Genomic DNA, 57,671 nt, shown 5'->3' on the forward strand with positions numbered 1-57,671 from the left:
TTAATTCCTTCTCAAGAGACACTATGAATTCAGAGTCTACGGTTTATCACAAACGTCGCCATGCGGCACGTACCACAGATGAATATCTTTTCCATCAATTGGTTCCTTATTTGGGGAACAAACGCCGTTTACTACATTTAATTCTGGAAGCACTTGAGAGCACGGGAACCTTAAAACGTGAAGATGGCCGTGCGCCGATATTTGCCGATTTCTTTGCCGGTTCTGGTGTGGTATCACGTTTAGCACGTCAAAATGGCTATCGTGTCATTGCCAATGACTGGGAACCCTATAGCCATGCGCTGAATCATGCAGTTCTGGCATGCACTGATGCACCTGCATTTAAAGAACTGGGTGGCTATCAGAAAGCGATCGACTATCTAAACCGTCTGCCTGAAGTCAAAGGCTGGGTGACGCATAACCTGTGTCCACGCAATGACGAAATCTATGATCCGACCCGTGACCGTTTGTTCTTCAAGCGCCGTAATGGCATGCGTATTGATGCGATCCGTCAGCAGATTGCCACCTGGCAAGCGCAAGGTGCGATTGATGACGTGGAAATGAGTGCCTTGCTGGCACCATTACTTTATTCAGCCAGTTTTGTCAGCAATACCTCAGGCGTATTTAAAAGTTTCCACCATGGTTGGGGCGGTAAAACCCAGACTGCACTAGAACGTATTGAATCTTTACTTTGGTTAACGCCAAGCCGTTTCTGTGAAGATGCTAAGCACCAAGGGCCTGCCGCAGAAATGTGGTGTGTCGATGCCCAGCATCTGGCCAATCAGATGAGTGGTTTTGAAGTCGATGTGGCTTATCTGGATCCACCGTATAACCAGCATGCCTATAGCAGTAACTATCATGTGCTGAATGCTTTAACACTTTGGGATCAGGTCGATTTACCAAGTCCGGATACCAAAGGCTTCAAGAGCGGGATTGACCGTGCTTGGCGTAAAGAACGTCCAAGTCAGTACAACTCGTCCAAGCATGCCAAAGAGGCCTATGAAACCTTGTTGGCGACCATTAATGCGCGTTTTATCCTGACCAGTTATTCGACTGATGGTAATATCAGTGCCACAGATTTGCTGCAGGCTAACCTGAAACGTGGCCGTGTAACTTTGCTCACTCAGGACGTACCGCGTTATCGTGTCAGCAAACAGCGCCAGTCTGAACGTGCACGTGTACTGGAATTTATTGTAATTACCGACACACATGCCAAGTCAGGTCCGCCAATCCGTCAGTTACTGAGCCAGTTGCATCATTATGCCGAGCTGGGCGGTGTGGATACGACCGGGGTGAGTACCCAATTGGCCTTGTGGTAAGCGCAGAGAAAAAGGAAATAAAGATGTTTACAGGTATTATTGAAAGTCTGGGCAAGGTCGAGAGCCTGCAAAGCGTTGGCGGTGATGTGCGTTTACGTATCCAGACGGATCTGGATATGTCTGATGTACATCTAGGCGATTCAATTGCCACCAATGGCATCTGTCTGACCGTAATTGACTGGGGTGAGAACTGGTATGCTGCAGACGTATCACGTGAAAGCCTGGACCGGACTACACTGGCTAACTGGAAAGTCGGCCAACCTGTAAATGTCGAAAAGGCGATGCTGCCCACTACACGTTTTGGTGGACATATTGTTTCTGGTCATGTCGATGCTGTGGGTGAAATTACGGTGGTACGTTCCGATGCCCGTTCCATCTACTTTGAAGTGACTGCACCAAAAGAAATTGCCAAATATCTGGCAGAGAAGGGCTCTATAACAGTAGATGGTATCAGCCTGACCATCAATCACTTACGTGGAAATATCCTTAGTCTGAATCTGATTCCGCATACAGCCGAACGTACCAATATTAGCACTTGGAAATTAGGTACTAAAGTCAATCTGGAAGTAGATGTGTTGGCGCGTTATATCGAGCGGTTATTACTGGGTGACAAGGCCGCAGAAACTACAGAACAGTCTAAAATCAGCATGGAATTCTTAGCCGAAAATGGTTTTTTGAAATAAATCCGCTGCGCAATTACCAGACAGTCTAATTGAAAAATTAGACTGTCTTTTTATTTTTCGGGATAATACGTAGCTCAACTCGCGATTTTAGCCCCAGTGGACAGGTCGAATGCTCGATTTTTTACTTCATCTTGAACAGTCTTTACCCTTATTGCTGGAGCAGTATGGGGTGTGGATCTATGCAATTTTGTTCCTGGTGATTTTTGCAGAAACAGGTTCGCCATTTTTCTTTTTTTTGCCCGGTGACAGTCTGTTGATTGCTGTCGGTGCGCTGTGTTCCAGCTCTGACCTGATTACCTTGCACTCTATGGGTTTATTGCTGCTGATTGCTTCGATTCTGGGTTATACCGTGAATTATTATTCGGGCAGGGTGCTCGGATTAAAGTATTTCAATGAACATTCACGGTTTTTCAAACCCGAATATATGGTCAAAACCAATCATTATTTTATGAAACATGGTGGCAAGACGATCTTAATTGCGCGTTTTATTCCTTTTGTACGTTCCTTCGGCCCTTTTGCGGCAGGTTCTGGCCATATGAGCTTTGCGACTTTCAGTTTTTATAATGTGACCGGGGGAATTCTCTGGATCAGCACTTTGCTTGGGACAGGCTATCTGCTTGGCAATACCGCATTTTTACTGGCTGACTTGTTTTAATTTTAAAGTGAATTTTATAGTTAGATAAAATGAGTTTAAATAAGGCAAGCAGGGGTTAAGGCTGAAAAATAAAAAGACTCTTTCAGCCAACTGACTATCAACTTTACTCAGCCAGATCAGAATTTTTCAGAATATAGTCAATTTCTTCTTTAGCTGCAGCGTGTAATTTCTCACGCAGTGCATTGATGGTTTGTTCAATCACAGTTTCTGCTTCGAGTTCCAGACGTAACCGTAAGCTTTCCAGCTCAGACAAAATCTGGGTATCGTCGATATTTAAGCGACCTTTGGCAAAGTCGAGCACCTGATCCGGATTTTTCTGATAGCGTGCGGCATAATCCTGAACTTCAGTATCCAGCATATGACGCATTTCAGCCAGCTTCTGAGTTTGCTCGGCAAATTTTCGCTCTTCATCACGGCGTAGCTGTTCGGCATAGGCCTGTTCTTCAGCACGTTTTTCGGCTAAGGCTTTTTCAAGCGCTAATTGTCTACGAATGCGTGCTTCTTCAATCAGTTCAGCCTTGCGCTGTGCATACGCTGCTTCAATTTTACGCTCAGACTCTTTCTGTAACTGCTGGTCGCGGACCAGCCATTCTTCTACAGCGGTTTCAGGCTTAAGTACTTCACAGATGCGCGAGAGGTCATCGATAAAGGTCTGACGTACAGCCTCAGGCGTGTTTAACCAGCGCTGTTTAAAATCTGGACCTACATTTAATGCCACTTGCATCTCCTTGTTCACGTGATTACTTAGAGCTTAAAGGTATTTGGCTGAATGCCAAAGCGACGATATTGTTTATATTTCTCACGTCCCAGCTGTTTGGCCGGTTCATTGTTTTCAATAATCTCAATAATGTGACTAAATTTCGCATCAGGTTCAAGTGCTTCCGGATTAAAATTAAAAATAATCCAGCCCGACTGCTCTGGTAATTGAGCCGAGATACAAACGGTTGCATCTGGCTGATCGATTCCATGCGGAATAAAGCTGGCGGGATCAAAGTTCCACAGCTTTTCATCCAGTTCCTGCTGTAAGGCAGGATCGGCACACAGCAGCCAGATACGCTCTGGCTGACGCAAAATTTTACGGCATAAACGACAAGTGCTGTCCACTTGTCGTTCAGGGCTTTTTTCAAATAAATAAAAGCTGACCTTAGCCATGCTTTTGAACGCGATTAGCCAGGAATTGCATTAATAGAGGTACTGGACGGCCAGTTGCGCCTTTATTTGGACCTGAATTCCATGCAGTGCCTGCAATATCCAGGTGAGCCCAACGATAGTCACGCGTAAAACGTTGCAGGAAGCATGCAGCCGTTACAGAACCGGCTTTAGGACCACCAATATTGGCAATATCCGCAAATGGGGAATCCAGTTGTTCCTGATAGTCGTCCAGTACTGGCATGCGCCATACACGGTCAAATGCATTTTGGCCAGCGGTTTCAAGTTCTGCAGCCAGCTCATTGTCTGGCGTAAACATACCGGTCAAGACTGAACCTAAGGCCACTACACAAGCACCGGTTAGAGTTGCAATATCAATCACCAGAGCAGGGTTGAAGCGTTTCACATAAGTTAGCGCATCACAGAGTACCAGACGGCCTTCAGCATCAGTGTTTAGAATTTCAACGGTTTGACCGCTCATAGTCGTTACGATGTCACCTGGACGGGTGGCTTTACCAGAAGGCATATTTTCCGCTGCAGCAATCGCACCCACCACATGAATTGGTAAACGAGATTCGCATAGTGCACGAAGCGTGCCTAGAACTGAAGCCGCACCGCACATATCGTATTTCATTTCGTCCATGCCAGCGCCTGGTTTTAATGAAATACCGCCGGTATCAAAAGTAATGCCTTTACCTAGTAAGACCACTGGTGCTTCTTCACGGTGCGCCAGATATTCAATCGTAATAATACGGCCTGGACGATCTGAACCTTTGCTGACTGCAAGGAAGGCACCCATGCCAAGGTCAGCCATTTGCTGTTCATTAAGTACAGTTACTTTAAGCAGGTCCGGATATTGAGCCGCCAGCGCTTGCGCCTGTTCTGCCAGATATTCTGGGAAACAAATATTGCCAGGACGATTACCCAGATCACGCGCCAGATTCTGACCAGTCTGAACGGCCTGAATCAATTGCAACTGTTCAGCTGTTAGCGGAGTTTCGGCAGCGATGAAATCAATCTGCTGCAGAATAAATTCGTTCTTTTTTGACTTGTATTCGTCATAGCCGTAGCTGGCCTGAGTTAAAGCCAATACAAACAGATAGTGCAATTCTTGTGGAAGTTGTGTCAGATCAACAGAAATCTGTTTGAATTTTTTTTGAGAGCCTTTAATAATGGCCTGGGCAATTTTCGCCAGTTTTCCCGCTTGTAATTCGGCAGTCTTGCCGAGGCCGATCAGGGCCGCATGCTGAGACTGGCTGACCTGTCCAATCAGGCTTAAACTTTCTGCTAGACCAGCCTTGAATTGAGATGCTTCAATTAATGTATCTAGGCTATTGATTTGGTATGTTGATGCAGCGCTCTGAATCTGTTCTGAGTCGACTAAAATCAACAAAGATTGACTTGATCCATTCTCTGGGAATGACGTATTAATTGTAAGGTTCATATCTTGTTTTCACGCCTGTTTAGATTTGCAAATCATTCAAGCATTGAAACATTTATCCGAATAGATTTTCAATGGGCAGAGCCACCTAGGTTTTATATTTTTGCTATTCGGGTAAACTAGCACTCGTTTTATGGAGCTCATTTTGGAAGAACTAATTTGATTATTCGGCGTTATCTGGTCAAGCAAGTGGTATCGACCTCCTTGGTGGTGATTGCCTTACTGACCCTTATCATGATGGGCGGTCGTTTGATCAAGTATTTTGGTGTGGCCGCACAGGGGCGTCTGGATGCTGGAATCCTGTTCAGCATCATTGGTTATCGTTTGCCTGAATTCCTGACCCTGATTCTTCCACTTGGGTTCTTTATCGGCTTAATGCTGGTCTTTGGCCGTCTTTATGTTGATCATGAGATGGCGGTCTTAAATGGTAGCGGAATTAGCCGGCATCAGCTGGCACGTCTTTTGATTCCAATGACTTTGGTCTATCTCCTTGCACAAGGCTTTCTCATGCTGTGGGCTTCGCCGTGGGGGATTCGCCAGTTCGAAGCCTTAACCAGTGAGCAGGCAGTACGAACCGGTTTTGATCTGGTTCGGCCTAAAGAATTTATCTCTTCTGGACCCTATACCATTTATGCCGGAGATCTATCCGAAGATCGCAAAAACCTGAAAGATATCTTCTTCTATCAGCGTGCGGAAAAAGAAGGCAAGCCGGATGTGATGATTCTGGCGCAGGAAGCGACCCGAATTGAAATGCCGAATGATGCAGCCAATGTGGTTGATCTGGTCAATGGTCGCCGCTATGAAATTTATCCAGGCACGCCGCAATATACCCAGGCTGAATTTGAAAGCTATCGTTTACGGATCGAAAGTGATAAAGAAGCAGAACTGGCCAGTGATGAAGTTGAAGCCTTGCCGACCGGACAGCTTTGGAAAAACCGTCAGGATCCTGTCGTAGCCAGTGAGCTTGGCTGGCGTGTCTTTGTACCGTTTGCCATTGTGATTGCCCTGATTTTGTCTGTAGCGCTGTCTGAAGTGAGCCCACGTCAAGGTCGCTATCTCAAATTATTCCCGGCACTGATGATCTTTGCCAGCCTGATTGTGGCCCTGATGGCGATCAAAACCCGGGTCAGCAAGGCGGAAATGGGCATTTGGGCTTATCCACTAGTCCTGATCATCTATGCGATAGCCGGTGCATTGTTCTCACGTAAACAGAATTTGGCGCCAAAAATTAAAAAACGGATTCAGCGAGTGAGGTCTTAACAATGTTAGCACGTCGTATAGTTGCCAAACATGTGACTGGAACCACTGCGCTGGCGATGCTTGGGGCAACAGCTGTTCTTTCAGGTCTGCAGGTTTTATTTACGTATTTAGGTGAATTGGGCTCCCTGAAAGAAGGCTATGGTGCCTGGGATGCCTTGAAATATGTACTCTGGGGCGCACCGAATTATCTTTATGAAATTCTGCCAATTTCGGCACTGATTGGTGCGGTACTCGGTTTGGGTACATTGGCTTCCAATAGTGAGCTGATCGTAATGCGTTCAGTCGGCGTTAGCCTATGGCGTATTGTCGGCTGGGTTATTCGATCAGCATTGTTATTGGTCGTATTGTCGTTTGCCCTGAGCGAATGGGTGATTCCATATACCAATGAACAGGCCAAAGCAGTCAAAAGCTATAACAAGCCAGTCAAAATCGGTGAAGTGAAAGGCTATTGGACGCGTGAGGGCAATCGCTTTATCTATATTGATTATGCCAACGCCAAAGGCCAGCTGAAAAATGTACAGATGCTGGACTTTGATGACAATTACCGTCTGCGGGGTTCTCTGGATGCCAAACAGGGTGAGTTTGTCAAGGATGGAGCCTGGAAACTAGATAGCACTGAACAGTTTGATATTTTACAAAACGGCAATGCGACACTGGTACAGCATGATGAGCAGCCACTGGCTTTGGCCTTGCAGCCGAAATATGTGCATATGGTCACGATTGATCCGGAAGATTTATCACCAAGCCAGCTGGTGAGCTTTATGAGCTATATGCATGAATATAGTCAGGTACCTAAAACCTATCAGCTGGCCTTCTGGCAGAAAGTCGGTTCGCCATTTGCCCTGATTGCGCTGGTAGTGATTGCCTGTTCATTTATTTTCGGACCATTGCGTCAGCAATCCATGGGTTTCCGTTTGGTGATTGCATTATTCGCAGGTTTAGGCTTCTTCTACCTGCAGGATTTTCTTGGCTATGCCAGTCTGGTCTATGCGCCGTCACCGGCATGGTTCGTATTTATTCCTATTTTGCTGATGTTTGCTATTGGCGGCTACTTGCTCCATCGGGCCCGCTAAGCTATAGGAAAATAGAAGAAATCAATTGCAACAAGAGGCTTAAACCATCGTCTGGTCATGGCCTCTTTTTGCAAAATTCGGTAAACTAGAGCGATTAATTCGTAGACGAAAAGAGTATTTCATTATGACGGATGCAACTGCTGGCAAAATCCCTCACGTTTTGGTGATTATGGATGGTGTGGGTCATCGCGAAGCGGTCGAAGACAATGCGTTTTTAGCGGCTAAACGACCAAATTTAACTGCTATGCAGGAAAAGCATCCGCATGGTTTGATCTCAGGTTCAGGTGAAGATGTCGGCCTGCCTGATGGTCAGATGGGGAACTCTGAAGTCGGTCATATGAATCTTGGTGCTGGCCGTGTGCTGTATCAGGACTTTACCCGTATTACCAAAGATATCCGTACTGGGGCTTTCTTCGAGCATGAAGTGCTGGTAGATGCGGTTGAGAAAGCCAAAGCAGCAAATGGCGCAGTCCACATTATGGGTCTGTTGTCTGAAGGCGGTGTGCACTCACACGAAGATCATATCGTGGCGATGGCTGAACTGGCTTTAAAACGCGGTGCTCAGGTTTATCTGCATGCGTTCCTCGATGGCCGTGATACACCACCAAAAAGTGCGGAACCCTCTTTAGAAAAACTGGATGCATTATTTGCTCAATATCCGGGCCAGGGTCGTATTGTCAGCATGATCGGTCGTTATTTTGCTATGGATCGTGACAACCGTTGGGATCGTGTAGAGCAAGCGTATTGTCTGCTGACTGAAGGCGAAGCAGTGCGTACTGCAGCTACTGCAGTTGAAGGTCTGGAACAGGCTTATGCTGCAGAGGAATCAGACGAATTCGTAAAAGCGACTCGCATTGGCGACACTGTGAAGATTCAGGATGGCGACAGCGTCGTATTCATGAACTTCCGTGCTGACCGTGCCCGTGAATTGACTCGTGCCTTTGTTGAAAAAGATTTTGCCGGTTTTGAACGTAAGGTTGTACCGAATCTGGCGAAATTCGTGATGTTGACCCGTTATCAGGCGACCATTGATGCACCTGTGGCATATATGCCAGAAGCGCTGGTAAATTCTTTAGGTGAGTATCTGTCTAATTTGGGTAAAACCCAGTTGCGTATTGCAGAAACTGAGAAATATGCACATGTAACGTTCTTCTTTAGCGGCGGCCGTGAAGAAGAGTATCCAGGTGAAAAACGTATCCTGATCCCATCTCCAAATGTTGCGACTTATGACCTGAAACCGGAAATGAGTGCCTATGAAGTAACAGATGAACTGGTGGCAGCGATCAATTCAGGCAAGTTTGACCTATTGGTTGTGAACTATGCCAATGGTGATATGGTCGGTCATACTGGTGTATTTGATGCAGCAGTGAAAGCCGTTGAAGCTGTGGATACTTGCTTAGGCCGTGTTTATGAAGCTGTGATGGCGAAAAAAGGCCATATGATTATTACTGCAGACCATGGTAATGTGGAGCAAATGCAGGATTATCAGAGCGGTCAGGTGCATACCCAGCATACCACTGAACTGGTTCCATTTATCTATGTGGGTCCAAGCTCTGCAACAATCGCAGAAGGTGGCGTATTGGCGGATGTCGCACCAACACTACTAAACTTGATGCAAATTCCGGTACCAGCTGAAATGCAGGGCCGCAATCTTATTGAGTTGCACGCTTAATCTTTTATAAAACAGGTATAAGAATGATAAAAACATATGGCAAGTCTGTAGTCTTATCCTGCTTACTGATGTGTTTGAGTCATTCCGCCTGGAGTGCTGTTTCGACCGAGATGGCACTCGATGAACTGGAAATGGATGAACAGGTCTATAATGAAATTCCTGTTACATCCATCCAGGAATTTGTTCAGATTTATGGCATCGTCAAAGATAACTATATTCAAGACAAAAATGACGATGTGCTTTTCCAGCAAGCCATTCAAGGTTTGGTGAGTGGCTTAGACCGCTATTCCCGCTATTTATCTCCTGAAGACTATAAGCAGCTGCGTGAATATACCGAAGGTGATTTGGCCAGTATTGATTTTGATCTGCATTTTAATCCGCAGCTAAAACAATGGATGGTACAAGGCTTGAGTCCGGATGCTGACTCTGCCAAGCAAGGTCTTCGTAACGGTGTCACAGTTTACAAGATTGATGATCAGGTCTTGAGTGCGCTGAAACGTGAGCAGGTGCGAGATTTATTGACTGGTGCCATTGGCTCTACTTTAACGCTCCAGCTTTCTGCGCAAAGTGTACCGATTACACTGGTCCGCAATACCAAAGTAGATACCGAGATTAAATCGACCTTACACAGCAATCAGGTTCTGGTGCTGCAGGTCAAAGTCTTCCAGCAGGATACTGCTAATGAAATCAAACGGATTATTGAAAGTTATTCAAGCAATCGCCTGAAAGCGGTGCTGTTTGACTTACGTAATAATCCCGGTGGTTTATTGTCCGCAGCCGTTGAATCGGCAGATTTGTTCCTGAATCAGGGCATTATTGTCTCGACCAAAAGTCGCTCGGAAGGCAATCAGCAATTCCAGGCACTACCAGGAATTGAGTTTCAGAACCTGAAAGTCGGGATTCTGATTAATAACCGCTCTGCTTCCGCTGCAGAAGTATTTACTGCTGCTCTGAAAGAACACAATCGTGCCTGGGTGGTAGGGGAAAAGAGCTATGGCAAAGGGGTAGTGCAGAAGCTATTCCCTTTAAGTAATGGCTCTGCTTTGCAGATGACGGTGTCGCAATACTTTAGCCCGACCGGCAATATGATCGAAGGACAGGGGATTCAGCCACATTTCACCTATCCTCTCGGTCAGGATGCACGTGAGGAGAGCTATCTGGAGCACGTCACAGACTTGCTGCTCCTGCAAAAATAATTATTCCTCTTCTTCGGTATCCAGTCCGAATTTTTTCAGACGGTAACGTAAAGAGCGAAACGACATACCGAGTTTTTTGGCGGCCAATGTACGGTTCCAATGGGTCAGATTTAAAGCATTCAGCAGAATTTCTTTTTCAATCTTTTCTAAATATAGTTCCAGACCTTCTTCAGGTAACTTTTTCGGAAGAATGATCTGATCCGAAGATGCTATAGGCTCTGCCAGATTGGCAGTTTCTGATAAGACAGGAGCCAGATGACGCAGTGGAGCAGTTTGCAGATGCTGAAGATCAATCTTGTCTTCATCACTCAAAGTAATCGCACGTTCAATAATGTTACGCAGTTCACGCACATTGCCTGGATAATATTGCTCCAGTAAAAATTCCTTGCTCCGTTCTGTCAGCTTTTTTGCAGGAATCTCCCATTCCTGACAGATCTTTTGAATAAAATGCTCAGCGAGGAGCAGAATATCCTGGCCGCGCTCACGCAGTGGTGGTAAGACCAGATCCATCACATGAATACGGAAGAATAAGTCCTGACGAAATTTGCCTTGTTGTACCAACGCATCAAGATCCTGATGGCTGGCACTGATGACACGGAAATCGACATCAATTTCGGTATCGGAACCGACTGGACGAATGCGTTTTTCCTGGACGGCACGGAGTAATTTGACCTGCATACTGAGGGGAAGTTCAGCGATTTCATCCAGAAACAGGCTGCCTCCATGTGCAGACTGGATCAGGCCCTGTTTGTCTTGGGTCGCGCCAGTAAAGCTGCCTTTCTTATGCCCGAATAGCTCGCTTTCCATCAGCTCGGTAGGAATCGCGCCACAGTTAATTGCGATAAACGGGCCTTCGCTGCGGTTACTGAGACGATGCACCAGATTAGCCACGACTTCTTTACCGGTTCCAGATTCCCCGGTAATAAACACCGGTGCTTGAGAACGGGCGATTTTGCGTAAAGTCGCACGCAGTTGCTGAATCGGTTTGGACTGGCCGATCAGCATCTTGTATTCAAGCGTGTCTTCCTGATTGGAAGCATAATTGGCCGGTTTATTCAGTGCTTTCTGGATTAATTGTTCCAGATGTTTTTGATTGATCGGCTTGCTGACAAAGTCAAAAGCCCCGGCTTTCAGAGCAGCAATAGCAATATCCATATTGCCATAAGCCGTTAGAACAGCCACCGGAAGGTGAGAAGAATGCTGGTTAATCCAGTCCAGTAATTGCAGACCATTGCCATCAGGAAGATTTAGATCCGTCAGACAGGCATCATACTGATGATCGGTCAAGCGTCTTTTGGCATCCTCAAGGCGATGTGCGATGTGCGTGCGTATCCCCATACGCATCAGTGACATCTGCATCAAGGTACACAGATCTTCTTCGTCATCGACCAAAAGTACCAGTGGTTGTTGTTCCACAATTTTCCCCTTAAATTTCAAAAATTAAACAGTAATGCGCTGGCAGCTGATCCTGAAGCAAGCACCCTGTTCTTGTTGTATATAATTCAATTGTGCCTGATTGGCTTCACAGAAACTATGGGAGAGATAGAGCCCGAGTCCTGTGCCATTAATCGAGTTACTGAAAAACGGTTTAAATAATAAGCTTTGATCGGCTGGCGTCACGCCATCGCCAAAATCTCGTACATCAATCCAGACCTTATGCTCATAAGGATGTACCTTTAACTCAACTGGTCCTACAGTCGGGTCATTATGCCGTACTGCATTGCGTAACAGATTGATCAGCACCTGTCGCAGCTGGGCTTCATCAAACTGGATATCCAGACGCATGTCGATATTGAATTTAATGTGATCCGCAATATCAGCCAGATCCTCATGTAGGCATTGCGGAATAAATTCATTGAGCTGAATCGGTACTGGGCGAGTTTCTTTATTTTTCACCATATTCAGCGTGTCTTCAATAATCCGGTTAATCCGGGTGGCCTGTTTGCTGATCATGCTGTGCAGGACTTCCTGCTGTTCCTGTTCTGAACCGGGCAACAGGTCATTGGCCTGCACAATGGCAGCTAAAGGATTACGGATTTCATGCGCGATACTGGCAGAGAGCTGACCCAGCGCTGCCAGTTTAAGTTGCTGCACCTCTTGATTGATTTTTCGTGCATCCTGTAATACCAGTAGCATTAAGGTCTGGTGCGGCACGATCAGTTTCTGGACTTGTATATGGATATTGAAACGGCTCTGCTGTGATTCAAACTGGAAACGCTCACCATTTTCCAAATTCTCAAAGCGAATCAGTTCAAACAGATCGGGTTGAAACTGATAGAGTGGAAACTTGTCAAAAGAGTAGGTCTGCTCAATTCCAAGCAGATGACAGGCGGCTGGATTACTCAGCACTACATGGCAGTTCTCATCCAGCACCAGATAGCCGGTATCAATCTGTTCCAGAATATAGCGGTTAATATTCTGTAAGCGATATAGCTCCAGCGATTGAGAAAAATTCAGGTTCTCCAGAATCTGAAAACGTCGTACTGCAATTTGTCCCGAGCCATAGACGACAAAAAACAGAAAGGCCAACAGGGCACTATTTCCGATATTAGTAAGCGAGGAAAAGGCAAAAATACTGCCAATAAAATGCTGGTAGATGATACTAATCACCGCAATCAGGGTGATGATCAGGGCCTTCTTGGCATCGAGCAATAATGAGGCTGAAAAAATGGTAATAACAAAAATCAGTCCGAGATGGACATTTGGACCCTGACTGGCCAAGGTTAATAAACTGAGAAAAAAGACATCGCTGGCAAAAATCAGAATGAACTGTGGCTGAATCAGGCGCTTTACCCATCTTAGTGTAAATAGCTGAACAGTATTGACGGCGACGCCAATCATTAAGGCATAGTGATAGAGTTTAGGATACTGATAATCCGCGGTCATATCGGGATAAGTCAGCAGGAAAATCAGCAACAGACCCGTGCTGATAATCAGGCGGTAGGCGCTATACCATAGGCCCAGATGATATTGATTCAGTTCAGAATAACTGGATTTTTGCGCCATAGAAACCGCATTAAGCAGAGGGTTAAATTAAGGTTTAATCAGGCCATAGCGCATTGCAAGATGGGTCAGTTTAACATCACTATCGATATTCAGTTTTTCGAAGATCCGGTAACGGTAAGTATTGACTGTTTTAACACTTACAAACAGCTTGTCGGCAATTTCCTGCGCGCTGATACAGTTCACTACCATCATGGCTACCTGCATTTCACGTTCAGACAGTGCATCAAAAGGAGATTGCTGGGTATCGGACAGGTAGGAGCTGGCCAGCTGTTCCGCGATATCAGCACTGAAATATTTACCGCCCTGCATGACTTTATTGATGGCACGAACCATCTCTGATACAGGTGCACCCTTGGTGATATAGCCTTTGGCACCTGCCTTAAGTAAAAGAGAAGGATAAGGCTCTTCAGCTAGGCCACTCACCGCAAGAACTTTGGTTTCAGGAGCAGTCTGTAGTAAACGGCGTGTGGTTTCTACACCACCGATACCTGGCATGTTGACATCTAATAGAACCACATTGGGATGATGCTGACGGACGAGGGTAATTGCTTCTTCACCAGATTCAGCCTGTCCAATCACCTGAACATCCGCATGGTCTTCCAGCATTCTGCAAATTCCAGTACGAACTAATTCATGGTCGTCGACAACTAAAACTGTGATCACCTAGACTCTCCCTCATTAAAAAAACATTTTTTTTGTTACATAAAGCAAAATAAGCTTGCAATGAAACTACAAAATTAGCAATCCTATTCGCAGATTAAATCTGAAACTTATCACATAGTGTCAAGAACAAAAAATGTTCGGCATTGTGTTTAAATGTAAGGCATATTAGAGGTAATACGCAAATCAATCTTACCTCTGTTAGTTGAGTGAAGGAATAGTGAAGAAAATAAACAAGTCTTTAAGGCATCTACTCGGCCTGTCCGTGTTAATCAGCATGAGCACGACAAGTTTTGCTGAAATCATTATGAATTCTGGCACAACAGAGGGCGGATCCAGCATCAGCTGGTCTTCTGATGAAGTCAATCAGCTCATGAATGATAATTTGAGCGTATCTGCTGCAGAACCTTCACCACCAGGTTCAGCAACTGTTACGACGACGATTCGTCAGGGCGGCGCACCAGCACCAGTACCAACAAAACCTGTGCAGATTATTGATAATAGTCATTTTATTAATCAACCTGCTGTAAGTGCGCGTGCAGCTCTGGTGATGGATTCACAGACGGGTGAAGTGTTATTCAGTAAGAATACCAATAATGCTTACCCGATTGCGTCGATTACCAAATTGATGACTGCAGTAGTGATTTCAGATGCGCGTTTGAATATGTCTGAAAAAATTACTTTGCAACAGGCTGATTTTTCCTGTGCAGGCTGTAAGAGCTCAAGTTCTACCTTAAGAGCCGGGGATAGCATGAATCGTGCTGAAGCCTTATTATTTGCCTTAATGAAGTCTGAGAACCCGGCTGCAGCAGCATTGGCGCGTACGTATCCAGGTGGTCGTGCAGCCTTTATTGCGAAGATGAATGCCAAAGCTAAAGAGCTGGGCATGAATTCAACCCACTATATGGAATCTACCGGCCTGCATCCTGGTAATGTGTCTTCTGCACGCGATTTGGGGATTCTGGTGAATACCGCTTCACAGTATGGCCTGATCCGTCAGTTCTCTACCACTGCCAGTTATGATTTTAATCTTGGCTATCGTGTATTGAAATCGAATAACACCAATTCACTGGTGCGAAATGGTGGCTGGAACATCAACCTGTCTAAAACCGGTTATATTAATGAGGCAGGACGTTGTGTCGTCATGCACACGACCTTAAATAACCGTCCTGTAGTAGTCGTGGTATTAGGCGCGGATTCAACTGCTGCACGTACCAATGATGCGACTCGTCTAATGACCTGGGTGTCTAGCCTGCCTAAACAACGTGTTTAATCTTTTTTAAGCGCATATAAAAAGCCCTGCAAGTGCAGGGCTTTTTTGATTCTGTATCTTACATATTAGAAAGAATAGATTCACGAACCTGTTCTAAAGTTGCGTCGATAGACAGCATTACAGCATCAGAACATTGTTTGATGGCAGTATCTGGATCTTTCAGACCGTTACCAGTTACGGTACACACGATCACAGAACCTTCAGCAATTTTACCTGCTTTAATGTCACGGATTGCACCACCGATAGACGCTGCAGATGCAGGTTCTACGAATACGCCTTCATACATAGAAAGAAGACGTTGCGCTTCCAGAATCTCGGCATCAGTCAGTTCATCGAACCAGCCTTTAGAATCACGAACAACCGCTTTCGCATGGTTCCAGCTTTGTGGATTACCGATACGGATTGCAGTTGCAACAGTCTCAGGATTTTTAACAGGTGCACCACGAAGGAAAGGTGCAGCGCCAGAAGCTTGATAACCTACCATTGTTGGCAGACCTTCAGGTTTAGGACCAGTGAAGGCATCAGTGGCAGCGTCGTAAACCACTTGCTCGAATTGATCAGCAGGTTGATTCGCAACAGCTTCAGTATAACCCATCCAGTGTGCAGTAATGTTACCTGCGTTACCTACTGGCAGGCAGTGGTAATCTGGTGCACGGCCCAATTCATCCACGATTTCGTAAGCAATGGTTTTTTGACCTTGCAGACGGTACGGGTTGATTGAGTTTACGATAGTTACTGGTGCTTTATCAGCGATTTCTTTTACCAGACGCATACCGTCATCGAAGTTACCGCGGATTTGCATGGTGATCGCACCATACATCATTGCTTGCGCCATTTTACCCATGGCAATTTTGCCTTCTGGGATTAAAACAAACGCTTTGATACCTGCACGCGCTGCATAAGCCGCTGCAGCTGCTGAAGTATTACCTGTAGACGCACAGATAATCGCTTTAGAGCCTTCTTCAACCGCTTTTGTTACCGCCATGGTCATACCACGGTCTTTAAATGAACCAGTCGGGTTTAAGCCCTCGTACTTCACATAAATTTCAACATTTTTGCCAATAATGCGCGGAATATTCGCAAGCTTAATCAGTGGCGTGTTACCTTCACCCAGAGAAACGGCTTTAGTAGTTGCAGACACTGGTAAACGGTCGCGATAGCGGTCAACTAAACCAGTATAACGATTGGCATTCGACATGATGATGTTCCAATTGTGTGTAGAGCTTGGCAAGGGGAGAGTGTCCCCTCGACCCGATTAATTATCAAGCGATTCTAAACGAATTCGTACAATTTCGCCATGAATGACAGGAAGAGCTTGAATTTGTTTTAACGCTTCATCCATTTTCGCTTCCTTGACTGGATCAGTCAGGATCACGATAGGAATAAGATCTTTTAGACGTGACTGCTGCAGAATTGCATCAATACTGATGCCTTCGCGGCTTAGGATAGAGGTTACTTCAGCCAGTACTCCGGTCTGATCTTCAGCATTGATCCGGATGTAGTATCCAGTCGTCATTTCTTCGCGTGGCAGGATTGGCAGGTCACTTAAGCTTTCAAAAGCCAGTTGTGGAATTGTACCAGCACCGTCTTCAGTATAAGAAATATCACGTACGATATCCACGACATCTGCAACTACTGCAGAAGCTGTAGGGCCCGCGCCAGCACCCGCACCGTAATACAGTGTAGGACCAACCGCATTGGCTTGAACCAGAACTGCATTTTTCACACCATTCACATTAGCGATCAATTGCTCTTCAGGAATCAGGGTAGGATGTACGCGGAGTTCAATACCGGTTTCAGCACGACGGGCAATACCGAGGTGTTTGATACGGAAGCCCAAGTCTTCAGCATATTTCACGTCTTGTGCAGTAATTTTGCTAATGCCTTCAGTAAAGACTTTATCAAACTGCAACGGAATACCAAAAGCAATAGAGGCCAGTAATGTCAGTTTATGTGCTGCATCGATGCCTTCTACGTCGAAAGTTGGATCTGCTTCTGCATAACCCAGCTCTTGTGCTTCTTTCAGTACATCAGCAAAGGCACGGCCTTTATCTCGCATTTCAGTCAGAATGAAGTTGCCTGTACCGTTGATGATACCAGCCAGCCAGTCAATCTTGTTGGCTGCCAGACCTTCACGCATCACTTTAATAATTGGAATGCCGCCAGCCACCGCTGCCTCGTAAGCAATTTGCACAGCGTTGTCATCGGCAAGTTTGAACAGTTCATTTCCATGTTCAGCCAATAGGGCTTTGTTGGCAGTTACGACCTGCTTGCCATGCAGGATGGCTTCTTTAATCACTTCATAAGCAGGGTGAATACCGCCCATGACTTCAACCACCACATCTACATCAGGTTGACGTACGATGTCGAGCAGATCTGCACTTTGTTTGACTGATTCAGGTAGATCCAGATCAGGACGCGGACGACGCGTACCAACATGGGTAATTTGAATTTCACGACCGGTGCGACGTTTAATCTCAGCAGCATTTTCTTTTAATAGTTTAAGGGCACCACCACCCACAGTACCAAGACCGAGGATTGCCAGACGAACTGGTTTCACGTCACACTCCAAATATAAACAGTTTTTTACGAGAGCCTAGATCATAGCTAAAAAAGCGGCCTGACTCTAGGGTCATTTCAGAATATCTTTATCTATAAAATAAAGTTAAATAACTAATTAAAATGAGTTATTTAAGTCGATCCAATAATTCTGATGTGCTCATATAGCCACCGAGGTAAAGTCCTTCAGAACTGTATACGCCCGGGGTACCATTGACGCCAATATTAAGACCCATTTGATATTGATCTTTCACAGGATTTTTACAAGTAGTAGGAGTGATAGATCCACCAGCGATGGCTTGGTCGAAGGCTGCGCGACGGTCGGAATTACACCAGATGGCTTCCATGGCAGGCATATGCTGCTCGCCACGTGGCCAGGCAATATAACGCACCTCGATGCCTTTGCTGTTCATTTCATCCATTTGTTCATGGAATTTGTGACAATACGGACAGCTGACATCGGTAAAGACATAGATCACATGCTTGGTTTTACCTTTGGCTGGATAGATCAACAGGTCTTCAGCTTTAAGATTTGCAAAGATTTTCTTGTTCACGTCAGATTGCAAGGTTTCGCTGACATTATGCAGCTCTTTATCACCAAGACGAATGACATCGCCCTGAATCAGATATTTACCGTCATTTGTCACATAGACGGGTGCCATACCTTCCAGGCTGACCCAAGACATGTTGGGTACTTCAGTAGTTTTAATACCTGTGATTTTTGCGTTAATTCCCGCTTTTTTGAAATGACTTTCGAGCGTTGAAATCAGGCGTTGCTGTGCATTACGTTCGCTAAGGTTAGAGGCTTCACCCGTCGCCGGTGCACTTGCTGTAAGCGTATCTTGCTTTTTATCTGAATTATTGGAATTGGAACATGCGCTCAGTCCCAGACCGGTAGCAAGCAGACAAGCGATAAAAATTTTGGTGCGGGCAAATGTCATAATAACCCTTTTTTTCTTGGACTAAAAACAGAGCATTAGCATAGCAAAAAAAGATAGAGCTACGTCAAACTTCTCAGTTTATTCTATTTGAATCAGCTCTTAAGCCCGTGGATGATGGGTCGCGTGTAGTTGTTGCATTCTGACTTGTGCCACATGGGTATAGATCTGTGTGGTGGATAAATCACTGTGACCTAGCAACATTTGTACTACCCGTAAGTCAGCGCCATGATTAAGTAAATGCGTGGCGAAGGCATGGCGCAAAGTATGTGGAGACAGTTCAGCCTGAATTCCGGCTTGTAGTGCATAGCGTTTAATGGCATACCAGAAATTCTGCCGGCTCATGATGCCGCCATGCTGGGTGAGGAACAGATAATCAGTCGCTGTCTTATACAATTGCGGGCGTGCCTCTTGCAGGTATTTTTCCACCCATTCACAGGCCATCTGTCCCATTGGCACCAGACGTTCTTTATTGCCTTTACCGACAATACGCAAATAGCCCTGTTTTAAATTAATCAGATCCAGACGCAGATTAATCAGTTCCGTTACTCGTAAACCGCAGGCATAGAGGACTTCAAACATGGCACGATCACGTAAACCGAGGGCAGTATTAATATCGGGTGCATGAATTAGTGCTTCGACATCAGCTTCAGACAGGTCTTTGGGCAAAGCACGGCCCAGCTTCGGTGTTTTATGGGCAGCCACCGGATTGTCACTCCGCAGTTTTTGTTCCCGCAGGAATTTATAAAAAGAACGTAAGGCGGACAAACATCGTGCAATTGAACGTGGACTTTTTTGCTGTTTGGTCAGTTCAATCAGCACATCGGAAATATCATCATGGTTCCATTCTGGTAAAGGTTTAACTAGACATTCAGCACACAGGATCAGATCAGATAAATAGGCATTTCGGGTATGAGGACTCACTGTCTGGGCAATCAGATAATCACGAAAACCCTGTAAGTAACTGAAAGCTTCAGGAATCTGAACTGGACTAGGAATGCGAGGTTTTTTATTCAGCATGATGTTTAATGAAGATGATTTTTAAAAGCGAGAAGCCTGATTGCTATTTTCCACTCTAGTTTAATTTTACTGACATGTCGATGTGCTATACAGTCAAGAAGAAATGTAATTAATACTTATTTGTTAATTATTCTCATTTGTTTGTATACTGTACAAAAGTCTTAGGAATTTTCACGGTGCGTTTGTCTGATTTGAAAGCAAAACAAACTGCCATCATTCGAAAAGTTAATCGAACTACTGATGGTAAAGGCGCTTCCCACGATGTTGTGGCCAGTCGCTTGGAAACTTTAGGTTTTGTACCAGGGACTCAGGTACAAGTCATTACCAAAGGTATTTTTGGTGGGGATCCGATTCTTATTCAGGTGGGGTTTACGCGTTTTGCTTTACGAAAATCGGAAGCGGCCAAGATTGAAATTGAACAGGGAGCGGCGGCATGAGTGATACCTTACGTATTGCCCTTGTCGGTAACCCAAACTGCGGTAAAACTTCTTTATTTAACCATTTAACTGGATCTCGTCAAAAAGTCGGCAACTATGCCGGGGTTACGGTTGAGCGTAAAGTCGGGAATTTTACACTTCCTTCAGGTAAACCGGTACGCGTACTGGATCTGCCAGGAACTTATAGTCTGGATGCGACCAGCCCGGACGAAGAAATTACCCGTAATGTGGTTCAGGGTAAAATTGCAGAAGAAGGCCAGCAGGATACTTTCCTGTGCGTGGTAGATGCAACAAATCTAAAACTGCATCTGGGACTGGTACTGGAAATGATTCAACTGGGCCGTCCAATGCTGGTTGTGCTGAACATGATGGATGAAGCACGCCGTCGTGGCATGCAGATTAATACTCAGAAACTGTCTGAACGTCTGGGTGTACCTGTGGTTGAAACGGTAGCTGTGCGTACTTCAGGCATTGAAAACCTGAAAAATGCATTGGATAAAAACAAGTTTTCTGCCCCGCAAACTGAACTCAGCGGTTTGAGTGGCGATCATCATCATCAGATTGCCAGTATCCTGAAAGATGTGGTGAATTATGCCGATCAGGAAGATAAACGTACTGATTTCCTGGACAAGATATTCCTGCATCCGGTATTGGGCCTGCTTAGCTTAGCCATTATGATGTTTGTGGTGTTTCAGGCGGTTTTTGCCTGGGCTGCGCCATTTATGGACGGAATTGAAACTTTCTTCGGCTGGCTGGGCGAGTACATGGGTGGACTGATCGCTCATCCTTTACTAAACAGCTTGGTGGTTGACGGGATTATTGCCGGTGCAGGTGGAGTGGTAGTCTTCCTGCCGCAGATTCTGATTCTATTCTTCTTTATTCTGGTTTTGGAAGAGTCCGGGTATTTACCACGTGCCGCCTTCCTGCTAGATAAATTGATGTTTAAAGCAGGTCTTTCGGGCCGTGCTTTCATCCCTCTATTGTCCAGCTTTGCCTGTGCCGTGCCGGGGATTATGGCTTCACGGACGATTAGTGATCCACGTGACCGTCTGACCACGATTTTTGTGGCGCCACTGATGACCTGTTCGGCACGTCTACCAGTATATGCCTTGTTAATTGCAGCGTTTATTCCTGAGCAAACTGTTTGGGGCTTCATGAACCTGCAGGGTCTGGTGTTATTTGGTCTGTATATGGCCGGTATTCTGAGTGCACTGATTGTTTCCTTTATCCTGAAATTTTTCCATAAAGACAAGTCACAGCACATGCTGTTGATGGAGCTGCCAAGTTACCGCTTCCCGGATGTGAAAAACGTCTGGATTGGTTTGCTTGATCGCGGCAAAATCTTCTTGAAGCGTGTCGGAGGCATCATCTTTGCGTTATCCATTCTGCTATGGTTCCTGTGTACGTTCCCGCAACCACCAGAAGGTGCAACTTTACCGGATATCGATTATTCCTTTGCCGGGATGCTCGGCCATGTGATGCAACCTATTTTTGCGCCATTGGGCTTTAACTGGCAGATCTGTATTGCACTGATTCCGGCGATGGCAGCGCGTGAAGTTGTCGTGGCAGCACTGGGTACGGTTTATGCCTTGTCTGCAGTTGATGAAGATGCCATGTCTGAGGGTCTGGCGGTACTGATTAGTGGCGGTGGTGATCTGGGCTGGTCGATCGCGACCGGCTTGTCTCTACTGGTCTGGTTTATCTATGCGCCGCATTGTCTGGCGACTTTAGCCACTGTGAAGCGTGAAACCGGTTCATGGAAAACGGTCAGCTTTATGACCTTCTACTTGTTTGGTTTGGCATATTTCATGTCATTCCTGACTTATCAAATTGCATCACATTATTTGGGTTAAACTGGCTGAAGAGAAACCTTGGCTAGATCTGACTGATCATGTGAATGGGAGATTGAGATGATTGAAATTCTGATTGTAGCGGTACTGGTTGTCTGGAGTGCGCTCGTGGTATTTAAAAAGGTATTTCCGAATACCTCACGCTCAGTCTTCCAGAAGCTGTCTGATGCCTGTGCAGCCAAGGACTGGCACACGCTGGCGAAATGGTTAAAACCGGCTATGGCTGGTGGCTGTGGCGGTAACTGCGCTTGTCCGGCATCGGAACAAAGCTCAAGTACAAAACCTAAAGCTCAGGCAGTGAAATGGAAGTAAACTTTCATTCTGTTTGAGAATAAAAACTGAGCATACAAATGAGTAAGGGAGTTTAGAAATAAACTCCTTCATTTTTTATTTTTTAAAAACTTATTGATTTATCTGGGTAGGAAGAATCCACTATTTTTCTTTATATGAATGGAAGCGTTGTCTGATTTTCCTTTCAAGTTATGGCTAGCATGGTCTTAACTTTTATTCCCATGATGACGCCAATAAAAATTTATTAATTATTAAACCGATTAAAGATGAAGATTGAACGATATTTTTTTACGCCCTGACACAAAAAATGCCAGAGAAAGTCAAAACAGAAAAAGCATTCAAAACAGCAAAGTGCTACCATTTCGTCAGTTTTAAAATAGACCAGAAAATGGGGCGAAAATGTTAATACAACGTGGTGGATTAAAAGTCGTTGCAGGACTCGGGATTTCAGGTGTTGCAGCGGTCAACTTCTTACATGACCAGGGCTACCGCGTTGCAGTAACGGACTCAAGAGCCACCCCACCGGGACATGACCAGATTCCTGCGGAAGTACAGACCAGTTTTGGCAAGTTTGACCAGAATCTGTTGCTCTCTGCTGAAGAAATTATCATCAGCCCGGGACTCGATCCGAAACTGCCTGAGATTCAAGCAGCACTGGCTCAAGGTATTCCTGTGGTAAGTGAAATCCAGATTTTACGTCGTGCGACGGATAAGCCGATTGTGGCCATTACCGGTTCCAATGCCAAAAGTACAGTCACTACTTTAATCGGTCTGATGGCAGCGAATGCGGGTAAAAAAGTGGCAGTTGGGGGGAATCTTGGTCGTCCAGCACTGGATCTCACCAAAGATGATCCTGAACTGTATATTCTGGAGTTGTCAAGCTTCCAGTTAGAAACGACCTCAAACTTGCAGGCTGAAGTGGCGGTTGTTCTGAATATGAGTGAAGACCATCTGGATCGTCATGGCGACATGATGGGTTATCACACCGCCAAACACCGTATTTTCCAAGGTGTGAAAAAAGTGGTGTTTAATCGTGATGATTCACTGACCCGTCCACTGGTTCCAGATGCAACACCGATGCAGAGCTTTGGTTTGAATGCACCGGACATCAACCAGTACGGTATTCTCAAAGATACAGACGGCACAATCTGGCTGGCACGTGGTCGTGAACGTCTGCTCAAAAGTTCTGACATGTATATTCAAGGTACCCATAATGTGGCAAATGCCTTGGCTTGCTTAGCTTTAGGTGAAGCAATTGGCCTACCAATGGACGTTATGTTGGACACTTTAAAAACTTTTAAAGGTTTGGAGCATCGTTGCGAATTTGTTAAAGAAGTCAATGGGGTACGTTATTATAATGACTCCAAAGGGACCAATATTGGTGCAACACTGGCAGCACTTGATGGCTTGGGCATGGCAATCGAAGCTCAAGGTGGCAAAGTTGCCATTATTCTTGGCGGTCAGGGTAAAGGTCAGGATTTTACTGCCTTACGTGACTCATTATCTAAGTATGCAAAAGTAGCTGTATTGATTGGTGTGGACCGTCCAATTATTGAAAAAGCCATTACTGGTACAACTGAGCTGGTGCATGCAGAAAGCCTGCAAGAAGCAGTAGAAATTTGCCAGAAGCGCACTCAGGCACATGATGTCGTGTTATTGTCTCCTGCATGTGCAAGTTTTGACATGTTCTCCGGTTATCCGGAACGTGGTCGCAAGTTTGTGGCCTATGTGAATGAACTCAATTAAGAATAACAAGGATTCGTGATATGGCTGAGTTTGCTCAGACTGCGATCAATAAAATTAATCAATTTTATCAGCAGTGGGTACCTAAGCTGCCCGCTGAAGTTAATCCGCGTAATGTGCTGATTTTTTGTGTGCTGGCTTTGCTGTGCATTGGTTCGATCATGGTGGCCTCGGCATCCATGCCTTATGCGGAACGGATGCATGAAAATGCTTTCCACTATGTAACCCGGCATGCGATCTCGATTCTGGTTGCGGCGGGTGCAGCCTTTTTAGCCTATAAAGTTCCATTAAAAGTCTGGTTCAATAACACTTTCTTTTTATGGATTATTACTATTGTTTTGCTGGTCGCCGTACTCTTTGTCGGGACTGAGGTAAACGGCTCCAAGCGCTGGATTCGGGTAGCCGGTTTTACCTTGCAAGCTTCCGAAGTCGCCAAGATCATGATGGCGATTTTTACCGCAGACTACGTCGTGCGTCGTGCTGAAGAGGTTCGTAATAATATCAAGGGCTTGGTACGTTTAAGTGCCATCATGGGTGCAACCGTTGGCCTGATTATTCTTGAGCCTGACTTGGGTGCAACGGTGGTTATTACCCTGACCATGCTCGGTGTATTCTTCCTGGCTGGTGCACCCTGGATTCAGTTCGGTGTTGCTTTTATAACCTTATTAGGTGCGTTTGCTGCTGCGATTGCTCTGGAACCTTATCGTTTACAACGTTTACTGTCTTTCTCGAATCCCTGGGAAGATCCGCTTGGTACCGGTTATCAGCTTTCCAATGCCTTAATGGCCTTTGGTCGTGGCGAATGGACGGGAGTAGGTCTAGGCCACAGTATCCAGAAAATGTCTTATTTACCGGAAGCGCATACTGACTTTATGTTGGCGATCTTAGGGGAAGAATTTGGTTTCTTGGGTATTTCTACTATTCTGATTCTGTCCTTCACCGTGATGGTCTGCTGCATCCGGATTGGGCATCGTGCCTTGCAGCATCAGTACTTGCGTGCAGGTTATCTGGCTTATGGGATCAGTATCATTTTCCTGTTACAGATTCTGGTAAACGCTGGGATGAATATGGGGCTATTGCCAACCAAAGGTTTAACCCTGCCATTTATTAGTTATGGCGGTTCATCACTTATTGTTTGTGCAGTGATGATCAGTTTGATTCTGAAAATTGATTCGACGACCCAGCAGGTCAATCCAAGCCGGGAAGAATCAAGCTTCTAGATTAGACGGACGCTGTGGATCAGGCTGAGCATGGTCAAGTACTGTGCTCGGCATGACAGTCCCACAATTCAGGCAACGCACAAAAGCACTTTTTGCCTTGGAAAGTGGAACCAGCGGAATAAAAAATAAAGAAAAATAATTACGCTGCTGTTTGAGTTCATACCCAGAACGGGTTCGGCAGATTGGACAAAGAAACTGACTTTTCTCAATGACCTTGGTTTTCGGTCCTATACCAAAAATAAAAAACATTTTTATGATCCTCACTCGCCTTGGTTATTGCTTTTAGCTTAAGTGAAAACCCGTTTTTATAAATAGTGACCTTGTAGCTCAGTTGTATGCGGGATTCGGGAGATGTCCCATTGTGCGACGGCTTGTTCGAGCATATGAGCAGGGCGATCCAGTTCTATGGGCACCTGACATAGAGCTTGAAGTGCTTTTTGCAAGAGCAGGGGAGCCTGATCAAGATTGAGGGCTTGAGCCAGGTTTTGTTTGGACAGTTTCTGGCCTTGGTCATTCATTGCGAGCGGTAAATGCATATAGCTTAAACGCGGATAACCCAATAATTGACCTAGGTAAATCTGACGTTCGGTATTATCTAAAAGATCTGCACCACGCACCACATGGGTCATGCCTTGCAGATAGTCATCGACTACGACTGCCAACTGATAATTGATGATGCCATCACGGCGTTTTAGGACAAAATCGCCCAAGTCTTTTTTCAGCTGTGAACAGTGTTGACCTTGCAGGCGATCTTCAAAACAGATTTCAACATCTTCGACTTTGACCCGAATCGCCTGATGTTCGAAAGGCAAACCGAGGTCACGACAGGTGTCTTGGTAAATATGATTGGAGCCCAGTATTTTACGGGTACATTGGCAGGCATAGACCAGACCCTGTTGACGCAGTTGCTGGATCACATTTTCGTAAATATCCAGACGGTCTTTCTGGTAGATGATTTCGCCATCTGGCTCGAATTCAAAAGCATCCATTGCACGTAGAATATGTTCTTCGCTGCCGGGATAAATACGAGGGATATCGGTATCTTCAATGCGGACTAGCCAGCGCCCCTGATGGGCTTTGGCATCGCAGTAGCTAGCGACTGCGGTAATGAGGGAACCAAAATGCAAAGGGCCGGTTGGCGATGGCGCGAACCGGCCCACGTAATTCTCTTCAGCTTTCCCTTCCTTTGATAAAGGGAGGGTCAGGGAGGGATTACTTAAAGACATGCTTAACCGTTATTTTGCTTCTCTTTGATCTCTGCCAAAGTTTTGCAGTCGATACATAAAGTTGCAGTTGGACGTGCTTCCAGACGGCGCAGACCAATTTCGATACCACAAGTTTCACAGAAGCCGTAGTCATCGTTTTTAATCGCTTCGATAGATTGCTCGATTTTGCGGATCAGTTTACGTTCACGGTCACGAGTACGAAGTTCGATGGCAAATTCTTCTTCCTGAGTCGCACGGTCGTTTACATCAGGGAGCGCAGTGTTTTCGTCTTGCATCGTATTTAAAGTACGATCAACTTCTGACATCAGTTCAGCTTTCCATGCCATCAAGATTTGGCGGAAGTGTTCAAGCTGCCCTTCAGACATGTATTCTTCATTTTTTTTAGGTTGATAAGGTTCAATACCAAATAAGCTAGCAGTAGAACCACCCTCAGTCGTTTTCGGCTTAGATTTGCGCACACGTTTTGTAGGTTTTTCCTCTACAACATCAGTTTGTTCGTCTAAGACTTGATTTTGGTTGTCATTCGCCATTTAGGGCATTCCTCATCATATGCGTATGTTAATACGCAAAAAATATGGTGATATGCAATTTTTATCCACCCTGTAGAAAGATTATCCTCCTACGGGGGTCGTCATCATATAGACTTTTTATGCTTTTTGATAGTCTTTGATGTCTGGATTATAGATATCACATTTCCTTTGGTTGCAATAAAGTAATTAAAAAAAAATAAAATGCAAAGTTAATAACCTGAAATTTCGGTATTAATATTTTGCTGGCTTAAGGCCACACGTTCGATATGTGTATCGAACTCCCCATTTTGTTTCAAATGTAATACACGATAGCCAGGTGCCGCCTGGTCTAGCGCGAATTCATCACTCTTGGGTTTGAACTGTACGCTGGTCGATGGCGTCGATAAAAACTGGATACCGTGCCATTCATTGCAGGAATCCTGATGCACATGACCAAACAGAACCAGCTTCACATTCTGGTGCCGGGCCAGTACATCTTTCAGATCTTCAGCATTCTTCAGTCGGTGCTGGTCAATCCAGTGCGACTTCATCGCAAAAGGATGATGATGGCAAGCCACAACCACATGCTGATTTCGGTATTCAAGCAATAATTGGTCTAGCTGTTCCAGTTGAGCCTGTTCTACCCAACCATCTATCCGATCCTGGACTGCACTATTTAGTAAAATCAGGGTCCAGCTGCCAAAATGGATCGCATGTGCCTGATCCCGATCCTGATAAAAAGGGAAGACCTTAATGTCATCATGATTGCCCGGAATCTGATAATAGGGCACCTGGCAAGACTGGATATATTTTAAATAACGCGTATAGGTTTCTGCGACCGGCACCTGTGCCAGATCACCGGTATGTACGAGTGCATCCATTTCTGGAAAATTGTGTTGAATATGCTGCATGACTTCATGGAAGCTCTGCTCGGGATTCATATTCGCGAATTCCAGATTGGGCTGATCCATCAAGTGGGTGTCAGAAATCTGGATAATGGTCCATTCTTGTGGTGATGCAGGATTGAATTGTTCCGATGTCATGTCTGCCCCCTTAAACCTGACGGGACAGTCTGTTGATGCTGTTGTAGCCATTGTAGCGCCATAATCACAGGCGCATTTCTGAGGCGACCATTACTCAGCAGGGTCGGAATATCGGCATAATCCAGAATGTGCAGCTGGATATTTTCCCCTTCATCCGGCATGCCAAAAACACCGCCTTCTTCAGGCAGTTCAGTCTGGGCGACATAAAGATGAAACAGTTCCGAGCAGGCACCGGCAGAAGGATAGAAACTGAAAAGATGCTGCAAGGAATCAACGGTGCAGCCTGACTCTTCGAGAGCTTCGCGGCGAATACAGGTCTCAGGCGTTTCATAGCCATCCAGTACACCGGCAATGACTTCTAGTTGCCATGGCGTATCCTGATCATCCAATCCCCCAATACGGAACTGTTCAATCAAGCCGAATTTTTGCTGTTGATCGTTATACAGCAGTACCCCAGCGGCTTCAGGACGATGGATGAGCTCACGCTGCAATGCAGGTGTATAAGATTCCTGATGGAAGACACGGTGACGTAACGTGACTTTTTCCACCTGAATAAATCCCCGATATAAAAACTCACGGGCCTCTATCCTAAAATCTTTTTTATTATAAGAGGCTTGTTTAATAATATTCATAACTCAGAAAAGGATGAAATAACTTATTTTTTTCATCCTATCTGAGATTTTTATGAAAACAACTGTTTTTTTTACGGTTTTACACCTTGTGGTACAATTTTTGACCAGAGCTGTGGAAATCGTTTTTCATCTGCTTAAGGCCGGCTTCAATCTCTGCCTGCGTTACAGCCGGGGTTTCATCAGCAGATAACTGGCTGGCATAATCCCGCACATTTTGCGTGATTTTCATTGAACAGAACTTTGGTCCGCACATCGAGCAGAAGTGAGCCGATTTATGTGCCGCTTTTGGCATGGTTTCATCATGCATGCTGCGTGCTGTGTCCGGATCCAGGCTCAGGTTAAACTGGTCTTCCCAGCGGAACTCAAAACGGGCTTTAGACAGGGCATTGTCACGGGCTTGAGCACCTGGATGACCTTTGGCTAGATCGGCAGCATGTGCGGCAATCTTGTAGGTAATGATGCCGTCTTTCACATCTTTCTTGTTCGGCAAGCCTAAATGTTCTTTCGGTGTCACGTAGCAAAGCATCGCGGTACCGTACCAGCCAATCATCGCGGCACCAATGGCCGAAGTAATGTGGTCATAACCCGGTGCGATATCTGTGGTTAATGGCCCCAGTGTATAAAAAGGTGCTTCCTTACAGACTTCCAGCTGCAGATCCATATTTTCCTTGATCATATGCATCGGTACATGCCCCGGACCTTCGATCATCACCTGAACATCATGTTCCCAGGCACGATGCGTTAGTTCACCCAAAGTGCGCAGTTCAGCAAATTGTGCTTCGTCATTGGCATCCTGAATACAGCCCGGACGTAAGCCATCCCCGAGGCTGAAAGACACATCATAGGCTTTCATGATTTCGCAGATTTCATCGAAATGGGTATAGAGGAAGTTTTCCTGATGATGTGCCAGACACCACTGTGCCATGATCGAACCACCACGTGACACAATACCAGTCAGACGATTCGCGGTCAGCGGTACATAACGCAATAACACACCGGCATGAATCGTGAAGTAATCTACGCCCTGTTCAGCCTGTTCAATCAAGGTATCTTTAAAGATTTCCCAAGTCAGGTCTTCAGCTACACCGTTGACTTTCTCAAGAGCCTGATAAATTGGGACTGTACCAATTGGCACTGGTGAGTTACGGATAATCCATTCACGAGTTTCATGAATATTCTGACCAGTCGACAGATCCATAATGGTGTCGGCACCCCAGCGGGTCGCCCAGGTCATTTTTGACACTTCTTCTTCAATACTTGAACCCAGCGCAGAGTTTCCGATATTGGCATTAATTTTTACCAGGAAATTGCGCCCGATGATCATTGGTTCCAGTTCAGGGTGATTGATATTGGCAGGAATAATGGCACGGCCTGCAGCGACTTCCTGACGGACAAATTCAGGGGTGATTTCCTGTAAATTTTTGGCACCGAAATTCTGTCCCGGATGCTGACGCATATCGGTACCTTCCAGCTGACGCAGGTTTTCCCGAATCGCGATATATTCCATTTCCGGCGTAATAATGCCCTGTTTGGCATAGTGCATCTGGGTCACATTCTGGCCAAGTTTAGCCCGGCGTGGTTTCTGGATATGGGCAAAGCGGATATTGGCAGTACGGATATCGCGCAGACGTTGGCGACCAAACTCAGAACTTAAATCATCCAGCATTTCTGTATCATTACGCTGTTCAATCCAGCCTTCACGCAGATTTAGCAGGCCTTTATTCAGATCAATTTCAACGTTTGGATCGGTATAAACCCCTGAAGTGTCATAGACCATCAACGGTGCATTATATTCACCGCCCAGACCAGTCGGGGTTTCGCTGAGAGAAATTTCCCGCATGGGCACCTGAATATCAGGACGTGAGCCTTGCAGATAGACTTTACGGGAAGCCGGCAGAATGCGGGTCAGATCACGCGCTTCCTGTTCGTGTGGAGTAAGGGGAGTTTCAGAAGAAAGATTCGTTAACTGGCTCATTGCAATGATCCTTATGAATGACATCAACGAATCAAGCACGACCAAAAACGTGGACGGAATTATCTGGGAGTAGATAAAACAAGGGTAGTCGTTTTTAGATGGCTTGATTCCTACGCAGGTATTAACCTGATCAGGTTCAACGGTACTCACTATCAAATGGCCGAAAAGGCTGATTTAAGTGATCTCAGCGAGTTATTACTCGCGCTCCGTCAAGCGAGGCTAAATCTTAGCTTAGTTGGTATTTAAAAAGTAGCTTTAAATTGGGAGGGGTTACTGATTTTCGGCTATCTCATCGATTTTTAAGAAAAGATTGTTTTAAAGACAGATCGCATCTTTAAAGCAGTCTTTACCGTAGTTCTGTGAGGGTGGGGTGACTTGGGCATAATATAAAATCTGTTCAGTGCTGGAACGGTCACGATAATCCGCAGCTAAGGCACGCTGACGCTGTTCAGGATTCATGTCCAGAAACTCTAAAAACAATTGCGCCTGTGTCGATAACTTGGATTTCTGACCCCGCGCTAGACCAATAATAGTTTCCAGATGGCTGGTTTCTACCGAATAACGGTCACGATAATCCTCAGAGATTGGCGATTGCTCGCTGCCTCTAAACAGGAAATAAGTATATTGTTTCAGCAGATATTCGGCATCGCGCTGATAGCTGCTTTTCGGATAGGTTTGTAGATAATCTTCCCAGAATAGAGCGCGAGCGGCAATATTGGCGGCTTCAAGCTGCAAGCGTTTTTCGACCAAGACCGGTTCCATATTCTGCTCAGCCAGATTCTCAATAAATACCTTTTCGGCAGCTGGTAAATACGGCGCGAAGATACGTGCCAGATATTCCGGGCTACGACGATATTGTAGCGTGCCATTGCCCTGATCCAGCAGTTCTACATAGGCCTGACCTTTATGCTTCAATAAATACTGGTCGCGCGTAGTCAACTGTTCAAAGTGGCTTTGTTGGATGGTGGGATGCTGAGCCATATCCAAGGCATATTGCTCGAAAGCACGTTGCTGGAATTCGGTGCGTTCCACATGCAGGAAGCGTTGATACATTTCGGTAGAACGCTGCATCAGGTGTTTCTGCTCGGCCAGTTCCATGAGCGGCAGACACACTTTAAGATCCTGATTAATCTGTTCCAGTGCAAAAGTGGTGCGCTGTTCATTAATCTGGGACATGTTTTTTTCAATATTTTCACACATGAGGGTGAAATCGTTCGCGGGAGACTGAACGGTTTTAACCTCGGCCTGTTCCATTTCAACTTGCGGTTCTGAGGGTTGCTGGCATCCGCCTACGAACAGCAAGCAGCTGAAAACAAAACAAACTTTGAACATCGAATGAATTCGCGTTAACACTATGCTTCAGGACTCTATATAGATGAAATCAGAAATAACTGCCTTACTGGGAGCTATATTGTATAGATCTAATTCAAGTTCTATGTGTAGTATTGTGAATGGCTTTGTTAAGCTAGGATGCGGAATGGGGAAAATAGGAGGAATATTGAATAAAATCGTGGATATATAAGAGAAAATTAATAAAAGTCATACGTAAAAAATCAAAAGAAATCTTTAGTATTGCTGGGTTTAAAGCGCCTTAATCTGATGATTTAAATGGCTGTAGGGGTGAAAACTATAAAATGAAATTAAAACTCATCGTCAGTGTCTGTTTATTGGGTGTCAGTCCGACACTGTTTGCGCTGGATCTGCTTGAAGCTTATCAGCGTGCCCAGCAAAATGATCCGAACTGGCAGGCGAATCTGTTGCAATACCAGTCGGATCAGCTCAACCTGGGCATAGCCAGCGGAAATTTATTGCCGACTGTGACTTTATCTGGAAATGTGACCCGTAAAAACCAGTCTGCCGATAATTCATCGATAGAAGGTTTGCCTGCCGAATTTGGAGAATTACAAGGTTCGAGTACGACTACACGTCAGATTGCAGTCACTGCACGTCAGCCACTATTTCGTTGGGATGCCTGGCAGGGTTATAAGCAGGTCAAAACCTCGGTAGAACTCAGCGAAGTTAACCTGCGCCTGCAAAAGCAGCAGCATATTTTGCAGGTGGCAGAAGCCTATTTTAATGTTTTACGCCAGCAGTCTTTAACTACGGCTTATCTGCAAGAAGAGCAAGCTTTATCAGAACAGTTAAGGATGATGAATGCCAAACTTCGAGAAGGACTCGTGGCGAGAAGTGATGTCAGTGAAGCCAATGCCCAATACCAAAGTGCACAAGCTAACCGGATTTCTACACAGGTACAACTGGTGCTGGCACAGGAACAATTGGCTCAGTTAATTGGACCTTATCAGGAAAATCTGGCGGTTCTACGTGAGGATTTCCAGTTTCAGAAACCTGTTCCGAGTAATATCGGCTCCTGGACCGAACTGGCACAAAACCAGAATCTGGAAATTTTGCAGGCACGTTTGCAGAAACGCTATTCTGAAGATGCCAAACGGGTGGAGCAGGCGGCTCTCTATCCTCAGGTTGAAGCTGTCGGAACCTATGGCTATTTAAAGCAGACTCCTGAAACAGTGTTATCAACCAATGGGGATTTTGACCAGATTGGCGTCGAGGTCAACTGGAATCTGTTTACCGGGGGGCGAACCCAAAAGAGTATTCGTCAGGCGGGCGTGAACGTACAGAGAAGTGAAGCCCAACTGGATGCCGCCATTCGCAAAGCTAATACTGATGTTAAACAGTCTTATCTGCAGGTAGAAACGGATGAGGCCAAACTGAATGCACGTAAAGCAGCGATGCAGTCTTCAGATATTGTGTCTCAAGCTTCCAGAGCTCAATATCAGGAAGGTTTAAAAACCATGGTGGATGTATTATTGGCGCAGCGCAATGCCTTCTCTGCCAAAACCGATTATCTGAATGCCAAATATGATTATTTGCTGCATGTACTGCAATTACAGGCTTCGGTAGGACAATTGACAGAAAAAGAACTGGCAGAGATGAATGCCTGGCTCATTGAATATGACCGTTCTTAAAGAAGGCTAACAAGTTGTCATCAAACTTTCATGATGGTCATGCTTTAATGATATTTCATGATGTGTTCTTGCCTTTTCCTGTTCAGGAGTAGATTTCCTTGAGTCCAAATAATCCTGTATTAAGTCATCACATTTCTTCGCAATTTAATGAAGAATTGCAGGACGTAAATACCAAGTTCATGACCATGGGCGGCATGGTAGAACAGCAGGTGACCAATGCCATTCATGCACTGCTGGATACAGATGCTGCAATGGCGGTTGAGGTGCAGTTTCAGGACAATACCGTGAACCGTCTGGAAAGTGAAATTGATGAGGCACTGACCCTGATTTTGGCTCGCCGTCATCCCGCTGCCATTGATCTGCGTATGGTGCTTGCCATGTCCAAGGCCAATACCGATCTGGAACGGATTGGAGATGAAGCATCGAAAATTGCTCGTATTGCCCAAACCTTGTGTGAAGAGGGTGGTTCACCACGCGGTTATATGGAAACCCGACATATTGGTAACCAGGTTCGAGTGATGATTCATGATGCATTGGATGCCTTTGCCCGTCTGGATGTAGACCAAGCGCTGCGCGTGATGCAGGCCGATGCCGACATTGACCGGGAATATCAGTCCGCTACCCGTACCTTAATGACCTATATGATTGAAGATCCACGGCATATTAGTCGGGTGATCAATGTACTTTGGGTACTACGTTCGCTGGAACGCATTGGAGATCATGCACGTAATATTTCGGAACAGGTCATTTATATGGTCAAGGGCCTGGATGTACGGCATAGCAGTGTCGAAGAAATTGAGCAAAAATTTCAGCGTTAATTAAAACTAAATAATAGTAAAAAGCCTGCATCGTGCAGGCTTTTTTATTTCAAAAATATGTTCTTGATATTGTGAAAGCTAGATAGGATAGGCGTTCCCTAATATTACTATGAGAAAAATCACATAAATAACAATTACTAATAAGCTTTATAAATTTAATTAAAAGAAATGTGAGCTATTTATCAAAAAACATACAAAAGTTGTATATAATTTAGCAAAATGCGGGTTGATTTATGAAAATGGAATTATTTTCAGAAAGTGAAAAGATTTTTTCATGTGCTCATCAAACCAATAGATAAGAAAGAAAAACGAAGCTCTTTTGTTATCAGTCACATACTTCTGGTCTAAACCTAACCCTGCATTAATTTACTCAGTGAAATTATATATTTAAGAGAAAATTCATGATCATTGATGAAAGTCAAAGAGAAGCTTCCCGAATTTACTTTTCTGTGCAGTTAAAGTTTGTGATCGCGTTAATGGGTGCGTGTTTCTGGACCGTATTTTCCATCTGGATTGCTCAGGACTGGTTGCATGATTTGAGCACTTATGTTGGTTACTTTTGGGCTATTTTTCTGATTTATGGTATTGCCATTATTCCAGGATTTATGAACTCATTTGCGGCCTTAAGCCTAATGATGGACAGACGACCTAAACGTCAGCCATTGGCGGTTTATCCAGGGATTACCATGTTGGTGGCTGCTTACAATGAAGCCGCATCAATTGAAGATACTTTGGTCAGTATTAGCCAGCAAAAATATCCGGGAAAATTACAGGTTATTGTGATCAATGATGGCTCTCAGGATGAAACCGCAGAGATTGTTCGCAAAGCAGAATCAAGATTTCCCTGGCTGACTTTACTGGATTTAAAGCAAAATGCAGGGAAGGCGCACGCCTTAAACGAAGGTCTGAAACTTGCGGAACATGATCTGGTAATTACCGTCGATGCGGATTCCTATCTCCATCGTGTTGCCCTGATCAATATTGTTGAGCGCTATGTGGAAGATCCTCCAAATACACGTGCGGTTGCGGGTAAAATTCTGGTACGTAACTCACGTACCAATCTGCTGACCAAAACTCAGGAATGGGACTATTTTCTGGGAATCTCGGCAACCAAACGCCTGCAATCTCTCTATCAGGGAACTCTGGTAGCGCAAGGTGCTTTCTCTATTTATGACCGTAATGCCCTGATTGAAGTCGGTGGCTGGCCTGAATGTGTAGGTGAAGATATTGTGCTGACCTGGGCCTTATTAAATGCAGGTTATCGGATTGGCCATTGTGAGGATGCCTGCCTGTTTACCAATGCACCGACGACGCTTAAAGTGTTTGTTAAACAGCGTCAGCGTTGGGCTCGTGGCATGATTGAAGCATTCATTAAACATCCTAGTATTTTAATCAAGCCAAGACTCTCTACATTTTTTATTTACTGGAACCTGTTTTTCCCATGGCTGGATATTGCCTTTACCTTTGGCTTTATTCCAGGAATCATTCTGGCATGTTTTGGACATTACTGGATTGTCGGAATCATGACTTTAGTGCTATTGCCAATGGCATTCCTGTTGGGTTTCTTAAATTATTCAATTGAACGCAGAATGTTTAATGACCTGGAGCTTAAGGTCCGGAAAAACTTCAGTGGTTTTTTATTGTATGTGTTGGCCTATAGCTTCCTGCTTCAACCAGCCAGTATTTTAGGCTATATGGATGAAGTGTTGAGAACACGAAAAACCTGGGGAACAAAATGAACACTATGAAAATCGGATATGTATGTGTTCCTCTACTCATGAGTTTAAGTACTGCCAGCCTGGCCAATGGATTAGATGAAAATCAGACATCAAGTGAACGAGCGGCTGGAACAGAATTCTTTTTGAGTGACGATAGCGAAGGCTTCCAGACTCGTAAATTATCAGCGGAATTCTTGCCTCAATATGAAGATGCTGATCATTATGTGGGTATCCGTGGCAGCGCCTATCAATATAGGGCAGATGACTGGAAACGCGATGGTCAGAAGATCTCATTTATTGGGCGTGATATTGAGTCCGCTACAGCCAATGGCTGGAACTTGGAAGCAGGATTATTTGAGCAAGGTGATCATACTTTATTGACCTTTGATGGCAGTTACCGTACAGCACTTGCAGAAAAGACAGCAGTAGAACTTTTTGCCAATCGTGACTGGGTCGAAACCCAGCCTGCACTTGATGCAGGAACGAACTTTACTTTTGTCGGTGCGGCATTAGATCAAGGTTTAGGTGAACATGTCACGCTTGTAGGTTTAGCGGGAACACAGTTTTTCTCGGATGATAACCGCCGTGATCATGGCCGTCTTAGACTGATTTATCAGCCTTCACTAGATCTGGGTCTAACGCTTCAGGCTCGTTATCGTATGTATCGCAGCAGTGAAGAAGATGTGGGTAGAGAGTACTTCAACCCAGAAGATTATCAAGAATCGATGTTCGCTCTCGGTTGGCGTCAGCGTTTCGCTGGCTGGTCTGCAGGCTTAACGGCAGGCTTTGGCCGAGAAAAAATCAATCAGGATCCGAGCCAGTCTACCCGATTATTCGAACTCAACCTACAAAGTCCTGTTCGTGGCTCGCAATTTCTGCGGATGAATGCCGGCTATAACCGCAGTGCTTCTTTTTATGGCCCGAATTACGATTATCGTTATATCAGGGGTGAATGGATTATGCGGTTTTAAATCTGGCTAATGATATTTTGATTTTAAGCGGTCTTTAAAGACCGCTTTTCTTTTTTAGAGATAGTTGAATGAAGAGCTAACTATGCGTTTCTTCCTCTGCATCATCTTCAAAAGTCTTGGCAATTTTTTCAATATTCAGGCTCTTCGCCATCGCATCAAAAATTTCCTTATATACGCCGTCCTGATGATAAAGCGCATCATGTTCACCGTGTTCGGCAATACAACCTTCTTTCATCACATAGGTATAGTCTGCATCAATAATTTGAGACAGGCTATGCGAAATGATAATCACGGTACGGCCTTGCTTGATCTGATCCAGACTCTGTTTGATCTGTTCTGTCGCAATGGCATCCAGGCTTGCCGTCGGCTCGTCCAGAAAAATAATCGGTGGGTTTTTCAGGAACATCCGTGCGATGGCAATCCGCTGTTGCTGACCGCCGGACAGTTGCAGGGCATCGGAATCATAGCCATCCGGTAGCTGTAAAATCTGTTCATGAATCGAGGCTTTTTGAGCAGCTGCAATCACCTCATCCATACTGGCATTGGTTTTACCATAACGGATATTGTCAAAAATCGTGCCCTGAAAAATATGGTTTTTTTGTAGCACTAATCCGATATGATCACGCAGATATTGAGTGTCATAATCTTTTAAGTCGATCCCATCCAGTTTGATCTGGCCTTCCTGTGGTTCATAAAATTTATCGAGCAGACTGATCAGGGTTGATTTACCCGCACCAGACAACCCTACTAGTGCAGTAATCGTATTGGGACGAATCTCCATATTGATATCCTTTAAGGCATGATGCCCATTCGGATAATAAAAATTCACGCCACTTAGCTCAAATCGGCCTTTAACTGGCGGTTTTTGCTGTCCGCTTTGCTCAATTTCAGCATCAGCTTCCAGAATATTGAAGAAGCTTTCTGAATAGATCATGGCATCATTCACTTCATCATAAATCCGGTGCAGCGAGCGAATCGGAGCAGAAACGTTATTAAAGAGCAGCACATGGTACATGATCATGCCGATACTCATCTGTCCATCCAGTACAAAATAGGAGGTCAGGATGATAATCAGGACTATGCCGATCTGTTCAATAAAGGTTTTCAGACCATCAAACAGGAAGCTGGTCTGCCGGGTTTTCATCTGGTTATCGGTCAGTTCACGCTGCAAGCTCAGCTGCTTGTCTGATTCAATCGATTCCCGGTTAAAGGATTTGATGACTGTAATTGAATTGATGATGCTGAGAATGCCCTGGCTCTTTTTTTCCCGGCCATCTCTCAGACTACGGCGCCATCCACCAAGTTTTTGTGCCTGTTTATAGGTGAGCCAGAAGTAGATCGGTACAATTGCTGTGGCGACCAGTCCGACATAAAAATTGGCATAGTACATCAATCCGAGCGCGACAATTGCACTGGTAAATAGAGGAAAAATATCAATGAAAAAGATCTGAACCAGTCGGGTGAGGGAGCCAATTCCGCGATCAATACGGGTCTGTAATTTTCCAGCCTGATTATTATCCTGATTAAAAAATGCTAGCCGGTATTTTAAAAACTTTTCAATAATGCCTTGAGCCAGATCTTGGGAAATAAAAATCCGCAGCTTTTCTCCATAAAACTTCTGCCCAAACTGGACCAGTGCATTCACCACTTCTTTACCGAGTAAAATGGCAGAGATAGTAATCAGGATATGCCAGCCTTCATCCAGTCCCTGTCCTTGTTCCAGCAGTGCATTGATGCTATCGACTGCATATTGCAGGGTCAGTGCATTGACCTGAGCAGTAAAGGAACCGATCAGGGTTAAAATGAGGGTCGCAATCACCAGGAGCCGATAAGGGCTGACAAAGGGACGAAGTTTTAAAAACAGCTGCCATAAATTCATAAGCAATTATTTTTATTGTCAAAGTTGGATTTAGTCTAGGCAGGAATAGAGGTACTCACAAGAGTAAATGTTGTATTTATTTGTGAAATTAGATTGTAATTTTTCTGGATAAGTCTCAATCTTTTCAGCAAGATACTGAAATTTTTAGACTGATTTTAAAATGACTTTGGACCTGTTTGCGCCAGAATCTCAAATGAATTTATTACCCTTTGATGGGGTGGTAGAGGATTATGGCCAGATTTTAAATGAGCAGCAGAGCCAGCAATATTTACAGCATTTTCTAGCTCATCTGGCCTGGCAAGCGGATGAAGTCACTTTATTTGGCAAGCATTATATTACTGGGCGAAAAGTTGTCTGGTATGGCGATGAACACTATCAATATCATTATTCCGGAAGTTTCAAACAAGCTCATATCTGGACACCGGGGCTATTTCGGTTAAAGCAGCATATTGAAAAATTGGTGGGTCATTCCTTTAATTCCTGTCTGGCTAATTTATATGAAGATGGGTCGCAAGGTCTGGGCTGGCATAGTGATGATGAGGCAGCTTTATATCAGGGAACGTCACAGGAAAATGTGATTGCATCCCTCAGTCTGGGTGCAACCCGCAAGATGAGCTTTAAACATAAAACAGAGAATGAAACAGTGGATCTGCTTTTACAAAGTGGTCAGTTGATTGTGATGCGTGGACAGGCCCAATACTACTGGAAACATTGTATCCGGAAAACGACTCGGGTTTTGGAACCCAGAATTAACCTGACTTTTCGTTATTTTTTTCCTTAATTAAATTATCTTTGATAAAACAAAAAATACTAGTTCATTCGTATTTAAAGTTTCTTCTCTCTTAGGGAGAAAGTGAGGATGAGGGAGTTCCTTTGCTCATTGTTGAATGATTAAAAAATGATTGATGAAGGCACTCTATTTTTTTAGATTGAAAGTATCCCAATGAACTAAAAAAGAGATTCTTTAATTCAAAAAAATAGCATCTCGAAAGATGCTATTGCTTCTATTTAAAAGAAATTTAGGGTTGCAGTCCAGCCGGATGCCGATACCAGCTTTCAATCAAGAGGGCAGCAGCAATACTGTCCGCAGATAATTTTTTGCCGCAACCTTGAGCTTGATAATGATCCAGTTCATCCCGTGCTTCACGAGTGGTCAGGCGTTCATCCACCATCAAGGTTTCAATATTGGTCTGATGACGTAAACGGCGGGCAAATTTTCGTGCCCGTGTCGACAGTTCAGATTCACTATCATCCATATTCAGTGGCAGTCCCACTAAAAATAGGCTTGGCTGATGGTTTTTTACAATTTTCAGTAATTCGTCCCAGTTCGGAATCCCGTCTTTCATAGGAAATAAAGGGAGGGGATTGGCACTTTCAATCAGGGATTGGCCGACTGCCATTCCCATTTTCTGTGTACCAAAATCAAACGCCATAATGGTGTTTGGCGCGTTTACATCAGGCATGTCCAATCTCGGAAGATAACCAGGTTCGGTCTACGCCCATTTTTTTATAGGCAGCATCCCAGCGGTCGTTATAAGGTAAATTAAAAATCAGGTCCATATCGGATTCACAGATCAGCCAGTCACCCCGGGCAATCTCTTCTTCAAGCTGATGTTTGCCCCAGTTCGCATAACCCAATGCGATCTGATAGCGGCCTACACCTTCATTATGCGCAATCGCATCCAGAATATCTTTAGATGTGGTAATACAAACATTTTCACCCACAGCAATAGAGGAATGCCAGGTCGGCTGACCGGTATGCAGGACAAAACCGGCCTCAGGTCGCAAAGGTCCACCTTGCAACACTTCATGGGGATTGACATTATCCGCCTCAATATCCAGGTCATTTAGCAATTCTTTAATTTGAATGCCAGCAGGGCGGTTAATAATGATCCCTTGAGCGCCATCTTCATCATGACGGGCCAGATAAATGACCGTATGGGCAAAAAAATCGTCACTTGCATGGGGTGGCGCAATCAGACAACGATGAGTCAGATATTGTTTAGTCACCTGAGCGGCTCTCCAAAAGTCTATATCGTTTGTGATCGTGGTAGATGATTTATCAGGGCAAAAGACTGGATTTTCAATTCTGCAAATTGTCTATTCCTTATTTACTTATCCCACAAAAATGCACCACTGACAACTTAGCTTTGTAGATACTGAGTATAAAAAAACTACAAATAGGTATTTTTTTTATTTTTTCAATAAATCAATAAAATCAGTTTTATTTTATTGAATGGTAAATTCTGGGGTTCATTTATTATCGACTAAGAATATAAAATAAATTTAAGAAGGAATAAGTTTATATATTTTTAATTGTTTAATAATTAAACTAAATAATTAAATAGAAGAAAATATTAAATTTTATATTTAAAGCGAAGTGCTTTATTTTTTATTAATTTTTTATAAGTTATTTTATTAATGAATAGGTATAATGAATTAAACTTATATAGCAATAATAGAAAAGATTTTTCATACTTAAAAACGATTATAATTTGTAAATTTTATTCAATATTGTTTAATTTAGGTAAATATAATGTGTTTATTTAGAGTTAAATTTTACACAATATATACATGAACTACATATTGAAACAATTTAGCTTTGTTTGTAAGATGCGCCGATTTTTAATCTTCTATTATTTTAACGGATCGTTATGCATCATTTTTTTAAAGGGACTTTAATTTCTGCTCTATGTTCAGCGTCTATTATTTCCCATGCGGCAGTATTCAAAACATATAATGAAGAAGGTAATTTTTTTCGTAGTCATTTAAATGCAGAGCTGTCTGAAAATTTAATTACAGATTTCAAGAATAAAGCTAATTCAAAAGATGGTGTTTTATATCTGTTAGAACAAGCCCGGTTATTACAGGTCAATCATCAATATGATCAAAGCCAGGAATATTATAAACAGGCTTTTACTTTGCTAGATAAACAGCAAAATCGTGCCAAAGTCAGTGTATCTCGTGTGGGCTTTAAAGCTCTGGCTTTGATGAGTAATGATTCAATTGTTCCTTATCTGGTACCCCCTCATGAACAGGTACTAGCACATATTTCTCAGGCAAAAAATTATATTTTTCTCAAAGATTTAGAGGCTGCATCTGTAGAAATGCGGGTTGCACAAGGCCTACAGCGTGAAATTGAACTGGCTCATCAGAAAGAGCTGGAAAGAAAAAAAGACAAAGTTAAAAAACCGGCTACTGAAGGAAATCCGCTTAGCGCACTGGATGAAGCATTTATAGGTCTGGACCCTATTGCCGGCAAAATTAAAAACAGCTACCAGAATGCGTATGCGTTCTACATGGCTGCCAATTTATGGGAAACCTTGGGTGAATATAACGACGCCTTGGTAGATTATAAAAAGGCCTATGAATTACAGCCAGATGCACAGATTGCCCAAGACGTAAAACGCTTGAATCAGTTAGTAGCAAAACCAAAAAGTGGCAGTGTGCCGGTCATTGTCTTTATCGAGCAAGGTATTGTGCCGCAAAAGGTTGAAAACAAGATTGATGTGCCAACACCGGGTGGTTTGGTCAATATCGCTTTTGCGACTTATGAGCCAAGTACCTATGTGGCACCGAAAAGCCTGAAGGTCAAAGTCAATAATAAGCCTATGCAAGACAGCTACGTGATTAGTGATATTGGCGCTCTGGCAGTTAAAGACCTGAAAGAAAAAGTAGTAGGCAATCTGACCAGTCAAATCATGCGTGCAAGCGCCAAATATGCTGCACAAAAACAGTTAGGCAATCAGCTGGGTATTTTGGGTCAGGTGGCCGGCAATGTCCTGAATATGTCGACTGAACGTGCCGACTTGCGTGGCTGGAGTACCTTGCCAAGCAATGCCCAGATTGCGCGCTTAAATCTCGCTCCAGGCAACCATAAATTACAGCTCTCTAGCGGCAGTCTTTCCAGTTCAGCTGTCAATCTGGATGTCAAAGCCAATCAAACTGTCTTTGTCTATGCACATCACGTCAATGACAAGATTACCGCCAGCGTAAGCACCATCCCACATTAATAAAACCTAAGAGAACGATATGAAACGTCAATTCAGCTTTGCAGTACTTGGTTTAGGGGTACTGTTAATGGTGGGGTGTACTGCACCGAATGCCTTGTCGACCCAGACCAACTCAACTAATGAAATCAGCATCCGTACGATCACCAATAACCCGATCCTGAGTACGGAAGTATTTGTAGAACGCGTAAATATGAGTGCGGCAGGTGATTTGAAACGCGCATCGATTGCAATCAAAAACCGTCGTTTTAATAACAAAGACTTTAGCTACAAGATCGTGTGGGTGGATGCGCAAGGTGCGGAAGTGAATCCTGAAGGCGCCATCTGGAAGCCGATTCAGTTAACTGGCCGTGAAACCAAAGGTGTGCAATCCCTAGCACCAAATCCGTCTGCTGTCGATGTTGTTGTGTACTTGAAAAAATAAGAGAGATTGAACATGAATGCAAAATTGATTTTCGCTGTATTGGCAGCAACGACTCTGGTTAGTGGCTGTGCGTCTACTGGTGCAGTGAGTTATGGCGATGCGCAAGCAGTTGAAACTTTGACGACTGACTTTGGTTCGACTGACCTGCAAATGATTGCAGCGAAAATGGTAGATGACATGCTGATGTTCCCGCCTATCGTGCAGATGACACAAAACCGTCGTCCGGTGATTGTTGTAGATCGTATTCACAATAAAACTCAGGAACATATTGATACTGAATCCATTACTGACAGCATTCAGAACAAGCTGATCAACTCTGGAAAATTCCGGTTTGTGGATATGAAGTCTGTGAATGCGATGGCGCAGCAACTGGCCTATCAAAAACAGAGCGGCATGGTGAATCAGGCAACCGCTGTGCGGAGCGGTGGTCATATCGGTGCTGAATATATGCTAAATGGCAACTTGTCGAGCATTGTAAAAAATGCAGGCGGCAAGAGCGATGTGTACTACAAGTTCACCTTTAAATTGCAAAACCTGCAAACTGGAATCGTTGAGTGGACTGGCGAGAAAGAAATCCGTAAAGCAGGCAAGCGTTCGACTTTCGGTCTGTAATTTAAATTAAGGTTGCTGTGCTTTGGCGCAGTGACCACAGAAGAATTCAATATGAAAAAAATATTACTTGCAGGCTTATTGTCCGGATTGCTCAGTTCATCTGCTTTTGCAGCAATTAAGGAAGTGGTCAAAGAAGCCAGCGGCAGTGGTCCTACACAGCATCAGGCCATTTCTGAAGCTTTATTGGTAGCGGTACAATCAGTAAATGGTGCTTCTGTTTCTTCGCAAATGGATTATGAAGAAACCGTTTCTTTGTCAGTGAACCATCAAGGCTGGACCTATACCGGCAAGGTATCGCCAGTCTTTAGCGTAGCCAATCAGGGCTCGGGTTCAGTTACTAAATTCCAGGTACTTAGTGTGTCTGGAGCGAAGAATAATTATCGGGCCAAAGTCCGTGCTCATGTGGTCAAGTTTGAATCTACTGTGCAGGATCAGCATTTACACCGGATCGCTGTTTTACCATTCCAGATGGCAGAAAAAAATAATCGACTGGCTGGAGGAGGATCTGCCCGTGAATTTAGTCAGGAATTATCCGATACACTGGGCACTTATCTAACCCAAAGCGGACAATTAAGTGTGGTTGATCGTCACTATATTGAGGAAATGCAGTCTGAAACTGATTTCCTGTATTGGGATGGCGCACCACAGGAACTGGCACGTATCGGTCAGAAAGTTGGCGCAGATTATTTGCTGGTTGGTCAGATTAAAGATTTATCTACCGCCAGTAAGCAGCAGATGTATGGTCTGAATGCTGGCGCGGCTCAGGTGCGTTTAAGCTGGCGCGTGATTGAAGCGGCGACCAGTAAAGTCGTTGCAGCCGGAATCTTTAACCGTACCTTGTCTAATTTAATGACACAGAATATTTTGACGAACAGTTTAAATGACAGTACTGCAGACAAAATTGCTCAAGGTCTTAATCCAGAGATTTTACAAGGTTTGAAATTGCAGCCTGTACAAACTCGTCAAGCTTATGATCAGTCACCCGGTTATGGAATGACGCCAGGTTCTAGTGATCAACCAGTCAAATGGTAATTTTTGGCTTTAACTAAAAGCTGTTCATAAAAAAATCCCTGCACTAGTCAGGGATTTTTTATTAAGCATAATTTATGCTTGCTGAAACTTTAACTGTCTTAACTGACGTGCATGCTGCAAGGTGGTTTCATTAATTTCCACGCCACCCGTCATACGGGCAAGTTCCTGTACAATTTCACTTTCTTCCAGATTGATAATGGTACTGCTGGCCGGATCAGTCTGGCATTTTTTCACCAGTAAATGCTGGTCGGACTGTGCAGCCACCTGCGCTTGATGGGTAATACATAGAATCTGTACATGCTGTGCCAGATCAGCCAATAAGCGACCCACGATTTCCGCAGTTCCGCCACTGATCCCGACATCGATTTCATCAAATACCAATACTTCAGCTTCGGTTTTTTCTGCATTCATCACCTGCATCACCAAGGCAATACGGGATAATTCACCGCCTGAAGCCACCCGTGCCAGAGGTTGGGCTGGAATGCCCTTGTTGGCAGTAAACAGAAGCTGAATAAAACTCAAACCTTCACTTGATGGATGTTCCAAAGGCTCAAATTTAAATTCAAAATGCGCTTCAGGTAGGGCAAGCTGTTTCACCTGTTCGGTCAGTTTTTTCGCCAGCGGTTCGGCTGCATCACGGCGAATCTGATCCAGATGTTGAGCTTTGCTTAGAAACTCCTGATAAGAGACCTCGACCTGTTCAGCCAGAGTTTCCGGGTCTTCCAGCTGATGCAGCTGCTCAAGCTCAGCCTGCCAGGCCTCATATTCTTCTTTCAGCAATTCTGGCTGGGTGCGGTATTTGCGTGCTAAACGGTGAAACACCTCCAGTTTGGAATTCAGTTCTTCCATACGCTCTGGATCAAAGCTTTGCCGATCCATAAACTGGCGTAAGGTTGCCGTTGCATCTTCAAGTTCGCTTTGGGCATTCAGCAAAGAAGTATAAATCTGGGAAAGCTGTTCGCTACGACCGGCATGCGATTCCATACGGCGTAAAATTGAAGCCAGTTCCTGCGAAATATTTTGTTCACCTTCGTCCAGTCCATTCAGGCTATAGACACAGTCCTGCATAATCGCTTCGTGATGGGAAAGGCGGTCAAATTCCTGCTCAATTTCCTGATAATCCGTTTGGACGACTTCTTCTAATTCTTCGAGTTGCAGCTCCAGAGTTTCCATACGTTGCTTACGAGTTGCTTGTGCATCCAGCGCGGCCTGATGCTGGCGAATATTTTTATGCCAGATACTGTAAGCATCACGTACTTCCTGAGCGGGTGCATAAAAATTGCTATAGCGATCCAGCCAGTGTTTGGGATAAGGTGGCTCTAGAAGTTGCTGCTGGCTATGCTGGCTATAAAGCTGGACCAGTAGTCGGCCAATTTCTTTCAGTTCAGACAGACTGCTGGGGCGGCCATTGATCCAGGCCTTACTGCGACCAGTAGCGAAGATCACCCGGCGTAAATGAATTTCCCCTGACTCATCATCGAGTTCATGCTCTTTTAACCAGCTCGCCTCAGGGCTGTCTTCCTGATAGCTAAAGCTTGCGGTTACATCCGCTTTTTCGGTGCCATAACGCACATAATTGGTATCGGTTCGCTCACCTAGACAGGCAGATAGGGCATCCAGTAACAGGGATTTACCTGCACCGGTTTCACCAGTAAGAACGTTAAAACCTTTATCAATATCAATAGCAAGATGCTCGGCCAAAGCAAAATTGATCAGAGTTAAATGTGTCAGCATAAACGCATCCGGGCTGCGAAAAGTTTGAATGAAATAGCATGTCAGTTGCTTCAGTCTAGCAACGCGGCTGTTATTATAAATCAGGATAAATCGATTTCATTCTATCTTAAATTTCAGGGATTAATACACGCTTATTTGAATGTTATGTCACAGGAACCAAGATTAGGCCACTGAAGTTACAAAAGATATTTTCATTTTTCTGACATACATGAAATTTAGATTAAATCAGGTCGGAATATATTTTGCTTATAAATGGCGGGAAAAATCACGACATTTTCCAAGATCTGCCGAAATCGCTCAAACAGGCTGGAATTAAGGCAAGCAGAGGCACTCAATAATTTCATTCAAGTCCGATAAACTTCGATTGATTAGTTGCGGGTGCACATTTAAACTACAGCAATCAAAATATTACAAAATGCTTTATCTGGAGAAATGGCATGTCAGCTCAGTTTGATCATGTATCAGTACTTAAAAAATCGAATGTGTATTTTGGCGGGTTATGCATCAGCCATGTGGTGCAATTTGAAGATGGCACTAAAAAAACCTTAGGGGTAATTTTACCTTCAGAAAATGCATTAACTTTTGAAACACATGTGCCTGAGCGTATGGAAATCATCTCAGGTGAATGCCGTGTACAAATCGCTGACAGTGAAGAGAAAGAACTGTTCCGTGCGGGTCAGTCATTCTATGTGCCAGGCAATAGCCGTTTCAAAATCGAAACTGATGACGTGCTGGACTATGTTTGCCATTTTGAAGGCTAAATAGACCTACAGATGAGCTGTAACCGATCAAGAAATTTTGTTCTGAATCGGTTAAACTAAGCTTGATACAGAATCCTGTGAAGTTGGCTTTGCAGGATTTTTCTTTTGTTACCTATTTCCCCATTTATTTTCGAGGTCGTTCATGGCTAAACCTGAGTATTATTATGGCGTCCATTCAGTAGAATCACTGCTGGAGCTTGAGCCTGAACGTGTCTTGACTCTTTTTACCCTGAAAGGCCGTGATGATCAGCGTCTGAAACGTGTACTGGAATTGGCTGAGCCTTTCGGCATTAGTGTCCAGCAGGCTAGTCGTGACAAGCTGGAAAAACTGGCAGGTTTGCCTTTTCACCAAGGCGTTGTGGCGGCAGTTCGTCCGCATCCAACCTTAAATGAAAAGGATTTGGAAGATCTATTGAAGCAAGATTCTCAAGTACTTCTATTAGCACTCGATCAGGTAACTGATCCGCATAATCTGGGTGCTTGTATTCGTACTGCCGCAGCGATGGGGGTAGCGGCTGTGATTGTGCCGCGTGACCGTTCAGCAAGCCTGACGCCGACTGCACGTAAAGTGGCAGCAGGTGGTGCAGAAAAAGTGAAGTTTATTCAGGTGACCAATCTGGCGCGTACTTTGGGTCAAATCAAAGATGAATTTAATGTACGTGTGGTTGGTACGATGCTGGATGAAAAAGCTTTACCTATCCAGAAATTTGATTTTACCGGAACAGGTGTATGCGTGGTGATGGGTGCGGAAGATACCGGTTTACGTCCAATTACCCAAAGCCAATGTGATCAGACGGTTTATATTCCGATGGCAGGCAATCTGCAAAGTCTGAATGTGAGCGTGGCAACAGGGATGGCTCTTTATGAAGCCTGTCGTCAGCGTCAAGCTTAAGTCCTTTTTATTATTTACCTAAATACTGTTAAAGAAGAAGTCTATGTCTCCCCGAACGCAAGGTTATGCCTTTGTCTTAATTACCATGTGTATTTGGGGAGGTTTTACCTTAAGCACGCGCTTAAGTGCCCAGTGGGGGATTAGTGCCTGGGATCTGGTTGGATTACGTTTTCTATTGGCTTTTCTGATTCTGATGCCAGTCTTAATTTATAAAAAGGATACAGCCTTTTTATGGAGTAAGGAATCCTTTCTCTTAGCCATGATTGGCGGGGTGGGGTATTGCCTGACTGCTTATACTGCTTTCCATTATGCACCTGCAGCTCATGCTGCCGTATTTCTAAATGGCTGTATTCCACTTTGTACCGCAGTGGCTGCTTTTGTGTTATTTAAACAGGGATTTGACCGACATACTTGGATCAGTATGGTGATTATGCTGCTTGCGATTGGCAGTATGAGTTGGCTGATGTTCCGAGAGTCCGGTGTGGCCTTGGGATTAGGCGATCTGCTATTTTTCATCAGTGCAATGTGGTGGGGTGTATTCACTGTACTGCTACGTCAATGGAAGCTATCTGCCTGGCATTCTATGGCCAGTGTAGCGATCTGGTCAGCCATCGTTTATGTGCCAATTTATCTGCTATTCTTCCCCAAACATCTGGATGCTGCTGAACCTTGGCAGATGGCTTCCCAAGTGCTCTTTCACGGTATTTTTGTGGTGATTATAGCGACACTAACTTATGTGGAAGCAATTAAACGTTTAGGTGCTTTTAAAGCGGGCAGTATTGTGACCCTAGCGCCATTTATTGCTGCCATACTGGCTGTACCGTTATTAAATGAGCCTCTAAGTCTCGCGCTTGTCTCTGGCTTAGTGGGTATGGCAATTGGTGCCATACAGCCTTGGCGCTGGTTGATGCATCAAGACAGTCTCAGCCAAAAACTGGAACAACAAAAAAAGCAGTCCTAAAAGGGCTGCTTTTTATTTGAACTCTGACTGAGTTCGGGTTAATGATTTTGAGCAGCCATCTGAAGATACTTTTCATGTAAAGGCGTGAGATGGGCATAGAGATGTTCCAGTTCGCCATCATTCAGCACAATATCATCAGCCATGGCACACTTTTGTTCACGCGGCATTTGTGCGGCAATGATCTTCTGAATTTGCTCCACATTTTGTCCATCACGCTGCGAAGCCCGTTGAATTTGCAGTTCAATAGCGGCATCAATTAATAACGTATGTTGTGTCAGTTTATGCTGATTGGTTTCAAATAATAAGGGAGAAACTAAAATCGCATAAGGACTTTGTGCTGCATGCAACTGTTGAATAATTGAAGTGCGAATAGCAGGGTGAGTGATATTTTCCAGCGTTTTTCGTGCTTCTGGAGACTGGAAAATATGGTTACGTAAAGCACGGCGATTCAATGAGCCATCCTGAAGTAAGACCCAATCACCAAATACTTCTCGAATTTGCTGCAGGGCTGGCTGTCCGATATTGACGACTTCACGGGCAACAATATCTGCATCTACGACAGCAATTCCTTGTGCTTCAAACCATTGGCTGGCTGCAGACTTGCCACTGCCAATTCCACCAGTTAAACCGAGTACAAATTTCACTTTACTGACCTAAATAGATTTTCATGATCTGCTCACCCCATAAAAAGGCAATCCAGCCGGCAATAGCAATATAAGGGCCAAAGGCAAAGGGCTGATTTTCTTTACGAACTTTAAGCAGGATAATCCCAATAATCGCACCCACCAATGATGACAATAATACAATGAGCGGTAGGAGCATAGGCCCCATCCAGGCACCTAAGGCAGCTAACAGTTTGAAATCTCCATAGCCCATACCTTCCTTGCCGGTCACCAGCTTAAACAGATAGTACACCACCCACAAGCATAAGAAGCCAATGATATAGCCCCAAATGGCAGAATCAGGGGTAGTATAAATCGCATAACTATTAATACCCAGGCCGAGTGCAGCCAGTGGCAGGGTATAGCGATCAGGTAATAATTGGGTGTCGAAATCAATAAAGGTGAGCGCAATCAGGACATAGGTAAAAACTAGACCAAACAGCATCTGTACTGTAGGTCCAAATACTGCCACCACCATCAGTGCACAAGCAGCTGTCAGAAGCTCGATAAATGGATAGCGAATACTGATTGGATTCTGACAGTTACCACATTTACCGCGTAATAAGATCCAGCTAATCACTGGAATATTCTGATACCAGCGAATAGGTGTCTGACATTTCGGGCAGGTTGAAGCCGGTTTGCTTAAAGTGATTTTGCTCTCATCAATGATGGGCTGGTCTGGATGCAAAAACAGCTGGCAATCCGTACGCCATTCCTGTTCCATCATTTTAGGGGTGCGGTAAATGACAACGTTTAAAAAGCTACCAATACAAAGACTAAAAAGCCCAACTGCGAGATAAAGCGCAGTTGGGTTTTGACTGAAATATAAAATAAAATCTTGCATTAAACCACGGAACCCATTTGGAAGATTGGAAGGTACATGGCCACCACCAGGCCACCAACAAGGACACCAAGAATGGCCATAATCAAGGGCTCCATCATGGAAGTTAAACCGTCGACCGCATTGTCGACTTCATTTTCATAATGGGTGGCGACTTTATCCAGCATGGCATCCAATGCCCCTGATTCTTCACCAATCGCAACCATCTGTACGGCCATAGAAGGGAATTTATCGGTGACACGCATGGCAAATTGAAGCTGTTGACCGGTTGCTACATCTTCCTTGATTCTTAATACTGCCTCCTCATAGACTACGTTATTAGTCGCACCAGCAGTCGATTCAAGCGCATCAATTAATGGCACACCGGCAGCAAAAGTGGTGGCGAGAGTACGGCTATAACGGGCAATAATCGCTTTATAGACCAGATCACCAAAGATGGGTGCTTTGAGCGCGGCCTTATCCAGTAAATCACGGAATTTTTTGCTACGCTTTTTCGCTTCAAGGAAAGCAGTAATCACTACGCCAATTCCAATAATCAAAAGGAACCAATATTTTTGCATCCATTCGGACATATTGACTACCATTTTAGTAAATGCAGGTAAGTCCGCACCGAATGAAGAGAATAAGTCCTGGAATACAGGGACTACTTTCACCATCAGGATAATTGTTACGATCACAGCTACTACAATTACTGTAGCTGGATATTTCATGGCCTTTTTAATTTTTTGCTTTAATAGCTCACTTTTTTCTTTATAAATCGCGACACGATCCAGCATGGTTTCCAGAGCACCCGATTGTTCGCCAGATTCGACCAAAGAGCAGAATAGATTATCGAAATATTGCGGGTACTTACGTAGAGCACCAGCGAAAGTATTCCCGCCTTCGACTTCACCTTTAATTCCAAGCACAACCTCGCGCATAGAAGGATTTTCCAAACCTTCTGCAACAATTTCAAAGCCTTGTACTAAAGGCACCCCGGCTTTCATCATGGTCGCTAACTGACGGGTGAAGATGGTGATATCCAGTGTGGAAACTTTTTTCTTCATTAAACCTTCGAGAATATTTTTTTTCTTTTCCCGGATGGTTTTGATCGTAATGCCTTGTTTGCGCAAGTTCACTTTTGCCAAGGCCATATTTCGTGCCGGCAATTCCCCCTTGATCTTTGCGCCTTTGCGGTCAACCCCTTCATAACTGAAGATCGGTGTCATCTGGCCTTTTTTTACTGCTGCCATAGCTTTATCCTTATTTTATATTCAGCACGATCATTCGCTGGTTACACGATTGACTTCCTGTAAAGAAGTCACCCCCTGCATAACCTTCACTAACCCTGATCGGCGTAAATTGTTAAATCCTGCACGTGCAGAAGCTTCAGCAATTTCAATTGCATTGCCATCTTCCATAATAATTCTTGAAATTTCAGGTGTGACCTTCATGACTTCATAAATACCGACCCGGCCCTTGTAACCTTCACGGCATTCATTACAACCAACCGGTTCATAAATCTGAAATTCCGGGCTTTGTAAATCTGCTTCGGTAAAGCCCATTTCCAGCAAACTTTGCTGAGGAATATCAGCCGGCTTTTTACATTGTGAACACAAGCGACGGGCCAGACGCTGCGCAATCACCAGATTGACCGAGGTCGCAATATTGAAAGAAGGGACGCCCATATTACGTAAACGGGTCAGAGTTTCCGGAGCACTGTTGGTGTGCAGGGTTGACATCACCATATGACCTGTTTGCGCTGCTTTAATTGCAATTTCAGCTGTTTCCAGATCACGGATCTCACCAACCATAACAATATCAGGATCCTGACGCAGAAAGGATTTTAAAGCAGCTGCAAACGTCAGGCCTACTTTAGGGTTGACGTTCACCTGATTAATCCCTTGCAGGTTAATTTCGACTGGATCCTCTGCAGTAGAAATATTGGTATCTTCACGGTTTAAGATGTTTAAGCCTGTATAAAGCGATACGGTTTTACCGGAACCAGTAGGACCGGTAATCAGTAACATCCCTTGCGGTTTATCTAAGGCTTCCATGAATAACTCTTTCTGCTCAGGTTCATAACCCAAAGCATCAATTCCCAGCATGGCACTAGACGGATCTAAAATACGTAGAACCAGTTTTTCACCAAACAGGGTAGGGAGTGAGTTAACACGGAAGTCGATGGCTTTGTTTTTAGAAAGCTTTAATTTAATACGGCCGTCTTGAGGCACGCGTTTCTCAGAAATGTCCATTTGCGACATAACTTTTAAACGTGATGCTAAACGGTTTGCTAGTTGTAGAGGCGGGGTTGCAATCTGACGTAAAACGCCATCGACACGATAGCGAACCCGGTACATTTTTTCATAGGGTTCAAAATGTAAATCCGATGCGCCCATACGAATGGCATCAATCAGTAATTTATTAATATATTTAACAATCGGGGCTTCTTCACCCTTCTCTTTTTCATCTTCTTCTTGAGTTGGATCAGCTGTATCGACATTTACATCCAGATCGAAATCATCATCAAAATCAAAAGTACTTTCTTCAGTAAAGTTTTGCTCAATCAGTTTTTCGAGTTTATTGTGTTCAACAATAACGGTTTCGATATTCAGTTTAGTCGCAAAGCGGATGGCATCCGTTGCTTCGATATTGGTTGGATTGCTCGTGGCAATATACAGAACATTGGAGTTCTTATAAATTGGCAGAATACGATGTTTGGTGATCAGCTTTTCATCGATATCTTCACGCAGGATTTGCCCCGGGTCATAAGCGCCAATATCAAATAGAGGCTCACCAAATTCTACTGAGATCGTTTCAGCAATGGTGGTAGGAGAAAGATTATGATGACTGACCAAATAAGCCACAATATCTATTTTTTCTTGTTTGGCATTGGCTAAAGCAGTCCGCATATCTTCAGCCGATAATACCCCTTCATCGACCAGGCGACGAATAAACCCCGTAAATCTTGGTGACCCCTGCAATGCTGTCATGCTTCAATATGCCTATCAATTCAATTTTTTTAATTTGCTATTCTAAAATTATACGTTTGTTATACAAAAATACCATAGCTGAGAATGCTGCAATCTTCCTGATATTCAGTAAAAGCTTGAACTGGTCGGAAGAACTGGACATTTTTTTCAGTGATAACAAAAAATAACCATTTTGAATAGTCTAAACTGAGAAATAGGATGAATAAAACTATTCTTTAAATTTTACAATTCCGTGTAGAATGTGCCCAATTCAAGATATGTCAGTGAAATAGGTTATTTATGTCGGTTTCGACGATTACCCCTTGGGTGGTGGGCAACTGGAAAATGAATCCAATGCAGGCAGATGCCCAGGCTTTGGTTCAGAATTTAAAAGACTTGCTTGAGTCTGCACCAGTTTCAACAGAGAATTGTCATTTGGGTGTGGCACCGACAACCCTTGCCTTAACTCAAATTCAAACTGCATTTGCTTCTGCTAATCGCCCTGTATATACCGTAGCACAAGATGTATCACGTATTTCAGGTACAGGCGCTTATACCGGGGAAGTGAGTGCTGAATTATTGGCTGATAGCCAGATTCACTATGTATTGATTGGACACTCTGAACGTCGTGAAATTTTTGCTGAAAGTTCACAGATCTTAAATGCTAAAATCAAGAATGCCTTAAATGCCGGTTTAACTGTAATTTACTGTGTGGGCGAAAGTCTGGAACAGCGTGAAGCAGGGCAGGCGGAAGCAGTGGTCCTCCAACAGATTTGTGATATCGCGACTGTAGTTGCAGGCGAGCAGTGGAAAAATATCGTGATTGCTTATGAGCCAATCTGGGCCATTGGCACCGGTAAAACTGCCTCTCCAGAAGATGCGCAGGCCATGCATGCCCAGATCCGTCAAGGTTTGAGCCAGATTACAGGTTATGCTGCGACTATGGCGATTTTATATGGTGGTAGTGTAAAACCGGAAAATGCAGTAGAGTTAGCAGCTTGTCCTGACATTAACGGGGCATTGGTGGGTGGTGCATCGCTCAATGCTGAGTCGTTCCATCAAATTGCTCAAGCATTTGCAAATACACAATAATTAGGAGTTCAGCATGCAAACTTTTGTGCTGGTAGTACATATTATCTTAGCGATTTTGATGATTGTCTTGATTTTAGTTCAGCATGGTAAAGGTGCGGATGCAGGTGCATCATTTGGTGGTGGCGGTGCGGCAACGATCTTTGGTGCCTCAGGTTCGGGTAATTTCATGACCCGTTTGACGGCAGTTTTTACCGCATTGTTCTTTGTGACCAGTATTACTTTGGCGATTCTTGCCAAGAAACAAACCACTAATGCGTACAGTTTATCGTCAATTCAATCAGCACCAACTGCGCCTGCGCAACCGGTTGAAACTTCACCAACTGCACCACAAACGACCGAATAATTTTAATTAAACCTTTCTTTTTTTCAGTGATGCGACTAGAATGCGTCACAGCTGCGGTGGTGGTGGAATTGGTAGACACGCTACCTTGAGGTGGTAGTGCTTTCGGGCGTGGGGGTTCAAGTCCCCCCTTCCGCACCAACTTATAATCCAGAACATAAGTTGGTGTATGCAGCTAAAAAAACTTCTGTTGTTGCGGGATGGAGCAGTCTGGTAGCTCGTCGGGCTCATAACCCGAAGGTCGTTGGTTCAAATCCAGCTCCCGCTACCAATCAATCCTTTTTTAAAGACGCAAACTTTTAAAAGGCAGCTTAAATCTGATTTAAGTTGAGAAGAATTATTTGCATGTTGTTGCGGGGTGGAGCAGTCTGGTAGCTCGTCGGGCTCATAACCCGAAGGTCGTTGGTTCAAATCCAGCCCCCGCTACCAATCCTTTAAAGATGCAACTTTAAAGGCAGTTTAATGATAGAATATTAAGCTGAACGTTATTTGTATGCTGATGCGGGATGGAGCAGTCTGGTAGCTCGTCGGGCTCATAACCCGAAGGTCGTTGGTTCAAATCCAGCTCCCGCTACCAATTTTTCAGTAACAGATAACAAATATGCAGAATGATGTGGTTGTGATTGAAAAGTTCGCATCTTTTGTATATAATTTTTGCACGTTGATGCGGGATGGAGCAGTCTGGTAGCTCGTCGGGCTCATAACCCGAAGGTCGTTGGTTCAAATCCAGCTCCCGCTACCAAGTTTCTTAAAAGAGGCTCACAACTATGGTGGGCCTTTTTGCACAGTGGGATTTGAAAAAAGTTCAAATTGTGCATTAATTGGGGCGATTTACGCCCTTTTTTATTGGCTATCGTGTAGTGTCGACAATATTTGGTCAAATCTCCATGTTTCACTACTACTATAGTTTGTATTGGTTTGTAGTGGTCAAATAGATCATAAAATCGCACCAGATGACGAGAGTAAATGAAGCTATCAAATAAAACTCAAGCACTTCAGGACTTGATTGCACCAGCAGTTGAAGCCTGTGATGTAAATCTGTGGGGGATTGAATTCCTGCCACAAGGCAAACGTTCATTATTACGGATCTATATCGACAAACCGGTCGATGAAAATGCAGCACCTGTTGTCAATGAAGATGGCGAAGAAGAGCAGGGGCGTGGTATTGGGGTTCAGGACTGTGTGCGTGTCACACAGCAAGTCGGCGCGATCCTGGATGTACATGATCCAATCTCAGGTGAATATTCGCTTGAAGTGTCTTCACCAGGTTGGGATCGTCCATTCTTCCAGCTGGAGCAGATGGCTCATTATATCGGACAAATGGTTGCGCTGCGTTTGATCAGTGCCGTCGATAATCGTCGTAAATTCCAGGCAAAACTGGTTGCAGTCGACCTTGAAAATGAAATGATTCAAGTTGAAGTAGAAAAGCAACAGATTTTGGATATCGACAGTCACAATATCGATAAAGCAAATTTGGTCTATCAAGATTAATTCAATTAATAAGAATCTGAACGAATAGGTGACTTATGGCACGTGAAATTCTTACCGTGGTTGAAACGGTTAGTAACGAAAAAGGTGTAAGTCGTGAAGCAATTTTTGAAGCGCTAGAACAAGCTTTGGTTGCAGCGACTAAGAAGAAATTCTACGAGGGGACTCACTCGGAAGAAGCTCGTCTTCGTGTAGAAATTGACCGTAAAACTGGTGATTACCGTACTTTCCGTCAATGGGAAGTGGTGGCTGATGAAGATCATGAAATGCCTGCTTGTCAGGATGCGATCTCTGATGTTGATCCGGCACAATGGTCAATTGGCGATATCCGTGAACTGGAAGTAGAATCAATCGATTTCGGTCGTATTGCTGCTCAGATCGCGAAACAGGTGATTGTACAGAAGATCCGTGAAGCAGAACGTGCACTGGTTGCCGATGCGTATGAATCTAAAGTCGGTGAGCTAATCTACGGTGAAGTGAAAAAACAAACCAAAGATGGTTTTATCATTGACTTGGGTGACAACGCAGAAGCGTATCTGGCTCGTGAAGAGATGATTCCGAAGGAAATCCTTCGTCCGAAACAACGCGTGAATGCGATTCTATATAGCGTTAACCGTGAAGGCCGTGGTGCACAATTATTGTTGTCACGTGCTAAACCGGAAATGCTGATTGCA

General features: G+C 44.3%; 55 protein-coding genes, 5 tRNA genes and 1 riboswitch (2 of these 61 running past the window's edge). Of the genes, 35 read left to right on the forward strand and 25 right to left on the reverse strand.

Annotated features, from left to right (window positions below):
* The 4 genes from ribD to AC4MCD_RS01095 all read left to right on the forward strand — a co-directional run.
* Positions 1–27: the 3' portion of a bifunctional diaminohydroxyphosphoribosylaminopyrimidine deaminase/5-amino-6-(5-phosphoribosylamino)uracil reductase RibD gene (gene ribD / locus AC4MCD_RS01080; protein ID WP_419374565.1), read on the forward strand. It extends 1,062 nt beyond the left edge of the window; only the last 27 of its 1,089 coding nucleotides appear in the window; its start codon lies beyond the left edge, outside the window; the stop codon is at positions 25–27.
* Positions 24–1,316 (forward strand): DNA adenine methylase, encoded by a 1,293-nt coding sequence (locus AC4MCD_RS01085; protein ID WP_419363923.1) that lies wholly within the window; start codon positions 24–26, stop codon positions 1,314–1,316. The genes ribD and AC4MCD_RS01085 overlap by 4 nt, the downstream gene beginning before the upstream one ends.
* A 23-nt stretch (positions 1,317–1,339) precedes the next feature.
* Entirely contained in the window at positions 1,340–1,999 is a 660-nt protein-coding gene (locus AC4MCD_RS01090; RefSeq protein ID WP_166136489.1) for a riboflavin synthase, read from the forward strand.
* A 109-nt stretch (positions 2,000–2,108) separates the two neighbouring features.
* Positions 2,109–2,654: a VTT domain-containing protein gene (locus tag AC4MCD_RS01095; protein WP_180053831.1), complete on the forward strand. Its 546-nt coding sequence runs from the start codon at positions 2,109–2,111 to the stop codon at positions 2,652–2,654.
* 103 nt (positions 2,655–2,757) lie between these two features.
* Here AC4MCD_RS01095 and blhA read toward each other — a convergent pair whose 3' ends face one another.
* Genes blhA through AC4MCD_RS01110 form a run of 3 tightly spaced genes read right to left on the reverse strand, consistent with a single transcriptional unit; the run spans position 2,758 to position 5,247 of the window.
* Complete coding sequence (gene blhA / locus AC4MCD_RS01100) at positions 2,758–3,372, reverse strand: cell division protein BlhA (RefSeq protein ID WP_491876423.1); 615 nt, start codon at positions 3,370–3,372, stop codon at positions 2,758–2,760.
* Positions 3,373–3,398: 26 nt separating this feature from the next.
* The gene (locus tag AC4MCD_RS01105) at positions 3,399–3,806 is read right to left on the reverse strand and encodes a DNA polymerase III subunit chi (RefSeq protein ID WP_004787296.1); all 408 of its coding nucleotides are present in this window, start codon (positions 3,804–3,806) and stop codon (positions 3,399–3,401) included.
* Positions 3,799–5,247: a leucyl aminopeptidase gene (locus AC4MCD_RS01110; RefSeq protein WP_491876424.1), complete on the reverse strand. Its 1,449-nt coding sequence runs from the start codon at positions 5,245–5,247 to the stop codon at positions 3,799–3,801. The genes AC4MCD_RS01105 and AC4MCD_RS01110 overlap by 8 nt, the downstream gene beginning before the upstream one ends.
* Before the next feature lie 156 nt (positions 5,248–5,403).
* On the opposite strand from AC4MCD_RS01110, the gene lptF reads away from it, so the two are divergent.
* The 4 genes from lptF to AC4MCD_RS01130 all read left to right on the forward strand — a co-directional run bounded on the left by lptF (position 5,404) and on the right by AC4MCD_RS01130 (position 10,445).
* Positions 5,404–6,504, forward strand: coding sequence for an LPS export ABC transporter permease LptF (gene lptF, locus AC4MCD_RS01115; protein WP_034703425.1), 1,101 nt, complete (start codon positions 5,404–5,406; stop codon positions 6,502–6,504).
* A gap of 2 nt (positions 6,505–6,506) precedes the next feature.
* Complete coding sequence (lptG, locus tag AC4MCD_RS01120) at positions 6,507–7,577, forward strand: LPS export ABC transporter permease LptG (protein WP_491876425.1); 1,071 nt, start codon at positions 6,507–6,509, stop codon at positions 7,575–7,577.
* Positions 7,578–7,701: 124 nt separating this feature from the next.
* A complete protein-coding gene (gene gpmI, locus AC4MCD_RS01125; RefSeq protein ID WP_491876426.1) occupies positions 7,702–9,249 on the forward strand; it encodes a 2,3-bisphosphoglycerate-independent phosphoglycerate mutase in 1,548 nt (515 codons plus the stop codon).
* A gap of 23 nt (positions 9,250–9,272) precedes the next feature.
* Positions 9,273–10,445, forward strand: coding sequence for a S41 family peptidase (locus AC4MCD_RS01130; protein ID WP_491876427.1), 1,173 nt, complete (start codon positions 9,273–9,275; stop codon positions 10,443–10,445).
* On the opposite strand, the gene AC4MCD_RS01135 is transcribed toward AC4MCD_RS01130, so the two are convergent.
* Genes AC4MCD_RS01135 through gacA form a run of 3 tightly spaced genes read right to left on the reverse strand, consistent with a single transcriptional unit; the run spans position 10,446 to position 14,114 of the window.
* Positions 10,446–11,864 carry a sigma-54-dependent transcriptional regulator gene (locus AC4MCD_RS01135; protein ID WP_491876828.1) on the reverse strand — a complete coding sequence of 473 codons (1,419 nt, stop codon included), beginning with the start codon at positions 11,862–11,864 and terminating at the stop codon, positions 10,446–10,448.
* 21 nt (positions 11,865–11,885) lie between these two features.
* Positions 11,886–13,451, reverse strand: a complete 1,566-nt coding sequence (locus tag AC4MCD_RS01140) for a sensor histidine kinase (RefSeq protein ID WP_491876428.1) — start codon at positions 13,449–13,451, stop codon at positions 11,886–11,888.
* Between the two features lie 27 nt (positions 13,452–13,478).
* On the reverse strand, positions 13,479–14,114 hold the full coding sequence (gene gacA / locus AC4MCD_RS01145) for a response regulator transcription factor GacA (RefSeq protein WP_005233474.1): 636 nt from the start codon (positions 14,112–14,114) through the stop codon (positions 13,479–13,481).
* Between the two features lie 217 nt (positions 14,115–14,331).
* Here gacA and AC4MCD_RS01150 point away from each other — a divergent pair, with 217 nt between their 5' ends.
* Positions 14,332–15,384, forward strand: coding sequence for a serine hydrolase (locus AC4MCD_RS01150; protein ID WP_034703413.1), 1,053 nt, complete (start codon positions 14,332–14,334; stop codon positions 15,382–15,384).
* Positions 15,385–15,442: 58 nt separating this feature from the next.
* Here the strand turns inward: AC4MCD_RS01150 and thrC are convergent, their stop codons facing one another.
* From thrC to xerD, 4 genes are all read right to left on the reverse strand, one after another.
* On the reverse strand, positions 15,443–16,582 hold the full coding sequence (gene thrC, locus AC4MCD_RS01155) for a threonine synthase (protein WP_419363942.1): 1,140 nt from the start codon (positions 16,580–16,582) through the stop codon (positions 15,443–15,445).
* 57 nt (positions 16,583–16,639) lie between these two features.
* Complete coding sequence (locus AC4MCD_RS01160) at positions 16,640–17,944, reverse strand: homoserine dehydrogenase (protein ID WP_005233480.1); 1,305 nt, start codon at positions 17,942–17,944, stop codon at positions 16,640–16,642.
* A gap of 127 nt (positions 17,945–18,071) precedes the next feature.
* The gene (locus AC4MCD_RS01165) at positions 18,072–18,884 is read right to left on the reverse strand and encodes a DsbC family protein (protein ID WP_312331355.1); all 813 of its coding nucleotides are present in this window, start codon (positions 18,882–18,884) and stop codon (positions 18,072–18,074) included.
* 99 nt (positions 18,885–18,983) lie between these two features.
* A complete protein-coding gene (xerD, locus tag AC4MCD_RS01170) occupies positions 18,984–19,901 on the reverse strand; it encodes a site-specific tyrosine recombinase XerD (RefSeq protein WP_491876429.1) in 918 nt (305 codons plus the stop codon).
* Positions 19,902–20,077: 176 nt separating this feature from the next.
* Between xerD and AC4MCD_RS01175 the strand changes: the two genes are divergently transcribed.
* The 5 genes from AC4MCD_RS01175 to ftsW all read left to right on the forward strand — a co-directional run bounded on the left by AC4MCD_RS01175 (position 20,078) and on the right by ftsW (position 25,442).
* On the forward strand, positions 20,078–20,338 hold the full coding sequence (locus AC4MCD_RS01175) for a FeoA family protein (protein WP_004787267.1): 261 nt from the start codon (positions 20,078–20,080) through the stop codon (positions 20,336–20,338).
* Positions 20,335–22,191, forward strand: coding sequence for a ferrous iron transporter B (feoB, locus tag AC4MCD_RS01180; protein ID WP_491876430.1), 1,857 nt, complete (start codon positions 20,335–20,337; stop codon positions 22,189–22,191). The genes AC4MCD_RS01175 and feoB overlap by 4 nt, the downstream gene beginning before the upstream one ends.
* 57 nt (positions 22,192–22,248) lie before the next feature.
* On the forward strand, positions 22,249–22,500 hold the full coding sequence (locus AC4MCD_RS01185) for a DUF6587 family protein (RefSeq protein ID WP_262738493.1): 252 nt from the start codon (positions 22,249–22,251) through the stop codon (positions 22,498–22,500).
* A gap of 378 nt (positions 22,501–22,878) precedes the next feature.
* Positions 22,879–24,225: a UDP-N-acetylmuramoyl-L-alanine--D-glutamate ligase gene (gene murD, locus AC4MCD_RS01190; RefSeq protein WP_491876431.1), complete on the forward strand. Its 1,347-nt coding sequence runs from the start codon at positions 22,879–22,881 to the stop codon at positions 24,223–24,225.
* A gap of 20 nt (positions 24,226–24,245) precedes the next feature.
* Positions 24,246–25,442, forward strand: coding sequence for a putative lipid II flippase FtsW (gene ftsW, locus AC4MCD_RS01195; RefSeq protein ID WP_180015015.1), 1,197 nt, complete (start codon positions 24,246–24,248; stop codon positions 25,440–25,442).
* Here ftsW and AC4MCD_RS01200 read toward each other — a convergent pair.
* The 7 genes from AC4MCD_RS01200 to AC4MCD_RS01230 all read right to left on the reverse strand — a co-directional run bounded on the left by AC4MCD_RS01200 (position 25,431) and on the right by AC4MCD_RS01230 (position 32,159).
* Entirely contained in the window at positions 25,431–25,691 is a 261-nt protein-coding gene (locus tag AC4MCD_RS01200; RefSeq protein ID WP_491876432.1) for a zinc ribbon domain-containing protein, read from the reverse strand. The genes ftsW and AC4MCD_RS01200 overlap by 12 nt on opposite strands.
* A 56-nt stretch (positions 25,692–25,747) precedes the next feature.
* A complete protein-coding gene (gene gluQRS, locus AC4MCD_RS01205; RefSeq protein WP_491876433.1) occupies positions 25,748–26,668 on the reverse strand; it encodes a tRNA glutamyl-Q(34) synthetase GluQRS in 921 nt (306 codons plus the stop codon).
* Between the two features lie 2 nt (positions 26,669–26,670).
* Positions 26,671–27,198, reverse strand: a complete 528-nt coding sequence (dksA, locus tag AC4MCD_RS01210) for an RNA polymerase-binding protein DksA (RefSeq protein ID WP_004787252.1) — start codon at positions 27,196–27,198, stop codon at positions 26,671–26,673.
* A 209-nt stretch (positions 27,199–27,407) separates the two neighbouring features.
* Complete coding sequence (gene cpdA, locus AC4MCD_RS01215) at positions 27,408–28,220, reverse strand: 3',5'-cyclic-AMP phosphodiesterase (RefSeq protein ID WP_491876434.1); 813 nt, start codon at positions 28,218–28,220, stop codon at positions 27,408–27,410.
* Complete coding sequence (locus AC4MCD_RS01220; RefSeq protein ID WP_491876435.1) at positions 28,217–28,852, reverse strand: NUDIX domain-containing protein; 636 nt, start codon at positions 28,850–28,852, stop codon at positions 28,217–28,219. Before AC4MCD_RS01220 ends, cpdA begins: the two co-directional genes overlap by 4 nt.
* A gap of 79 nt (positions 28,853–28,931) precedes the next feature.
* A complete protein-coding gene (gene thiC, locus AC4MCD_RS01225) occupies positions 28,932–30,827 on the reverse strand; it encodes a phosphomethylpyrimidine synthase ThiC (RefSeq protein ID WP_419374555.1) in 1,896 nt (631 codons plus the stop codon).
* A gap of 90 nt (positions 30,828–30,917) precedes the next feature.
* Positions 30,918–31,046: riboswitch (TPP riboswitch) on the reverse strand.
* Between the two features lie 96 nt (positions 31,047–31,142).
* Positions 31,143–32,159 (reverse strand): hypothetical protein, encoded by a 1,017-nt coding sequence (locus AC4MCD_RS01230; protein WP_491876436.1) that lies wholly within the window; start codon positions 32,157–32,159, stop codon positions 31,143–31,145.
* A 302-nt stretch (positions 32,160–32,461) separates the two neighbouring features.
* On the opposite strand from AC4MCD_RS01230, the gene abuO reads away from it, so the two are divergent.
* The 4 genes from abuO to AC4MCD_RS01250 all read left to right on the forward strand — a co-directional run bounded on the left by abuO (position 32,462) and on the right by AC4MCD_RS01250 (position 37,318).
* Positions 32,462–33,811, forward strand: coding sequence for a multidrug efflux outer membrane protein AbuO (gene abuO, locus AC4MCD_RS01235; protein WP_104426965.1), 1,350 nt, complete (start codon positions 32,462–32,464; stop codon positions 33,809–33,811).
* A gap of 98 nt (positions 33,812–33,909) precedes the next feature.
* On the forward strand, positions 33,910–34,629 hold the full coding sequence (gene phoU / locus AC4MCD_RS01240) for a phosphate signaling complex protein PhoU (protein ID WP_491876437.1): 720 nt from the start codon (positions 33,910–33,912) through the stop codon (positions 34,627–34,629).
* A gap of 401 nt (positions 34,630–35,030) precedes the next feature.
* Positions 35,031–36,368, forward strand: coding sequence for a glycosyltransferase family 2 protein (locus AC4MCD_RS01245; protein ID WP_491876438.1), 1,338 nt, complete (start codon positions 35,031–35,033; stop codon positions 36,366–36,368).
* Complete coding sequence (locus AC4MCD_RS01250) at positions 36,365–37,318, forward strand: hypothetical protein (RefSeq protein ID WP_491876439.1); 954 nt, start codon at positions 36,365–36,367, stop codon at positions 37,316–37,318. The genes AC4MCD_RS01245 and AC4MCD_RS01250 overlap by 4 nt, the downstream gene beginning before the upstream one ends.
* Before the next feature lie 76 nt (positions 37,319–37,394).
* Here the strand turns inward: AC4MCD_RS01250 and AC4MCD_RS01255 are convergent, their stop codons facing one another.
* Positions 37,395–39,197, reverse strand: coding sequence for an ABC transporter ATP-binding protein (locus AC4MCD_RS01255; RefSeq protein WP_180015031.1), 1,803 nt, complete (start codon positions 39,195–39,197; stop codon positions 37,395–37,397).
* Between the two features lie 160 nt (positions 39,198–39,357).
* Between AC4MCD_RS01255 and AC4MCD_RS01260 the strand changes: the two genes are divergently transcribed.
* Positions 39,358–39,978, forward strand: coding sequence for an alpha-ketoglutarate-dependent dioxygenase AlkB family protein (locus tag AC4MCD_RS01260; RefSeq protein WP_491876440.1), 621 nt, complete (start codon positions 39,358–39,360; stop codon positions 39,976–39,978).
* Positions 39,979–40,216: 238 nt separating this feature from the next.
* Here AC4MCD_RS01260 and ruvX read toward each other — a convergent pair whose 3' ends face one another.
* Together ruvX and AC4MCD_RS01270 are read right to left on the reverse strand one after the other, a co-directional pair.
* Complete coding sequence (ruvX, locus tag AC4MCD_RS01265) at positions 40,217–40,660, reverse strand: Holliday junction resolvase RuvX (RefSeq protein WP_491876441.1); 444 nt, start codon at positions 40,658–40,660, stop codon at positions 40,217–40,219.
* Positions 40,653–41,207: a YqgE/AlgH family protein gene (locus AC4MCD_RS01270; RefSeq protein WP_491876442.1), complete on the reverse strand. Its 555-nt coding sequence runs from the start codon at positions 41,205–41,207 to the stop codon at positions 40,653–40,655. The genes ruvX and AC4MCD_RS01270 overlap by 8 nt, the downstream gene beginning before the upstream one ends.
* A gap of 644 nt (positions 41,208–41,851) precedes the next feature.
* On the opposite strand from AC4MCD_RS01270, the gene AC4MCD_RS01275 reads away from it, so the two are divergent.
* Genes AC4MCD_RS01275 through AC4MCD_RS01290 form a run of 4 tightly spaced genes read left to right on the forward strand, consistent with a single transcriptional unit; the run spans position 41,852 to position 45,275 of the window.
* Positions 41,852–43,210 (forward strand): COG3014 family protein, encoded by a 1,359-nt coding sequence (locus AC4MCD_RS01275; protein WP_491876443.1) that lies wholly within the window; start codon positions 41,852–41,854, stop codon positions 43,208–43,210.
* Between the two features lie 19 nt (positions 43,211–43,229).
* The gene (locus AC4MCD_RS01280) at positions 43,230–43,631 is read left to right on the forward strand and encodes a YcfL family putative periplasmic lipoprotein (RefSeq protein WP_491876444.1); all 402 of its coding nucleotides are present in this window, start codon (positions 43,230–43,232) and stop codon (positions 43,629–43,631) included.
* Positions 43,632–43,643: 12 nt separating this feature from the next.
* The gene (gene lpoB / locus AC4MCD_RS01285) at positions 43,644–44,243 is read left to right on the forward strand and encodes a penicillin-binding protein activator LpoB (protein ID WP_419363988.1); all 600 of its coding nucleotides are present in this window, start codon (positions 43,644–43,646) and stop codon (positions 44,241–44,243) included.
* Between the two features lie 51 nt (positions 44,244–44,294).
* A complete protein-coding gene (locus AC4MCD_RS01290) occupies positions 44,295–45,275 on the forward strand; it encodes a flagella assembly protein FlgT middle domain-containing protein (RefSeq protein WP_491876445.1) in 981 nt (326 codons plus the stop codon).
* 72 nt (positions 45,276–45,347) lie between these two features.
* On the opposite strand, the gene recN is transcribed toward AC4MCD_RS01290, so the two are convergent.
* Positions 45,348–47,009, reverse strand: coding sequence for a DNA repair protein RecN (gene recN / locus AC4MCD_RS01295; RefSeq protein ID WP_491876446.1), 1,662 nt, complete (start codon positions 47,007–47,009; stop codon positions 45,348–45,350).
* A 437-nt stretch (positions 47,010–47,446) separates the two neighbouring features.
* On the opposite strand from recN, the gene ppnP reads away from it, so the two are divergent.
* From ppnP to AC4MCD_RS01310, 3 genes are all read left to right on the forward strand, one after another.
* The gene (gene ppnP / locus AC4MCD_RS01300; protein WP_004787221.1) at positions 47,447–47,770 is read left to right on the forward strand and encodes a pyrimidine/purine nucleoside phosphorylase; all 324 of its coding nucleotides are present in this window, start codon (positions 47,447–47,449) and stop codon (positions 47,768–47,770) included.
* Positions 47,771–47,912: 142 nt separating this feature from the next.
* A complete protein-coding gene (gene rlmB / locus AC4MCD_RS01305; protein ID WP_005233526.1) occupies positions 47,913–48,662 on the forward strand; it encodes a 23S rRNA (guanosine(2251)-2'-O)-methyltransferase RlmB in 750 nt (249 codons plus the stop codon).
* 43 nt (positions 48,663–48,705) lie between these two features.
* The gene (locus AC4MCD_RS01310) at positions 48,706–49,623 is read left to right on the forward strand and encodes a DMT family transporter (RefSeq protein WP_491876447.1); all 918 of its coding nucleotides are present in this window, start codon (positions 48,706–48,708) and stop codon (positions 49,621–49,623) included.
* Between the two features lie 38 nt (positions 49,624–49,661).
* Here the strand turns inward: AC4MCD_RS01310 and coaE are convergent, their stop codons facing one another.
* Genes coaE through pilB form a run of 4 tightly spaced genes read right to left on the reverse strand, consistent with a single transcriptional unit; the run spans position 49,662 to position 54,098 of the window.
* Entirely contained in the window at positions 49,662–50,267 is a 606-nt protein-coding gene (coaE, locus tag AC4MCD_RS01315; protein ID WP_491876448.1) for a dephospho-CoA kinase, read from the reverse strand.
* A 1-nt stretch (position 50,268) separates the two neighbouring features.
* The gene (locus AC4MCD_RS01320) at positions 50,269–51,129 is read right to left on the reverse strand and encodes a prepilin peptidase (RefSeq protein ID WP_491876449.1); all 861 of its coding nucleotides are present in this window, start codon (positions 51,127–51,129) and stop codon (positions 50,269–50,271) included.
* A complete protein-coding gene (locus AC4MCD_RS01325) occupies positions 51,129–52,358 on the reverse strand; it encodes a type II secretion system F family protein (protein WP_180033708.1) in 1,230 nt (409 codons plus the stop codon). Before AC4MCD_RS01325 ends, AC4MCD_RS01320 begins: the two co-directional genes overlap by 1 nt.
* A gap of 30 nt (positions 52,359–52,388) precedes the next feature.
* Positions 52,389–54,098: a type IV-A pilus assembly ATPase PilB gene (gene pilB / locus AC4MCD_RS01330; protein ID WP_491876450.1), complete on the reverse strand. Its 1,710-nt coding sequence runs from the start codon at positions 54,096–54,098 to the stop codon at positions 52,389–52,391.
* Between the two features lie 279 nt (positions 54,099–54,377).
* On the opposite strand from pilB, the gene tpiA reads away from it, so the two are divergent.
* The 9 genes from tpiA to nusA form a co-directional block, all read left to right on the forward strand.
* Entirely contained in the window at positions 54,378–55,169 is a 792-nt protein-coding gene (tpiA, locus tag AC4MCD_RS01335) for a triose-phosphate isomerase (RefSeq protein ID WP_491876451.1), read from the forward strand.
* A gap of 13 nt (positions 55,170–55,182) precedes the next feature.
* Positions 55,183–55,512, forward strand: a complete 330-nt coding sequence (secG, locus tag AC4MCD_RS01340) for a preprotein translocase subunit SecG (protein ID WP_159122712.1) — start codon at positions 55,183–55,185, stop codon at positions 55,510–55,512.
* 53 nt (positions 55,513–55,565) lie between these two features.
* Positions 55,566–55,650: transfer RNA gene (locus AC4MCD_RS01345), tRNA-Leu, on the forward strand.
* A gap of 53 nt (positions 55,651–55,703) precedes the next feature.
* Positions 55,704–55,780 (forward strand) — tRNA-Met (locus tag AC4MCD_RS01350).
* 81 nt (positions 55,781–55,861) lie between these two features.
* Positions 55,862–55,938 (forward strand) — tRNA-Met (locus AC4MCD_RS01355).
* A gap of 71 nt (positions 55,939–56,009) precedes the next feature.
* Positions 56,010–56,086 (forward strand) — tRNA-Met (locus tag AC4MCD_RS01360).
* A gap of 88 nt (positions 56,087–56,174) precedes the next feature.
* Positions 56,175–56,251 (forward strand) — tRNA-Met (locus AC4MCD_RS01365).
* 224 nt (positions 56,252–56,475) lie between these two features.
* Positions 56,476–57,000, forward strand: coding sequence for a ribosome maturation factor RimP (gene rimP / locus AC4MCD_RS01370; RefSeq protein WP_180016611.1), 525 nt, complete (start codon positions 56,476–56,478; stop codon positions 56,998–57,000).
* Positions 57,001–57,035: 35 nt separating this feature from the next.
* A protein-coding gene (nusA, locus tag AC4MCD_RS01375) for a transcription termination factor NusA (protein WP_004787201.1) crosses the window boundary here: on the forward strand, positions 57,036–57,671 show its 5' end (the start). It continues 849 nt past the right edge of the window; only the first 636 of its 1,485 coding nucleotides appear in the window; it begins with the start codon at positions 57,036–57,038; its stop codon lies beyond the right edge, outside the window.

This window comes from Acinetobacter sp. CAU_H_78 (genome assembly GCF_058599365.1).

What these genes read in the sequence shown, in the direction of transcription:
- AC4MCD_RS01085 (WP_419363923.1), top strand. Translation starts at nt 24, where the DNA reads ATGAATTCAGAGTCTACGGTTTATCACAAACGTCGCCATGCGGCACGT.
- AC4MCD_RS01090 (WP_166136489.1), top strand. Translation starts at nt 1,340, where the DNA reads ATGTTTACAGGTATTATTGAAAGTCTGGGCAAGGTCGAGAGCCTGCAA.
- AC4MCD_RS01095 (WP_180053831.1), top strand. Translation starts at nt 2,109, where the DNA reads ATGCTCGATTTTTTACTTCATCTTGAACAGTCTTTACCCTTATTGCTG.
- AC4MCD_RS01105 (WP_004787296.1), bottom strand. Translation starts at nt 3,806, where the DNA reads ATGGCTAAGGTCAGCTTTTATTTATTTGAAAAAAGCCCTGAACGACAA.
- AC4MCD_RS01110 (WP_491876424.1), bottom strand. Translation starts at nt 5,247, where the DNA reads ATGAACCTTACAATTAATACGTCATTCCCAGAGAATGGATCAAGTCAA.
- lptG (WP_491876425.1), top strand. Translation starts at nt 6,507, where the DNA reads ATGTTAGCACGTCGTATAGTTGCCAAACATGTGACTGGAACCACTGCG.
- gpmI (WP_491876426.1), top strand. Translation starts at nt 7,702, where the DNA reads ATGACGGATGCAACTGCTGGCAAAATCCCTCACGTTTTGGTGATTATG.
- AC4MCD_RS01130 (WP_491876427.1), top strand. Translation starts at nt 9,273, where the DNA reads ATGATAAAAACATATGGCAAGTCTGTAGTCTTATCCTGCTTACTGATG.
- AC4MCD_RS01140 (WP_491876428.1), bottom strand. Translation starts at nt 13,451, where the DNA reads ATGGCGCAAAAATCCAGTTATTCTGAACTGAATCAATATCATCTGGGC.
- thrC (WP_419363942.1), bottom strand. Translation starts at nt 16,582, where the DNA reads ATGTCGAATGCCAATCGTTATACTGGTTTAGTTGACCGCTATCGCGAC.
- AC4MCD_RS01165 (WP_312331355.1), bottom strand. Translation starts at nt 18,884, where the DNA reads ATGACATTTGCCCGCACCAAAATTTTTATCGCTTGTCTGCTTGCTACC.
- xerD (WP_491876429.1), bottom strand. Translation starts at nt 19,901, where the DNA reads ATGCTGAATAAAAAACCTCGCATTCCTAGTCCAGTTCAGATTCCTGAA.
- feoB (WP_491876430.1), top strand. Translation starts at nt 20,335, where the DNA reads ATGAGTGATACCTTACGTATTGCCCTTGTCGGTAACCCAAACTGCGGT.
- AC4MCD_RS01185 (WP_262738493.1), top strand. Translation starts at nt 22,249, where the DNA reads ATGATTGAAATTCTGATTGTAGCGGTACTGGTTGTCTGGAGTGCGCTC.
- murD (WP_491876431.1), top strand. Translation starts at nt 22,879, where the DNA reads ATGTTAATACAACGTGGTGGATTAAAAGTCGTTGCAGGACTCGGGATT.
- ftsW (WP_180015015.1), top strand. Translation starts at nt 24,246, where the DNA reads ATGGCTGAGTTTGCTCAGACTGCGATCAATAAAATTAATCAATTTTAT.
- AC4MCD_RS01200 (WP_491876432.1), bottom strand. Translation starts at nt 25,691, where the DNA reads ATGTTTTTTATTTTTGGTATAGGACCGAAAACCAAGGTCATTGAGAAA.
- gluQRS (WP_491876433.1), bottom strand. Translation starts at nt 26,668, where the DNA reads ATGTCTTTAAGTAATCCCTCCCTGACCCTCCCTTTATCAAAGGAAGGG.
- dksA (WP_004787252.1), bottom strand. Translation starts at nt 27,198, where the DNA reads ATGGCGAATGACAACCAAAATCAAGTCTTAGACGAACAAACTGATGTT.
- cpdA (WP_491876434.1), bottom strand. Translation starts at nt 28,220, where the DNA reads ATGACATCGGAACAATTCAATCCTGCATCACCACAAGAATGGACCATT.
- AC4MCD_RS01220 (WP_491876435.1), bottom strand. Translation starts at nt 28,852, where the DNA reads ATGAATATTATTAAACAAGCCTCTTATAATAAAAAAGATTTTAGGATA.
- thiC (WP_419374555.1), bottom strand. Translation starts at nt 30,827, where the DNA reads ATGAGCCAGTTAACGAATCTTTCTTCTGAAACTCCCCTTACTCCACAC.
- AC4MCD_RS01230 (WP_491876436.1), bottom strand. Translation starts at nt 32,159, where the DNA reads ATGTTCAAAGTTTGTTTTGTTTTCAGCTGCTTGCTGTTCGTAGGCGGA.
- abuO (WP_104426965.1), top strand. Translation starts at nt 32,462, where the DNA reads ATGAAATTAAAACTCATCGTCAGTGTCTGTTTATTGGGTGTCAGTCCG.
- AC4MCD_RS01245 (WP_491876438.1), top strand. Translation starts at nt 35,031, where the DNA reads ATGATCATTGATGAAAGTCAAAGAGAAGCTTCCCGAATTTACTTTTCT.
- AC4MCD_RS01250 (WP_491876439.1), top strand. Translation starts at nt 36,365, where the DNA reads ATGAACACTATGAAAATCGGATATGTATGTGTTCCTCTACTCATGAGT.
- AC4MCD_RS01255 (WP_180015031.1), bottom strand. Translation starts at nt 39,197, where the DNA reads ATGAATTTATGGCAGCTGTTTTTAAAACTTCGTCCCTTTGTCAGCCCT.
- AC4MCD_RS01260 (WP_491876440.1), top strand. Translation starts at nt 39,358, where the DNA reads ATGACTTTGGACCTGTTTGCGCCAGAATCTCAAATGAATTTATTACCC.
- ruvX (WP_491876441.1), bottom strand. Translation starts at nt 40,660, where the DNA reads ATGCCTGATGTAAACGCGCCAAACACCATTATGGCGTTTGATTTTGGT.
- AC4MCD_RS01275 (WP_491876443.1), top strand. Translation starts at nt 41,852, where the DNA reads ATGCATCATTTTTTTAAAGGGACTTTAATTTCTGCTCTATGTTCAGCG.
- AC4MCD_RS01280 (WP_491876444.1), top strand. Translation starts at nt 43,230, where the DNA reads ATGAAACGTCAATTCAGCTTTGCAGTACTTGGTTTAGGGGTACTGTTA.
- lpoB (WP_419363988.1), top strand. Translation starts at nt 43,644, where the DNA reads ATGAATGCAAAATTGATTTTCGCTGTATTGGCAGCAACGACTCTGGTT.
- AC4MCD_RS01290 (WP_491876445.1), top strand. Translation starts at nt 44,295, where the DNA reads ATGAAAAAAATATTACTTGCAGGCTTATTGTCCGGATTGCTCAGTTCA.
- recN (WP_491876446.1), bottom strand. Translation starts at nt 47,009, where the DNA reads ATGCTGACACATTTAACTCTGATCAATTTTGCTTTGGCCGAGCATCTT.
- ppnP (WP_004787221.1), top strand. Translation starts at nt 47,447, where the DNA reads ATGTCAGCTCAGTTTGATCATGTATCAGTACTTAAAAAATCGAATGTG.
- rlmB (WP_005233526.1), top strand. Translation starts at nt 47,913, where the DNA reads ATGGCTAAACCTGAGTATTATTATGGCGTCCATTCAGTAGAATCACTG.
- AC4MCD_RS01310 (WP_491876447.1), top strand. Translation starts at nt 48,706, where the DNA reads ATGTCTCCCCGAACGCAAGGTTATGCCTTTGTCTTAATTACCATGTGT.
- AC4MCD_RS01320 (WP_491876449.1), bottom strand. Translation starts at nt 51,129, where the DNA reads ATGCAAGATTTTATTTTATATTTCAGTCAAAACCCAACTGCGCTTTAT.
- AC4MCD_RS01325 (WP_180033708.1), bottom strand. Translation starts at nt 52,358, where the DNA reads ATGGCAGCAGTAAAAAAAGGCCAGATGACACCGATCTTCAGTTATGAA.
- pilB (WP_491876450.1), bottom strand. Translation starts at nt 54,098, where the DNA reads ATGACAGCATTGCAGGGGTCACCAAGATTTACGGGGTTTATTCGTCGC.
- tpiA (WP_491876451.1), top strand. Translation starts at nt 54,378, where the DNA reads ATGTCGGTTTCGACGATTACCCCTTGGGTGGTGGGCAACTGGAAAATG.
- secG (WP_159122712.1), top strand. Translation starts at nt 55,183, where the DNA reads ATGCAAACTTTTGTGCTGGTAGTACATATTATCTTAGCGATTTTGATG.
- rimP (WP_180016611.1), top strand. Translation starts at nt 56,476, where the DNA reads ATGAAGCTATCAAATAAAACTCAAGCACTTCAGGACTTGATTGCACCA.